The sequence below is a fragment of the Chryseobacterium sp. A321 genome, from assembly GCF_054489265.1.
Map to the genome: position 1 here is coordinate 1 of NZ_JBTMWZ010000001.1, position 57,671 is coordinate 57,671.

Consider the following 57,671-nt stretch of genomic DNA (forward strand, 5'->3'; position numbering starts at 1 on the left):
ATATTGCTTCGTCCGATTATAATTATAAGTACAACGGTAAGGAACTACAGGTAACAGGAATGTATGACTACGGCGCACGTTTTTACATGCCGGATCTAGGAAGATGGAGTGTTGTGGATCCGCTGGCGGAAACCACACCAAGCTGGAGTGCGTACGCTTACGGATTTAATAATCCAATAAGATTTACAGATCCGACAGGAATGTCGAATGAGGATTTTGTACAAAGAAAAGACGGAAGTGTTTATTGGGATAATAAAGCGAACAACCAAGCTACGACTAAAGCAGGCGAAACGTATTTAGGAAAAAATCTTTCTTTTACTTTTAATAGTTATATTGGGAATAATTATAATGGTCCACTAGGAAGTCTTCCAAAAGGAGATAAATTAACAACAACTATAAATCTTTCTGCAAGTAAAAATAGTAGTGGAGAATTAACAGGACTATCTGCTACAAAAACAACTGAAATAGGCAAAACTTTTGGATTGTTTGAAGGCAGGAATTTTTATCCAGGAGAAGGTGGAAGTAATAATAGTTTTACTAAATCTGGAATGTCTATAAATTATGAACAACACGCAAGTGTTCCTAAATTAGAAGAATCAGGGTTAAATTCTTTGGGATTTAAGATTGTAGATGTTTCCCAAAAACTAAATATTAGTTTTGATAAAGGAAGCGGAAATTTATCTGTAAATGCATATACAAACATATTTCCTTCGGCTACATTAAAACTGAATAATACAGGAACAACTTTAATGAACTATAAACAACCATCATTTGTGGGAACACATACTGCTCCAATTACAGGTTATTCTCCACCAGCAATGGGAGAAGGACGAACAGGAGGACAGCCAATACGAGATTTTTCTTATTATCCATCACGATTTTATAAAAGAAATTAATATGTTAAAGCCTACGTTCCTAAACATCTGTATCAGTATAATCTTAAAATATTTAATATTTTACGTTTTGTTAATGGTTGTAAATAATGAATTTAAATTATTACAAATTAATAATATTAAAAACGGACAAGATTTATTTTATTACCTATGGATTGTTTTGTTTTTTCCACTTGTAGATATAATTTTATTTGCTACTCCGCTGTATTTTAGTTTTAAGGCAAAGAGATCTTTAATTTTTGTAGCCAGTATTATTATAATTTTGTTGATAGAGTATATTATTTACGCATATTTTACTTCACAAAAAACGTTCAATCAAGATGCTTTATTCAAGATGTTAATAAGCCTGATGACATTACTGGTATTTTTCTATAAGACAATCCGTTCAAAATTTACAGAATCTTAATCACAAAATCGCCGTATCTGCCCTACGAACTACATATTGCAGACCTAAGAGGCATATTCCCAAGTGGAACCCATACCATGAATGGTTTCCTAGCACCCAAACCATTATATGACTAACTAAATGCTGTTTTTCGATTGGCTATAGATTATCATACAGATGTTGGCGGATTAGATGGGAAGCGGGAGAAGACCGTATGGACCGAGGGCCGAGCAACGACGAATTTCTTCAAGCATGTTCAGGATTGTGGAGCAGAAACCTTCCATGAAATTGAGAACAAGATGGTCTATACCTTTTTTTTCAATGGAGAAAGGCAAATTAGAGGCAAAATTTAAATGAAAAGCCGTCTCGATTTCAATTCGGGACGGCTATCTTATCTAAGCTATGTAAGAATTCTTACAAGGATTTAAACTGCTCAAGCATTCGCTTGTCATTCTCAAAGAACATTCGGATATCACCCATTTGATGAAGTAACATCACGATCCGTTCTATTCCCATACCGAATGCAAAACCAGAATATTGGTCTGGATCAATGTTTACGTTTGTTAAAACGGCAGGATCCACCATTCCACAGCCCATAATTTCAAGCCAACCGGTCCCTTTCGTAATCCGGTAATCGGTCTCGGAGTTAAGCCCCCAATACACATCCACTTCAGCACTTGGCTCTGTAAAGGGGAAATAAGAGGGACGCAATCTAATTTTTGACTTTCCAAAGAGCTCAGTCGTAAAATATTGCAACGTTTGCTTTAAATCTGCAAAGCTCACCTTCTTGTCTATATAAAGTCCTTCAATTTGATGGAAAATACAGTGCGAACGAGAGGAAATTGCTTCGTTTCTAAAGACTCTTCCTGGAGACAAAATGCGAATCGGCGGCTCATTTGATTCCATGTATCGAATCTGCACAGAAGAGGTATGCGTTCTTAGCAAAATATCAGGATCCTGTTCAATAAAAAAGGTATCCTGCATGTCTCTTGCTGGGTGGTATTCAGGTAAATTCAAGGCACTAAAGTTATGCCAGTCATCTTCAATCTCGGGACCGTCCGACACGGCAAATCCAATGGATTTGAAGATTTCTATGATGCGCATTTTGACTAAATTAATGGGATGTCTCGTTCCTAGCTCAAGCGGTAGACCTGGACGGGACCAGTCTTCCTTCTCAGAGATCACCTCAGTTTGAGTCTGCCCTTTAAGTTCTTCAAGCTTCTGAGCGACAGCCATTTTCAACGCATTTATTTTTTGACCAAATTCTTTCTTCTGGTCATTTGGAACTTCTTTAAACTTATCAAAAAGTGAGTTTAGTATTCCTTTTTTTCCACTATATTCTATGCGGAATTTTTCGATTTCTTCGGCTGTTGTAGCGGTAAAGCTCTGTACCTTTAAAAGCAACTCATCGATTTGTTCTAACATGCTATTCCATTCTTAAGGACGCAAAGTTACAATTTCATGGGCGAAAAAAAAAGTAAAGGCGCCACAGGGCACCTTTTCCTTTTCACTTATTAACACTTAAATTGAATTGACTTCGGTGAGAACCACCTAGGACAACATACAATTTCATTTTCCAATACACTAGGACAATTGCGATTTTTCAAACCTTATTCCTAATGGCCAAGGAAAGCATACTAAACTTTCTCCAGGGCTTTAACCAGCAACTGTACCGTTACTTCATTTTTAATTATACCGTTTTGCGCCGGTACTTGAAATTTTACACCAAAATCTTCTCTTTTAATATCGGTAGGCTCAGAGGCAATGCTTACTTCATTTCCATTCACGGTTACGTTCGCACGAAATTGTACCGGTTTTGTAATTCCTTTCATCGTCAGATTCCCGTCAAGAATCGTGTTGTAATCCCCTTCCGCTACTGCACTTACCTGGGTTATCTCATAAGAGGCCGTTGGAAATTTATCCACTTCAAAGAAATCTGCAGATTTCAAATGATTTTCGAGTTTTTGTTGTTGTTCCGGATCGTCTTTCAAATCAATATTCTCAAGAGAATTCAAATCGGCTACAAATTTACCGCTCTCTAACTTTCCTTCATGAACCGTGATTTCTCCACTTTCAAATTTTATACTCCCAAAATGGCTGGTGTTTTGCGATTTAAACACTTTGTACCCAATCCATTCCATACGACTGTTAAGCGTGTCAAGTGTGTAAACCACCCCTTCGTTACCCGTCACCACTGTGCCCGTCTCACTGGCTATAGCCTTATCTTTTGTACAAGAAACAAAAAAACCCAATACGAGACAGAGGGATAATAGAGAGAATACAAGCGATCTTTTCATGAATTATTAAATTGTTAGGAGTTATTGCTAAACTATGAAAAATTTTTTGATTACGAAAACATTATATTAACTTCGCATAATGCTATTAGAAATAAAAAATCTGGATTTCTCCTATCGTCCCGAACAAAAACTTTTTAACAACCTCCACCTTTCCGTGGATCATGGAAAAATCATCGGACTCGCTGGGGAAAGCGGTTGCGGGAAATCAACTTTACTAAGTCTCATCTATGGTCTCTTAGACTGGCAAAGCGGCAGTATTTCCTTAGATGGAAAGACACTTTTAGGACCGAAAGGGAATATTGTCCCAGGCGAGAAAGAAATGAAACTTGTTGCTCAGCATTACGATCTAATGCCCTACTCTACTGTATACGACAATGTGGGGAAATTCATCTCCAACATCAATCTGAATGAGAAAAGAGAAAAAGTAAACGAACTTCTCGATGTGGTGGGCATGCAAGAATTCGCTCAAGTAAAACCCCAGTTCTTAAGCGGTGGACAACAACAAAGAGTTGCAATCGCTAGAGCCTTGTCGGTCATGCCGAAACTTCTTTTGCTCGACGAACCTTTTAGCAACCTAGATTATTCTCGAAAAATTGAGCTTCGAGAGCGCCTTTTTCGCTACGTCGAGGACAACCATATTTCCGTTCTAATTTCCACGCACAACTTACAAGAAATCATGCCATGGCTTGACCAGGTACTTATTCTGGAGGACGGTCGACTTATTCAAAACGACAGTCCTATGGAAACCTATTCCCAGCCCTACAATAGCTATGTAGCAAAGCTTTTAGGAGAGGTCAACCTTATTCCCGATGATTTAAAGCATAAACTTTCACTTCCAAAATCCTTTTACTTTCCTGAACAAATCCAGGTTTCGCCGGAAGGCTTTAATGCAAGTGTTTTAGAAAGTCGTTTTTCAGGTAGTTTTTTCTGGAACAAAGTGAAAGTAGAAAATACGACCCTTGTCGTGTACTCAAAAACAAAACTAACAGGCGAGGTTCAAATTGAGTTTGCATAGTCACTAAATTCCTACCTTTAACCTAATGAACAAAAAAGAAGAGACCGCTAATGGTCCGTTTAGGCTACGCCAAACTAAATCTATTTAGCTTACTCTTCCTATTTGCCTTTTTTTGACCAAGATTCACTTATAATAAGTAGCCGGCACTTAAATCAATTAAGGCCGGCTATTGCATTAGTTTGAAAGAATCTTAACTTAGGCTTTCTTTACGAACTCCGATTTTAGTGCCATGGAGCCAAATCCGTCAATTTTACAATCAATGTTATGGTCGCTATCCGGACGAAGACGAATGTTCTTCACTTTTGTACCCGCTTTCACAGGCTTGGGTGCACCTTTTACAGGAAGGTCCTTGACCACCACCACTGAATCTCCATCTTTTAGCTCATTCCCGTTGCTATCTAGAATTTTATCTTCCTGATTGGCTTCATTGGGATCCCACTCTGTGAAACATTGAGAACACACCATCAAATTATCCTGTTCGTAGGTAAATTCAGACCCACATTTTGGACATTGGATTAACTCACTCATAATTTGTTATTTTAGTCAAAGATAAGAATTTCGAAAACGAAGAACAAGCCTTAGATCGCTTCTAGAATTTGGCTTTCAGTTAATATTCAAATTCTTAACCAAGACTGCTGTAAAAACCGTATTTTTGCAAAATGGAACTTATACACCGCAACTTGGCCATTGGGATACACGACGCCCTAAATGAGACCTTTTTTGAGAAAAATAAATACGCAGACAAAGTAATCGAGCGCCTTCTAAAGGCCCATAAAAAATGGGGAAGTCAAGACCGCGCGGTTGTATCTGAAATATTTTACAACATTATACGTTGGAAGAAACGTCTTGAATATTACATGGGAGAAGGGGTAAAACCTGGCAACATTTACAAACTAATGATTGCGTATCTCTTATGGAGCAAAACGAAATACAAAAAGTTTGAAGAATTTGAAGGCATTAAGATTGCAGACATTCTAAAAAAACTAGAAAAAAACACATTGCCTTCAAAAGCCATTGAACATTCTATCCCCGAATGGCTAGTTCAAACTTTGGAGTTAGAATTAGGACCGGATTGGGAAAGGGAAATGACCGCTTTAAACGAAAGGGCCCCTACAGTGCTTAGAGCAAACACCCTTAAAACGTCAGTAAAAGGACTTATTTCAGAATTGAAAGAAGAAGGTGTAGAAAGTTTTTCTATTAAAAACTACCCCTACGCTGTGCAACTTGAAGAAAAAAAGAATGTCTTCTTAACCTCCGCTTTTAAGGAAGGGCTTTTTGAAGTTCAAGATGCAAGTTCCCAACTTATAGGGGACTTCTTAGAGGTTAAAGAAGGGATGCGAGTGGTTGATGTTTGCGCAGGAGCAGGAGGAAAAACCCTTCACCTTGCTGCTTTAATGGAAAACAAAGGACAAATTATCGGACTCGATATATACGAGTGGAAACTAGCCGAACTTAAAAGACGTGCAAAACGTGCGGGTGCACATAACATTGAAACCCGCGTTATTTCTGACAACAAAGTCATTAAACGTTTGCACGAAAAAGCAGACCGACTCTTGATTGATGCTCCGTGCTCAGGATTAGGCGTTTTAAAACGAAATCCAGATAGCAAGTGGAAAATAGACCAAGCCTTTATTGACCGAATCAAAGGAGAACAGTTCCAAATCCTTTCCGACTACAGTAAAATTATTAAAAAAGGAGGCAAAATGATCTATGCCACCTGCTCTATCCTTCCGTCCGAAAATGAAAAGCAGGTAGAACGATTCTTAAAGGAGAATACCGATTACAAATTACAAAAAGAGCATAAAATCCTACCAAGCCAAGGGTATGATGGATTCTATATGGCTCTTATCGAGCGGTTATAACCCCACCACTCAAAAGCAATGAAAAGCAGTTTTCCCTCGGAGAGCTGCTTTTTTCATGGCCCTTCCAAATGAAAAAAATTCACTTTCATTCCAGCACAAAACATTCGGCTGTAATTTTTTACACCTAATTAGACAATTTTAGTAATAAAATAAACCAAAACAAGAATAAAGGTTTTGAATTTAAATACATTGTATAGATTTGTAAAATATTTTTATATATAAATTCACAAAACAAACTCTTACAATATGTGCGCAATTACAGGACTTTTTAAAGCAACACAAACAACCGAAAAGGACAAACAATCCGTTATGAAAATGTCTCAAATTCTCAGACATCGGGGTCCTGACGCAAACGGTTTCTTTCAGGATGATCACATCATCCTTGCGCATGAAAGACTGGCCATCATGGATGTAGAATCCGGAGCTCAACCTCTATACAGCAAAGACTCGCGCTACGTCCTTGCGATCAATGGAGAAATCTACAACTACAAAGAACTTAAAGCAGAATTTCCAGACTACGAGTTTCAGACGCAAAGCGACTCCGAAGTGATTCTTGCGCTTTATCAGCGCTATGCGGCTAATTTCTTAGAAAAAATCAATGGCATTTTTGCTTTGGCCCTATACGACCGTGTCACAGGTGATTTTTTAATAGCAAGAGACCCCATGGGAATCTGCCCACTCTACAGCGCAACTGATGAAAAAGGGACTCTTTACATTGCATCCGAACTCAAAGCGCTCGAGAACAAAGGCCTTGAAATTAAAAATTTTTTACCAGGACATTATCTATACAGTGCCGAAGGCATGGAGCCTAAGGAGTGGTATCGTCCTACGTGGAAAATTTTCTCCCAATTGCCACAACGAAAATCTTCTTTGCAAGACATAGCCCATGGGCTTGACAAAGCGGTTGAACGACAGCTCATGAGTGAAGTACCCTTTGGTGTGCTCCTTTCAGGAGGACTGGATTCCTCTCTAATTGCAGCACTCGCTGCAAAACACGAGCGAATTAGAACCGGCAAAAAGGAAAGCCAAATTCATAGCTTTGCAGTTGGATTAAAAGGATCTCCAGATTTAATAGCCGCGCAAAAAGTGGCCGATCACATTCACACGATTCATCATGAAATTCATTTTACTCTTGAAGAGGGATTACAGGCAATTCCGGAAGTAATCTACCACTTAGAAACGTATGACGTGACCACCATTAGAGCTTCTACTCCCATGTTCCTACTCGCCCGAGAGATCAACAAACTAGGCATCAAAATGGTTCTTTCAGGAGAAGGGTCTGACGAATTGTTTGGCGGTTACTTGTATTTTCACAAAGCTCCCAGTCCCCAGGCCTTTCATGAGGAAACGGTCTCTAAACTTGAAGGTCTTCATCAGTACGACTGCCTACGAGCAAACAAATCACTAATGGCCTTCAGCATAGAAGGTCGCACCCCCTTCCTAGACAAAGAATTTATTGACATTGCCATGGAAGTGGATCCTCAGGAAAAAATGATTTCTCTTTCCGAAGGTAAAATTGAAAAATACATCCTAAGAAAGGCGTTTGAAGGACTACTTCCTAACGAGGTTTTATGGCGACAAAAAGAACAGTTTAGTGACGGCGTGGGATACGCTTGGATCGACACTCTAAAGCAAGTGGCTCAAAATGAAATTACGGACGAAATGATGGAATTCGCAGAGGAAAGATATCCAATCCAACCCCCAAAAAGCAAAGAGGAATACCGCTATCGCGCATTTTTTGAAGCCCATTTCCCAAGTGAATCTGCGGCCAAAACAGTCCCTTCTGCAGCTTCGGTTGCTTGTTCTACGCCGGCAGCTTTAGAATGGGATGAATCTTTCAAAAACGCAAACGATCCAAGTGGTCGTAGCGTAAGTGTCCACTTGGTTAGCTATTAAAGATAGACTTTGCTATTTTTAATTTGTAGCTCCTTTTCTTTTTCTAGCTGTTTAATCGTACGAATTACAGTTTCTACACTTAGCCCCGTAAGCGAAGCCAATTGTTGCCGTGTATAATTTACTTTAAAACAGAAGGGCTCCTGCTCGTCGCTAAAACTTTTAAAATAAAACAAGAGAGCTAAGAGCTTGCTTGAAGGACTTCGAAGGGCATTGTTTTGTAGCATGACCTGCTTAAAATAAAGCCTTTCGGCCATCCGTTGACTTAATTTCATCCAGATTTCGGGTTTTTTCGCAAGAATTTCGAAAAAAGAATCTTTAGGAACTTTTAAGACCAGAGACTCTTCTAAAACTTCTGCATTCATAGGGTAAGCATGCGCAGTAAAGAGGATAGACTCCCCAAAACAATCGCCGGCATGCACAATATTTTGTAAAAACTCCGTGCCTTCCTCATTGTAATTGTTCAGTTTTACTTTACCTTCTTGAAGTTGATAGAAGAAATGCGCGTACTGCCCTTCTGAAAAGATAAGATCACCAGGATTATATCGTTTTACTTGAGCGCCGCATTGTGGAAATAAAGAATCAGGAATAATCATCTGTAGGAGCTTAATGGTAAGCCTAAATTACATATTTTATTCCTAGTTGCAATGCAGAATGAGAAGGAAAAAGTGATTTCCTTTACCTGTAAGAATAAGCAGAAAATCGAGCCCCCTTCTTTCAACCCATAAAATAAGAAATATTTCGCAATTATTTCATGATTTCAAACATATTATTTGAGTGGGCCTCATCGTAAATTTGACTTCAAATTATGATTGCATGGATCTATTCACTTCGAGTACAGGACTTCAAATCACCTTGTTTCTGATTCTACTCCCTATTCTTTTCGCCTTAATACTGATGTTAATCCGGGTTAGCGGTATGATCACAAACCTTAAAAGGCGGAATGAACTTAAAAAAATTAAATCCAAAATTAAATCCTTTGGTCCCAAAGACATTGAGCAACTTGAGCAGAGAAAAAAAGAACTCGAATTCAAATTGCAAGGAAATGAACTTTCTCCAATTAGAGAAGTGAAAGACGAACGAGGCCTGATCAATGAAAGTCAGGAAGTGGAGGACGTTCGGTTCCTACAAACCAAACGAAAAGAAAAATTAATCATTTCAATCCCGAAGGAGGAAAAAACGATGATTTTATGGTACTTAAGTTGTGCAATCACATGGCTTATCATTGGTACCACTGTAGGAATGTACCTGGGAATCAAATTTGTGGCCCCAGACGCAGACCATGTAAGTTGGTTAAGTTTTGGGCGCTTGCGACCCGTACACACGAATATGGTATTTTGGGGATGGTCATCCATTGCCATGATTGGACTTTCCTATTTCGTCGTACCTCGCGTGGGCAACACGCGAATCTATAACTTAAAGCTAGGCTACGGGACTTTAATCCTCTTGAACTCAGCGGTTTTATTTGGATCCCTTTTCCTAATGGCTGGAATAAACAATAGCGGAGGTGAATACAGAGAATACGTTTGGCCTATTATGCTTCTTTTTGCTGTTGGAGTTTTACTTTCGCTGTACAATCATTACAAAACGGTTGCAAGCCGAAAAACGGTTGAAATCTATTTGTCCAATTGGTATATAATCTCCGCCATGATGTTTGTGGTTACGATCCTGCTTGTAGCTTACTTGCCTTTCTGGCAAAACGGTCTAGGAGAAACCATTGTTCAGGGATATTATATGCATCAAGGAGTTGGAATGTGGTTCATGTTTTTCAACCTAGGTTTAATGTACTATTTCTTACCCCAGGAGCTAAACAGTCCCATCTATTCCTATAGCTTAGGTATATTGGCCTTTTGGACTCAAATTTTATTTTACACCCTAATCGGGACTCACCACTTTATCTTTAGCGCAATTCCATGGTGGCTACAAACAGTGGCCATTGTCGCAAGCGTCGGGATGGTCATACCCGTGTTGGCCGGAAGTATCAACTTCTTCTTTACTATCCGTGGATCCTGGCACCGAATTCGGTATAGTTATGTTTTACCTTTTTACCTTGTCTCGATTATCTTTTATTTCTCTGGATCCCTCCAGGGAACAGCAGAAGCATTTAGAGAAACCAATTTAATGTGGCATTTTACCGACTTTACAGTCGCTCACTCCCATTTGACCATGTATGGAATCATCACCTTTATGTTATGGTCCTTCTCTTACACGCTCGTACCTAGAATGACCACCTACGAACCTCCTAGTTTAACTGTAGGTCTGCATTTTTGGATGGCTCTAATTGGTTTACTCCTCTATACGGTATCGCTCATGATTGGATCTACAACAAGAGGACTCATGTGGATTGACAAAGCCCCATTCCTTGATTCGGTCGTTCATATGATGCCTTATTGGTTATGGCGGGCCATTGGAGGAACCATGATGTGGATTTCGCATCTCTTATTTGCATACAATTTCTACCGTATGATTAAACCTAAAAAAGAAGTGGTTCTTCCCGAATCTCCTCAAGAAGTATTAGATATTATTCAATCCAATAAAAGCGCTCTCTAATGGAATTTTACAATAATCATAAAAAACTATTTACGGCGGCCATTTTATTTTTCTTTGGACTCACACTCTTTGTCTGTTTACTTCCTGCCTTAGACAACCAAAGAACCTATAAACCGCTCACAACCTCAAAAGCAATGACGGAGGCAGAATCACGGGGAAAAGCAGTCTATATTAGCGAAGGATGTGTGGCTTGTCACACGCAGCAAGTTCGTAATGTGGATATGGATCAACCCTTTGGCTCCCGTCCAAGTATTGCGGCGGATTACGCTCGGAACAAACGACTAAATTTCTTCCAAAATACGGCAACCTTAATGGGTACGGAACGTACAGGACCGGACCTCACCAACATTGGACAAAGACAACCAAGTGAAGATTGGCAGTATGCCCACCTTTACAACCCTAGATCTGTTGTACCCCAATCCGTCATGCCTGCCTACCCCTGGTTATTTGAGTACAAGGAATATTTAGGACCCAACGACAAAGAAGTCAACATTCCAGAGGAATTTAGAAAATCAAATCACAAATTAGTAGCAAAACACGATGCCAGAGACCTCGTCGCTTATCTGCTTTATCTAAAACAATCGGATTTACCTGTTACTATTCCTGCTAAAGAATTCTTATATAAAAAAGAAGAAAAAGCACAGGCTTCCGGCGGCGGCGCAGGGGACGATCTCCCAGACGGTGATGCTCTGTACTCCACGCATTGCGCGAGTTGCCACCAAGCTAATGGAGAAGGCATCCCCGGAGCCTTCCCTCCTTTGAAGGGGGATCCCGTGGTGACTGGCGATGATTTGGAACTTTATGTGACGATCATCATGAAGGGCTACAATGGGCTTGCGCCTGCATATGCAGAGATGCCCGCTGTAGGAACTAACGCGGGGCTTAAAGCAAATGAAATTGCTGCCATTATCAACCACGAACGTGCAAGTTGGGGAAATAACAGTACCAAAGTGACCAAAGAAGAAGTTCAAACCATCTTAGACAAAATAAAGTAATATGAAACGATTAATATATAGTCTCCTATTTACCTTGCTCGCTCCTGTAATGGCGCTCGCATGTGAAGCTTGCGATTTACAACAACCTGCCATCACCAAAAACTTAACTCACGGTAGTGGACCGCAAGGTACAATGGATTGGATAATTGTGGCGGTTATTTCACTTATCACACTTGCTACTTTATTCTATTCTGCGAAATACCTGATAGTACCTGGAGAGAAAAGCTCTTCTCATATTAAAAAAAATGTCTTAAACTACTAAGATGGATACAAACAACTCCCATAACGCGAAGGTGTTCCTCTATGTGGACGACAATCCACATCCGGTGGCAGAATTGCAAACGCCTATTGTTTTCAATTTAGACACCACCAAACTTACCGATGGAGAGCACCAACTAAAAATCATCAGTCAATTTGCGACTAGCGAGGGAATCAAAACCATTCCCTTTACTGTTCGAAATGGTCCAATCATTAATATTGAGGGACTTAAGAAAAACGAAACGGTTAATGGTGTTATCCCGCTAATGATTAACGCGTACGATACAGGAAAAAAACAAAGTTTTATAATTAAAGGAAGTGAAAATCCCAGAGTGATTCCGGTTTGGCTTTGGGTAGTTATTCTGCTATTTGGTGCTTGGGCAATTTATTACCTCATTGCGAACTTCAGCATTTAGATTTCGCAATCTAAAAAGCAGATAAATATTTTATGTAGAGCAGAGTTAAATTGATGTGGTAATTTTCTCGGACGATTTGATAACTAATTGTTTTTGGATAATCTCATTCGACTGTGTTCGGCATGAACTTCTTTTTTGAATTCTTCAAGCCAATTGTATCCAAATTTCTTTTTTAGATTTTTTTCCGCTTCAAAATTATTTTTTATCAATTTCCATTGATTTTCCTTAGTAATAGAGCATCCAATACTTTCCAATTTTATATTCCACTTGCCTGCAACAATAGATAGTGCTTCCCTCTCTTGGCTTAAATCGTTAAAGTCACTGTACATACCACTCCAACCAGCACCCGTTAATGTATAATTATTAGGATTATCAACTTCGCGGATAGTCATTAAGTATGCCAGCACAACCAAGACATAAATTATTTTCATACAATCACATTTGTAATTCAAACATAACACTTTAAAATCAAATTCTGTACGTATTTGGAACACAAAAAGGTGGCAGAAATTCTAAAGGAATACTTAAGCATAGTTCTACCGTCGAAAATTAATGAGGTTATTGAATTAATAAATTGTGTTAGAATATTGAATTATAATTAAGACTTGGAATATCAAAAAATTATTTATCAATAGAAAAAAATAAAAAGGAAGATTGTATATAAATAAAAAATCAGGAACTACCGTTCCTGATTATACAAACTGTCTGATTTACAGACTTTTTCTGCAGAGAGGAAGGGATTCGAACCCTCGATACAGTCACCCGCATACCAACTTTCCAGGTTGGCCTCTTCAGCCACTCGAGCACCTCTCTATTTTCAAGATGGCAAAAATACACTATTTATTTCAAAGAAGGAAATCTATACCCTGCTTTTTGAATCCAAACTTCCCTAGGAAATTTCCCCACACATGCTCGCTTTAAATAGAGTTGCAAAATCCTGATTGAACTTTGGATTGTCCATCAAATGCATTGCCTTTGTGATGGCCGCTTCTGAAGTCATGTCTTTTCCACTAATGGCACCTACTCTCGTAAAAACTGAACTATTCTCATATTTCCCGAAGGAAATGGCGCCGGAAACACATTGGCTTATGACCACAATTTCTGTTCCTTGGTCTCTAAGCTTTTGCAACACTTTCTCTGTATGTGCTGAATTCGAGATGGTTCCAGACCCATACACTTGCAATATTAGCACTCTCACTTTGGGAAGCTCACGCAGGTGAACCATGGACATACCCGGGAAAACACGCCAAAATAAAACATGGGGAGATAGGTGATAATCTACTTCAAATGGCACCTCTGGGCTCGAACGAAAAAGTGCCTCTTTTGCGAAATGAAGGTGCACCCCGCTTTGTCCTAAAATTGGGTAATTTGGACTTAAATAAGCATCAAAATATTCTGCAGAATGCTTTAGGGTTCTAGATCCACGCAAAAGTTTGTATTCAAAATAGATCGCTACCTCTTGAATGACGGCCTCGTCGTTTTCATAAAGACTTGCATAATTTAGTCCCGTTAAAAAGTTTTCTTTTGCATCGGTCCGAAGATCCCCTATGGGCAGTTGCGAACCTGTTAAAATAACAGGTTTCCGTAGTCCTTTTAACATAAAACTAAGCGCTGAGGCGGTGTAGGCCATGGTATCTGTTCCGTGCAATACGAGAAACCCATCGTACTGATCGTAATTATCCCCAATGTACTTTGCAATTCTTTGCCATTCGTCAGGTCCCATATCAGAAGAGTCCAGCGGCTTGTCAAAGGGCTGTACGCTAACCTCGCATTCAAGAAGCTGCATCTCTGGAATTTTTGAAAAAATATTCTCAAAATTAAAGGGCTTTAAACTCCCTGTACCGTAGTCTTTTTCCATCCCTATGGTACCTCCCGTATATATTAAAAGGACTTTACGTTTCATAAGCGTAAAAATACGTTAATTTGCATCGATTTGAAAATGAAATGGAAAAACTTCAACGCAGCTTCGACTATTTAAAAGAATTTCTAACCCCGGCCCGTTTAGAAAAAATAGAACATTATTCCAAAGAAAGTTCCGACTTTATTCTTCCCGTCGTGCAGGACGTTTACCAATTCCGGAATGCGGCCGCCATTGTACGAAGCGTCGAGGCCTGTGGATTCCATAAAATCGTAGCACTTGAAGAGCGTAATGAGTTTAATCCAAACCTGACCGTGACCAAAGGCGCAGAAACATGGGTCGAGGTCGAAAAAATGAAAGCAGACCTTAGCTCTCTTCAAGAAATCAAAGATCGTGGCTATGAGCTTGTGGCGGTTTCTCTTGAAAACAATGCAGTGGAGCTTCCCGATTTTGAAATCACAGCTCCTGTTGCGCTTTTGTTTGGTACCGAACTAAAAGGGGTTTCTAAAGAAGCTCTTGCTCTGAGCGATCGGACACTCTCTATTCCCATGTTCGGGTTTACAAAAAGCTATAATGTTTCGGTTGCAGCTGGCATATGCCTTTATGAATTGAAGCAAAAATTACTTCGCTCCAACCTTCCCACCACGCTTTCACAGGAAAAACAGCTAGAGTTAAAAATCCGGTGGGCAATCAATACAATTCCCAGTGGCAAGGAAATTTACCAGCAGTATCTAAAGAAGTACTCCTAAGGTCCACTCCGATTTAGAAAAATTTACTATAGTTCCAAGCGGCAAGAAAAACACCTGCAGTCTCGGTCCTAAGACGCTGTGGCCCTAAGGAAACCGCCCTAACTCCTTTTTGAATTAAGTTCTCAATTTCATTTGGACTAAAATCTCCTTCCGGACCGATTAAAAAGGTTTGACTTTCCTCTACAGGTAGCTCCTTTAATTCCAAACGACTAAAACTAGGATCACAATGGGCAACGTAAGTTGAACTTGGATCGCACGTCGAAATGAATTCAGACAATGTTGTGAGTGGATTAAGCTTTGGGAAATGAAAACGCAGCGATTGTTTCGAGGCCGCAATTGACTGCTTTACTAACCGTTCAAAATTAAGATTCCTTCTTTCCGTTTTCTCCGTGGAAAGAAAGGTAATCTCACTTATACCAAGTTCAGTTGCCTTCTCCGTGAAAAATTCAATTCGGTCTATGTTCTTTGTAGGAGCGATTGCCAGATGAATTTTGAGCGGGAAATTCGAAAGTTCTGTTCTTATTTCTAAAACGTCAATTCTCACCTTTTTACCTTCGAATAAAACCAATCCCTTGGCTAAATTCCCGTTTCCGTCGGTGACAAATACTTCCTCACCTTGTTTGATACGAAGAACTTTCACAAGGTGTTGCTGTTCCTCAGGATAAATTTCTACTTGCGGTAGAACTTGGCCATAAAATAATCTCATAGTTGAATTCTGCGGGCTTACCTTTTGTAATTATTCAAAATCTTGTTCTATATCGTATCTCGCACTTGCACTGATATCGAGTGGCGAGAATTCACCTAAATCGTATTTAAGTTTGGCCACCATGGCAATCATTGCTGCATTGTCCGTGGTGTACTCAAATTTAGGAATGTAAACATTCCAACCTTTTTGTTCCCCAGTGGTAAGCATTGCACTTCGAAGAGCGGAATTGGCAGAAACGCCTCCCGCAATTGCAATTTCATTGATTCCAAAATCAAAAGCTGCTTTTTCAAGCTTCGTCATGAGGGTATCTACAATGGTTTTTTGAACACTAGCGCACAAATCATTTAAATGCTGCGTCGTAAAATCTGGATTTAGCTTACGCTGCTTTTGAACAAAATACAAAACAGAAGTTTTAATCCCACTAAAGGAATAATCGTAGCCAGGCACTTTGGGTTTGCTAAATTCAAAAGCATTCTCATTTCCAGACTTCGCTAACCTATCGACAATAGGCCCTGCAGGATAATCTAAATCCAACAATTTGCCAATTTTATCAAAAGCTTCTCCCGCGGCATCGTCAATGGATTTTCCTAAAATTTCCATTTTGAAATAATCTTTCACGAGGACAATCATCGTATGCCCTCCACTTACGGTAAGACATAAAAAAGGAAATTTAGGAGGCACACTATTTGCATCTTCGATAAAATGGGCAAGGATATGTGCCTGCAGGTGGTTTACCTCGATAAGTGGAACCCTCAAACTCATGGCCAAAGATTTAGCAAAAGACGTTCCTACCAGTAGAGATCCAAGTAGTCCAGGCCCTCGTGTAAATCCGATGGCTGAAATTGCATTTTGTTGTATATTTGCTTCAAGCAGTGATTTTTGAACCGTGGGGATTATATTTTGTTGATGGGCACGCGAAGCGAGCTCGGGAACCACTCCACCGTATTCGTTGTGAATTGCTTGAGTGGCCGCAATGTTAGAAAGTATTTTATTACCCTTAATCACCGCTGCAGACGTGTCGTCACAGGAGGATTCGATACCCAAAATTATAGTTGATTCGCTCATTATATGGCAAATTTAGAGAATAAAAACGAGAACGAAAATTTCGAAAACAAAAACAAATCCTTACCTGAAAAAGTAGGCGATGCGGCCAAGGATGCTGTGAAAGATGTGAGTGACCTTGCAAAAGACGTGGTGGAAAACCCCGCCGAAGTAGTCGGCGAATTTGCGGAGCAAGCTGCAAAAGACGTCACAGACTATAAATGGTGGGCTAAACTTCTATTGTACGTATTTTGGATTGGACTTGGCCTCGCAGCATTGCTGCTCATTGCCATCAATTTGAATGTGACCAAACAATGGGCGGCAAACCAGGCACTTAAAGTTCTCAATCAAGATTTCAAAGCCAAGATGACCACGCAAAGCATTGAGGTAGACTATTTTGGCGATGTCACTATACGAGGATTGCGAATCGAGGACACGAGAGGTCTCGAATTTATAAAGGTGCGCGAGTTTCGAGCCAACTCCAATTGGATTGCACTTGTTACAAACGTAGGAAAAAACAATGCCCTTAGCTTCAATTCCCTTCAACTCACCAACGCGGATATTAAAATCATAACCTACAAAGGCGATAGCATCTCTAACTTCATTAAATACGTTGGGAATTTTGACTCAGGCAAACCCTCTGACCCTCTAAAGCCACCCTTTCAATTAGACTCACGAGTAGAGCTTGTCAATTCCAAAGTATCCATTGTCAACCAAAACAAACCGGGGGAAGAAGGGACTTGGCTCCGAGCCACCCAATTAAATTTAACGGCTCCTAAAGTGAAAGTCAACGGACCGAACGTATCAGCGCAGGTTAATAACCTTAATTTCTACACGACCCGCTATGGGAAGACGCATTACATAGATACCTTTTCCACCCAAATTGCACTTACAAACGATTTTCTTTCCCTTACTGACTTGACCTTTAATACAGACCATAGTTTACTGCAAGGTGACATTAAACTCAACCTAAATCAGGGCTCCTTTCAAGACTTTAGCACCAAAGTACGATGGGATGTGAACCTCAAACGAGGAAGTCAACTAAGTGGATATGATCTAAGTTACTTTATGACCCAGTGGGATAATTATAAACCCGTGAATATTTCGGGGAAAATGACGGGTCCTCTTAACAACTTCCATTTAGAAAACTTTATCATTGGAGACCGAGACGTTAGCATCGCTACCTCTACCATGCGCCTTAAAAATTTAATGCAAGGCTCCTTTGAAATTGAATCGAATGACCTTTCGACTGATTTCACTTATGTGGGCCTAAAGCAGATGCTTCCCACTTTTATCGCGAGCAAACTCAAAAACATTGCAGATGATTTTGGTCGTTTGCGCTACAAGGGAGCGGTAAGGGTGAGACCCGAACAGATCTTCATCCCAAATGGAAATCTAATCACAGGCATTGGACAAGCCAAATTACAGAATGTCTTTCTTGAAAATTACAGCACCGAGCTTCCCCGCTATCGAGGATATGCAGAGCTCAATGATTTGAATGCCGAGGCCATCACTAAGATGCCAGAAGTGGGTTTAATATCTGGAAAAATAAACTTCGTCGGTGAAAGCTTTGATCTCAATCGAATGGTCGTCGATGCCAAAGCGAATCTTTCAAGAATTGAAATCTTAGACAAAACCATTCATAACTTAGTCCTTGATGGGCAGCTCAACCGCAAAACCTACAATGGACTCATAAGGGTGGACGACCCTAATGCGAAAGCAAGTGTCAACGGGAAAATTGATTTCAAAACGAGTCGACTCCTAGCGGATGTAATTGCGCAAATTGATCATCTAAATTTAAATTACTTCACGGGCTCCAAAGGAAACCAGGTGATCAGCGGGAAGCTCGATGCAAAATTGGCATTGTCAAACCTCAACGATCTTGATCTTGCGGCCACGGCCGAGAACCTTCGATTCACGAATGCGGGCAAATCTTATTTTGTGCCAAATGCTAATGTCAAAGCTTACTTCACAGCAGGAAATCGGGTGGTGGAAGTTACCGCTCCAGGAGCCGTCAATGGCCGAATTGCAGGAGACTATCAGCTTGCCGATTTAGCGGGCATGATTGAAAACGGCCTACAAAAAATTCTTGTAGGACCTCCTCCTGGCAAACAGTACAAAGGGCAAAGTTTCAACTTAGAATTTGACGTAAAGCAAGGTCTTGTCAATTACTTTGCACCCAATTTACAACTCCCTACCGGAGCTACGGTTTCAGGATCCTACCAAGGAAACTCAAACGATTTGGTTCTCAATATTGAAGCCTCAAGCCTTAAGTACCTTCTAACGAATAAAGAGCAAATTGCTCAACTAGACCAGGTTTTAGACACGGCCAACCCAGCCCTTGCCCAAGCCGATACAGGTGAGCCAATTAAAAAGGACAGTGCAATGGTCGAGAATCTTGTGGTTCGCATCAACACTGCAAATTTAGAAGAGCAGCTTTTTGCAAACATCGACCGAGTTCTCTACAAAAATAACGTCATACGGGATTTCACTTTTACAGGAAGAAACGAAGACCAAAAAGTCCTTCATTTGTCGACCCATTTCCTTCACGGGTCTCCCGAAATGGAATTGGAGAATGACCTTAAATCGTATGTCATTAATCTAAACCAGTCCACTACAGACCAAGGGGATTACCTATTCAAATTTGAACCCACGGAAGTAAAAGTAAATACCGTGGCTTGGTCCATTGATACAAGTCCGGAACTCGACCATTCGATTGTATATGAAAAAGCGAGTGGAAACATCGCCATTCACAACCTCCGAGTCTATTCCGAACAGAGCTCACTTCTTATTTCGCAGGCTTTAATCAAGTCCGGTAAAGACTTCCAGATTCAAGGAAAACTCGACCAGTTCCAGCTCTCTAAGCTTTTGGAAATGCAGGCAAATGGAAATGATTTAAATATCAAAGGTCTTGCGAGTGGAACCTTTGACATCGTGATGAACCAAAGTGTTCTCGAACCTCTTGTCGATCTGCAGATTGACGACATTTTTATGAACGAACAGGACATGGGAAACATTACCTTGAATGCGAAAAAAAGTACTCAAGAAAATGTTTTCGATATTGAAGCAAAAGTCGTATCCGCAGGCATCATTGGAGACAACAACCTCCACCTAATAGGAACGGTGAACAACAACACGCCAACCCCTACACTCGATGTAAAAATGGATATGAAGGATTTTGATCTTGCCTTTGCTCAGCAGTTTGTAAAAGGAGTATTTGGTAATTTACGGGGAAATGCAACTGGAGTCCTAAGCATCTCAGGACCTATCAACGATATTGATTACAGTGGGGACATTGCCCTTAGTGACTTTGGACTTAAGCTGAATTTTATTGGGGTGGACTATTCCTTTGAAGACACCGTAATCCCTCTTTCCAAAGGTCAAGCGATTTTAAACGAAATCCAATTAAGAGACGGACGAAACAATTCAAGCGGTACCATCTCAGGGGTAATTCAGTTTGAGACCCTCTCTTCCATGGCGGTCAACCTCATTATGAGGGCGGACAATCTCATGGTCCTCAACACACAACAAAAAGACTTCGATCTCTTTTGGGGACGGGTATACGGGCAAGGGAATCTCTATGTATCAGGACCGGTCTCGGGGTTGAACATTGCTACCGATTTAAACGAACCGTTCCGTGCTTTAAACAATAGTGTTTTCACTTTTAATGCAGGATCCACCTCCGGTGTGGACGAATTCAAAATGCTTCGCTTCTTAAAAGAAGATGCCTCAGGAGCCATTGTTCTAGAAGAGAAAAAAAGAAGCGGAGCCAACATGACGCTTGATTTTAACATTGCCATTGACAAAGGAACCACAGTAAATGTGGACTTACCTGAAGACGTAGGAAACATAAGCGTTAGAGGAACAGCCAACCCTCTTCGATTCCGAATGTTCCCTAACGGAGCCATTTCGATGAACGGAACTTACCTTGTAGACAGTGGAACCTTTGTTTCTCAGGCCATTCTCGAGAGGACCTTCCAAATCGTAAAAGGCAGTAGCATGCGATGGGATGGCAATGCCATGACCCCAGCCTTAGACATCCAAGCAAATTACGTACGCGCTGTCACCAATACAGGGCAATACTTAGGCGTAAGTGCCTTGCCGCCTGTAAACGTCCTTCTTTCCGTTGGACTTCGAGGCACGTTAAACGATCCTCGAGTGGAACTAGGTCTTTCCGCGCCGGATCTATCCAGTCAGCTAAAAGAAACACTTGCTGGCAAAATGGGAAATGAGGACGAAAAGGTGATCCAATTCGGGAGTGTCCTTGTAATGAATTCCTTCAATGTGCAGAATGCTGCTGGATTCAACCTCGATGTGGGTAGCACACTTGAGAATTCCGGATACAACATGCTATTTAAACAGCTGGGTTCCGTTTTCAACACGATAAGTAACGAGGTCCAAGTCGACTTAAATTATTTGAAAGGGGATACCGGGTCCAACACAGGAGACCGAGCCAATGCAAGTGTAAGCTTTGCACTTTCTCCCCGTGTGACCGTAAAAACCGGTCTTGGAGTTCCGCTTTCCAAAGGATCTGAGGGTGCCGAATACAATTATTTGTCTGGAGAAGGTATTATTGAGTACGATTGGAGCAAAAAGAATGACGGTACACGACTTTTAAGAGCCTATTCGAAACCTTCAAACATTGGTCTCGTGGCAGGAAATGCAGGCGGCACTGGGGAAAACCAAACCTATGGAGTTGGTGTGGTTTACAGCAAAAGCTTTAATACCATCTTCAAAGGAAAAAAGAATAAACAAAAAAGAGACAGTCTGAAAGCTATAATAGATTCTGCAAAAATTAAGACAGCTGACTAATTATATTATGACAATTATCAGTTTGTTTGTTAAATATTGTTAATACTAAGTTCAAATTTTTACTTTTCGTTTTTTTTCGTAAATTTGCAAATATATACAATATCCTTAACAAAACAAGCCTTACTATAATGAACTATCAATTAGACGAAGTAGACAAAAAGATTCTAGATTTCCTTGTAGAGAACACTAGAATGCCTTTTACAGAAATCGCAAAACAAATGGACGTATCCGCAGGAACGATCCACGTGCGTGTAAAGAAGATGGAAGATGCAGGAATTATATTAGGATCTTCCCTTACCATCAATTATGCGAAATTAGATTATCATTTCACTGCATTTATTGGAATCCTTCTGAACAAGTCTAACAGAACACAAGACGTTCTGAAACAACTCTCTCTTATTCCAAATGTGGTGGAAGCGAGCGTAATTTCTGGAAAATACAATATTTTCTGCAAATTGAAAGCTAGAAACACGCAAGATGCGAAGCGTATCATCTATCAAATCGACGACATCCAAGATGTAATGAGAACAGAAAGTATGATTTCAATGGAAGAGTACATGAGTGACAAAAACCGTCTTATCAAAGCGATCTCCATTTAAGATCGATAGACAGTATCAACCTAAAAACTTATGATTCTATCATAAGTTTTTTTATTTTTACCAAATGGAAAAAAACTACTTCAAAGGCGAGAGTCCCGAAAAAGGAATGGGCCTGATTCTCTCTCTACTTGCCATGCTCTTTTTTGCTGTGTTTGGAATTGGAATTGACGTAGATCAGTATGTTCAAACCCTTGAGCACCACCTCACCATTCCGATCTGGTATTTTTACTTGATTTTTGCAGTCGATCTTTTGATTGTCCTTTCGGTCGTCTTAATTTACTTTTATCGAAAGTTAGGAGTTGTGTTGTTTCCATTTGCCACCTTGATGCACTTTGTTTTCCATTTGTATTACCTTGACACGTTTTTGTATTCCGATGTAACCTCTCTCTTTTTGTTTGTGGGCATCGGACTTTTAGCCATTGTGCCTAAGTGGCAATTTTTCAAATATTAACTATGTTCTCAAAAGCCTGCGAATACGCAATTAAAGCTTCTATTTATATCGCTCAACAAAACCTTAGTGAAAGCCGAGTCAATGTGAAAGAAATCGCCCATGCGATTGATGCGCCAGAGGCTTTTACAGCTAAAATCCTTCAACAATTGTGCAAAGCGGAAGTAATGCAGTCTGTCCGAGGAAAACAAGGCGGGTTCTATCTTTCTACAGAAAAGATGCAAGAAACCAGAATCTATGATATCATTACCATCATCGATGGAGATTCAATCTTTGTAACCTGCGGACTCGGACTTAAAGAATGCTCTTCTCAAAACCCTTGCCCTGTGCACAATGAATTTAGATTGGTTCGAGAACGTCTCATTGATATGGCCTGTAAATACACTCTAGCTGATCTTGCCGTACGAACCGAAGAAGGGCTCTTCCGACTTCGAATATAAATTTTTTAAATTAATTCGGATAGTTTTGTCCTGTTTAAAAAATTTGTCTATCTTTGTACTACAAAACAAAGCAATATGACAACTTTAGACCAAACCATCGGACAAATCGTCGCCCAAGACTACAGAGCAGCGGCGGTCTTTAAAAAATACGGAATTGATTTTTGCTGTAACGGCAACAGAACCTTAGAAGAGGCTACCGAACTTAAAGGCACTGACGTGAGTCAGGTCGTTAACGAACTGGAACATTTGGGATCTTCAAGCAGCGAATCGATTGATTATAAATCTTGGCCCTTAGATCTCCTTGCAGACTATGTGGAGAAAACCCACCATCGCTACATTACGGACAAAGCCCCTATCCTACTTCAATTCCTTAATAAGATTTGCAAAGTCCACGGAGGTAGACATCCGGAACTTTTTGAAGTTTTTGAGCTGTTTGAACAGTCTGCGAATGAACTTACATCCCATATGCAAAAAGAAGAGCAAATCCTCTTCCCTTTCATTCGCACTATGATGGATTCCCAAAGAAACCATGCGTCGCTTCAGGCCCCTTCTTTTGGTACGGTAGAAAACCCAGTCGAGATGATGATGCACGAACACGACATCGAAGGCGAACGCTTTAGAAAAATTGCAGAGTTAACTAACCATTATCAATTCCCAGAAGATGCTTGCAGCACGTACCAAGTTTCTTTTAGAATGCTAGAAGAATTTGAAGACGACCTACACAAACACATCCATATTGAAAACAACATTCTATTTCCAAAAGCTTTGGAATTAGAAAAAGCCCTACGAAACTAATAACCACGATTCCTATATTTAATTTGAATGAAAGCGCCCTTATTTTATAAGGGTGCTTTTTTATGTGGTTACAGAATAAAATCTGCAGAAAAAAAACCATCCCTTGCCTTTAGCATGGGATGGCTTTTCTATCTTTTTACGACCTGGAATTACCCTCTAGCGAGTACTCGCTTAACTGCGCTTTGTACCGCAGAGGAATCAATTCCATACTTTTTCATTAGTTCGCTTGGTGTTGCAGACTCTCCAAAGGAATCGTTTACTGCAACAAACTCTTGAGGAGTGGGGCGTCTTCTTGCAAGCATGCCTGCGACAGACTCTCCAAGTCCTCCTAAATAATTATGTTCTTCTGCTGTGACGATCTTTCCTGTTTTCCCCACCGAATTTAAAATAATCTCTTCGTCAAGAGGTTTGATGGTATGGATATTAATCACTTCGCAAGAAATTCCTTCCTTCTCTAATTCTTCTGCAGCAACCAAAGATTCCCACACAAGATGTCCTGTAGCGACGATGGTTACATCTGTCCCTTCTTGAAGAAGGATACCTTTTCCTATCTCAAAAGGAGTGTCTTCTGGCAAGAACACAGGCACGGCAGGGCGGCCAAAACGAAGATACACAGGACCCTCATACTCAGCAATCGCAAGAGTGGCTGCTTTGGTTTGGTTGTAATCACATGGATTAATCACGACCATACCCGGTAGCATCTTCATCATCCCTATGTCCTCTAAAACTTGGTGTGTGGCACCGTCTTCCCCTAAGGTTAGTCCCGCATGCGAAGCACATATCTTCACATTCTTTCCCGAATACGCCACGGACTGACGGATTTGGTCGTAAACTCTTGAGGTGGAAAAATTTGCAAAAGTACCTGTAAATGGAATTTTTCCATTGATGCTAAGTCCTGCAGCAACTCCAATCATATTGGCTTCGGCAATTCCTACCTGATAGAAACGTTCTGGGGCTTTCTCAATAAATTTCTCCATTTTCAAAGAACCAATAAGGTCGGCGCATAAAGCCACGACGTTTGGATTTTCGTCCGCTAATTGTGCGAGTCCTGCACCAAAACCACTTCTTGTATCTTTTTTCTCTGTATATGTATATTTCATTACTCTTCTACTTTGCTATTAATAATCACTTGGTGCCTCTAGATACAACTGCTTAAGTCCTAAATCCAACTGCTCGTCGTTTGGAGCCTTGCCGTGCCAAGAATGTGAACCCATCATGTAGTCGATTCCTTGCCCCATTTCAGTGTGCAAGATAATAACCACAGGTTTTCCATTTCCGGTTAAGGATTTTGCCTTTACTAGTATCGCCATCACACTTTCGAGATCATTTCCATTTTTCTCTTCAAGTACTTCCCAATTAAAGGCCGTAAGTTTCGCATGAAGATCACCTAAACTCATTACATCGTCTACATCGCCGTCAATTTGACGGTTGTTATAATCAATGGTAGAAATTAAATTGTCAATTTTATGGTGAGCCGCAAACATGAGAGCTTCCCAGATTTGACCTTCTTGCAATTCTCCATCCCCATGAAGGGTATAAACCAAACTCTTATCTCCGTCCAATTTTTTAGCAAGTGCGGCACCTGCAGCCACTGAGAGACCTTGCCCTAGAGAACCTGACGCTACACGAACCCCTGGAAGTCCTTCATGCGTGGTAGGATGTCCCTGAAGTCTAGAGTTTAACTTTCTAAACGTGCGAAGTTCATCGACTGGAAAGAATCCGAATCTGGCAAGCGTCGAATAAAAGACGGGGGAAATGTGTCCATTGGACAAGAAGAATAAATCTTCGTTTTTTCCTTCCATTTGGAAAGGCAGTTCGTACTTTAATACTTTACCATAAAGGGCTGTAAAATACTCCACGCAGCCAAGGCTTCCTCCGGGGTGCCCAGAATTAACTGCATGAACCATTCTCACAATATCCCTTCTGATTTGTGTGGTTAGAGACTTTAACTCTTCAATACTTTTACTCATTACTTTAGATTTACTTGCATGCGAATTTACGTCTTTTTCATGGATTTCAAAAACGGGTTTGCACGTAGAATCTCTCTTCCATCTGGAGAGTATTATCGTAGGGGAAATTTAAAGCAAGGCGGGTCTTCTTCTATCAGAACTAAGCCAAAGGCCAATAAAGGTGAGAAGCCCGTTGATGACAATAAGTTCAACTCCAATTTGATAGGAGGAAAAATGAGTCACAAGGTAGTTAATTGCGTAGGTTAGCATGGGAGCAATTAAAGTAACCACAAGGATTCTTCCTTTTTTGTTAATCGATAATTTAGTGAAAATCCCAAAAGCAAAGAGTCCGAGTAGAGGACCGTAGGTGTAGCCTGCAACCTCCATAATTAAATAGACGATTGATTTATCGTTGATGGCTTTGAACGCCATTATGAGAAGGAAAAATACCACGGTAAAAACAAGATGAATACGAATTCTCAAATTCTTCTTCTGTTTCTCGCTCATGGCATTGTTCTCATCGAGTCGGAGTAGATCCACACAATAGGAACTGGTCACGGCCGTGAGTGCTCCATCCGCAGAGGGAAAAAGTGCAGACACCAAGCCGATGATAAACACGACCGAAATCACAAGTGGAAAGTAGCCGTTAAGGGAAAGTGCAGGAAACAAATCGTCTCCCATTATATTGGTAATCGAACCGTTTGCGTCTGGAAAACCAAATACATTCACTAGACTCTGTTTCCCTTCAATTACTTGGGTGATCTGCTGATATACGGCTCCATTTTCCATTGCGAACAAATAAAGGAGTCCCCCTAAGAAAAGAAAGGCTAGATTTACAAATAGCAGGGTTCCTGCAAAAGTGAGCATGTTCTTTTTGGAATTATGCAAATTGTCTACAGAAATGTTTTTCTGCATCATTTCCTGATCAAGCCCCGTCATCGCAATGGTAATAAACATACCCCCTACGACCGTTTTAAGAAAATATGTTTTCGAGTTCACATCCGTATTAATCAAATGTGTGAACTGTTGATCCGCTAACTGCGTGTAAGCCTGTGTGGCAGTTAAATCTAGTGAGGAAAGAATAAAGACAATGCAAGCAATTAAACTTACAATCATAAAGGTAGTCTGAAGTGTATCTGTAATCACAATGGTCTTCACTCCACCCTCAAAGGTGTACAATAAAACCATGAGTAGGATCACGGCCGAAGTCACCCAAAAAGGAACCCCTAATGGGGAGAGTAGAAAAATTTGCAGCACATTCACAACCAAATAAAGCCTTGCTGTGGCTCCAATAGATCGTGATACGATGAAAAATATTGATCCAATCTTGTGCGCTTCCACATTAAACCTTCGTCCCAAATACGTGTAAATGGAAGTTAGGTTCATCTTATAATAAAGGGGAAGCAGAATAAAAGCGACAATGAAATAGCCAATGAAAAAACCAATGACCATCATATAGTATTCAAAGCCACCGAACGCATAATCTCCAGAGGTCATCTTTCCAACCGTTCCGGGAACGGAGATAAAAGTAACGCCACTGAGCGACGTGCCTATCATTCCAAAGGCCACCAGCCACCACTTGCTTTTTCTATTTCCTATGAAAAACGATTGGTTGTCTGAATTTCTACTGGTGAAATACGCGATCACCAGAAGACCAATAAAATAGGCAAAAACAAAACTCAGTAGAACGATACTTGGATTCATGCAATTGAAATTAGAGAAGCAAATATAGTTTTTTTAGCCACTTCTAAAGCACACTCACAAAAGAATATCCCTTAAAGGTTCTATGAATTTGCACTTTTTTGAATGAATTCTCTAAGCTTTTTAATATTTCCAACCATCCATAACATGTCATTTTCTCGAATTATTTGAGACGAATCTGGATTCAATATACGTTCATCCTCCCTTTCCAATCCGACCACTTGCCCAATAAGATCTTCCCTAATTTTAGATTCTCGAATGCTCTTACCCACGTAATTACAAGATCCGGTAATTAAAATTTTCTTAAGCGCAATGTCATCTACATCAAAATCGGCAAGTTCTTCGTATTTTTCGTCAAAGACTTCTTTAAAATATTGAAACTGCTCATCCGTACCTAGAATCCCAACTTTGTCGTAAGGAAGCAAACGATTGTCTCGTCCCGGTAGGTTGATTAAAGTTTCTCCACGTCGAATGTATACTACGTTAATTCCGTATTTTTCTTTCCAGCATAACTCTTTGAGTTTAATCCCAATAAATTTGGCAAGAGGGTGCACTTCCATCACAGCAATGTGCGCATCCCAAGTTTTTAATTTCTCTTTAAACTCTAAGTTTTTCTGCTTGATATCGTAAAACGTCTTGTTCTGCAAGTAATCTTGAGTCTCACGCTCATTAAAGTTACTAATGAATTGCTTTTCGATCTTTTGATAAATGGCTTGAATTCTTTGAGAAAAGAACCAAAGCAAAAGCAGAACCAAAGGAAGTGCAACCAAAATCGCATACTTTGTCGAAGTTAACTGATCCACAAAGAGTCCAATTAAAAAGACACCCACTAGGAATCGAATCACGTTAAGAGCAACCACAATCGTAGAATTTAAATCCGTGGCAGCCGCACTCTTAGGCTGTTTGGTCAAAATCGCAGATAGGAACGGCGCCGAAACGAGAGTTGCCAGACCAATCACGATCGTATTTTGGTACAAAGGATCCGCCACATTTTGGTTTACCAGTGGGATGACTGTAAATCGGAAAACCAGGATAATACCGATTAGAATAATTGTATTCACCAAAATGATTCGCAGATATTCTTTTGTGATATTTTGCCATTTTGGATTGGCATTCATTTTTTCCGTTTCTCGAGAATAATTCTCGATTCTCTCCACCCATTTTGCAGGCAAGCTTCTCATGATCAAATCATAGAAAGGATCCGCGAGTTTCATCATGTACGGAGTGGTGAAGGTGGTAATGGCCGATACACCCACTGCGATTGGGAATAGAAACTCTGAAATCACCCCAAGAGATAGCCCTAGAGTTGCCACAATGAAGGCAAATTCACCAATCTGTGCCATACTCATCCCAATCTGAATAGACTGTTTGAGAGGCTGCCCTGAAATTAGAGCACCCAGCGCACTAAAGAAGAACTTACCAACTAACGTAAGAAGAGTAATAGCAACAATTGGAATGGCATGCTCCACAATCGCTTGCGGATCAATCATCATTCCTACGGAAACGAAAAATACGGTTCCAAACAGTTGTTTGATTGGTCTGGTCACATGCTCTACTTTCTCAGCCATGGTCGTTTCGGCAATGATCGATCCCATAACAAAAGCTCCAAGTTCTGCAGAGAACCCAACCTGAGTAGCTAAAATGACCATTCCAAAACAAAGTCCAACGGCAAAAATAATAGTCGTCTCTTCATCAAATAGTTTTTTGGCTCGTTTAAGGAAACTAGGAAGCAAATAAATACCGACCAAGAACCAAAGCACTAGGAAGAAAAGAAGTTTTAAAATCGTGAACACAATCTCCGATCCTTCAAACTGTTGCGTTACCGCCACGGTGGAGAGTAAAACCATCAATAAAATTACAATGATATCCTCCACAATCAGAACCCCAAAGACAATTTGAGCAAATTGCTTTGTCTTTAAATTCAGTTCATCAAACGCTTTTAAGATAATGGTCGTCGAAGAAGAGGCAAGCATACCACCTAAAAAGAGGCTATCCATTTGGTTCCATCCTAAGAGATAACCGGTCAAATATCCCCCAAGACCAATGAAAAGAATTTCTACAACAGCCGTGATCGAGGCCGATCCTCCCACGCTCATTAGCTTTTTAAAACTAAACTCCAGACCAAGACTAAACAAAAGCATGATCACACCGATTTCGGCAAATGTATCAATATTCGCTTCGTCTACGACCGTAGGCACTAAATTAAAGTGAGGACCTACTAGGAATCCCGCAATAATATAACCTAGTACAAGGGGCTGCTTTATTTTTCTAAACAGAAGCGTAACAAACGCACCCACCAAAAGTATTAGAGCAAGGTCGGTAATAAGTTCAGGTAAATGAGCCATGGGAGATTTTAAGTTTGAAGTTGAAAGATTGAAAAATAGGAATAGAATTCAAACGCAAGATTTCTTCCGTTTTTTCCAATTTTTACAAATTTAATGTTTTCTAGGCACTTTTCAAACTACAATTTCGCACATACTTATGACAAAACGTCTTGCAAATCAGCATTTTTTTCAATAGTCGCTTTTGCATAAGGACATAATGGAATTACTTTTACTCCTTTTTCTCTTGCGAAGTTTACACCTGCTACCACAAGTTGCTTGGCAAGACCTTTCCCGCCAAATTTGGTATCCACTTCGGTATGGTCAATAATAAATTTATCAGTACCTGCCCACGTGTAGGTCATCTCTCCTGCTCTCTCACCTTCGTAAAAGATTTTGAAAATGCCATTTTTTTCATTGTTTTGATGTTTGATTTCTACCATTGTAATAAGTTTTTGAATTTATATTTGAATTAATTTATCGGTTCTTTAAAATCGACTTGGGCAGCGGCACATGGTCCCCATCGTCTCCCACCACGGAAGGAAACGCCTCCTTGTTCTGCTCATGCCAATCCACTTTTGCCTGGTCAATGACCGCTTTGTCTGAGTTCACAAAATTCCAAAAAATGTATCTCTCTTCTGGAAAGGGTTCTCCTCCAAAAAGAAGGACGATCGTACCCGGCTCCATTTCAAATTCACAAAGGGTCGCATTTTTGGCAATGATGAGCTGCTTCGTGCCCATTTGCTGGGAATCTAGATGAACACTGCCTTCTACGACATACATCCCTACTTCCCCAAACAACTGCTCTCCGATATCAATATTGACTTTCTCTTTGGATTTGATTTCAAGAAAGTACAGTGGGCTATACACAGGAACTGGAGATTTCCGTCCAAACGCATCTCCTGCAATCAATTTAAAATCGGCACCGTCTTGTGTCCATGAAGGAATCTCACTCGCTACCGTATGGCTGAATTCGGGCTGCATTTGTTCCTTGTCTTTTGGAAGCCCAACCCAGATCTGAAACCCATGTAACTTCTTCTCGGAATGCCTTAAGTATTCCGGTGTACGCTCGGAATGAACCACACCTTTCCCTGCAGTCATCCAATTGACAGCACCCGGAGTAATTTCCATATCACTTCCCAAACTATCGCGATGCAGAATAGAGCCCTCCATTAAATACGTTAATGTGGAGAGTCCAATATGAGGATGCGGACCTACGTCAAGATTTTGGTATTCACTCAAATTAGCTGGTCCCATATGATCAATAAACACAAAGGGGCCAACGGCTCGCTTCTCCCGAAAGGGCAAAAGCCTGCCCACTAAAAAATTACCAATATCGGCTGCTTTTTCTTCTATTATAAGTCCAATGTTTGACATGATATTCAATTTTTTAAATTAAAGTTTAACGTAGAAAACCCGACACAATCTTTTTCAAATCCCATTTACCGCAACTAAGATACTAATTACCCAATGCACTAATGGGAAAAAATATTAAGCGAGGTTCACTCGACGCTTAAATTCCGGAATCACTTGTGTAGCAAAGAGTTCAATGGATTTTAGAGTGAGTTCATGCGGTACAAACCCCAAAGAAGCCTGCGCAAAGAATCTCGTAAAGCCAAACAATTGGTATTCATAGACCAATTTGTCCACTACTTTCTCTACACTTCCTACCATCAAGGATCCTTGATCACTTCGCATAAACTCAAATTGCTCTCGGCTCATGGGTTGCCAACCTCTTGATTTCCCGACACGATCCATCATCTGTGCATAATAAGGAAAAAATTCCTTAGCAATCTTTTCATCGTCCTCGCCTATAAAGACGTGGTTGTTGATACCTACTTGCAAATCCTCCGCCTTAGTTCCACTTTCCAGTGCAGATTTTTTGTAATAATCCACGAACGGAACAAAGTTTTGTGGCATTCCACCAATAATGGCTAGCATCAAAGGCAGTTTTAATTTCGCTGCTCGCAGGGCAGAACTCGGGGTACCGCCAGCCGCAATCCAAATCGGAATCTCACCTTTTAAAGCTCTAGGGTAAACGCCTAAATTCGAAAGACTGTTTCGCTGCGTTCCACTCCAAGTCACCATAGGACTTTGATTAATCTTTAGTAATAAATCTAGTTTTTCTTCAAAAAGCTCATTATAGTTTGCAAGATCATATCCAAAGAGTGGAAAACTCTCTGTGAAAGACCCTCTGCCTGCCATTATTTCAGCTCGACCTCCCGAAATTAGATCGAGCGTCGCAAATTGCTGGTACACTCGAACAGGATCCTCTGAACTGAGAACCGTCACTCCGCTTGATAGTTTAATCTTGGAGGTTAGCGCCGCACCTGCAGCCAACACTGTGGTCGGAGAAGAGACCGCATAATCCTCGCGATGATGTTCACCCAGACCAAATACATCAATGCCTAACTTATCGGCAAGGACGATTTCCTCGAGCAAGTTTTGAATTCGTTGGTGTGAATTTTCTCCGCCATTAGGACTGGATTCGGGCTTTACATCTGCAAAGGTCATTAGACCAAATTCTACTGTCTTCATAAGGATGGATTTTCTATTATTTCAAATGTTAAACTAGCGAACTGCTCTTTCCACTTTTGGACTCCCCCAGAAGGAACACTTTCGACTACTCAAAAATAGGCAATATGGAATAGAATATGCTTGATCTAAGATAAGAAGGAACTCTCCAAGAAAATACGGGGCGATACATCCTTCTGCTAGGTTATATTGAAAATCTCCACTTGCACACCTCTTCTAATACTCTGAAAACGAACACATCTATGCCCAAATAAACAAAAAACGTTCCGCTTCAAAAAGCGGAACGTGTAAAATTTAGATTAAATGAAGCTTACTTATCCGTAGGTTTTGGAGCCCACTTATCGTACGGTGTCATATCAAACGAATCCACCTCTTCCATTGTAAGACCTAAGGCATTTGCAACACCCGTACCGTATTCAGGGTCTGCTTTGTAACAGTTACGAATGTGACGTATCTGGATAAACTTCTCTGCACCACCCACTTGAGCTGCCGTGTTACTAAAGAGAACCTCGGCTTTGCCGTCTGCCTTAATAATCCGGAACAGATCTCCAGGCTGTGTATAGTAATCCTCATCGTCGTCTCTGAAGTTGTGTGCATACGCATCTCCACTTAACTCTAAAGGGGGTTCTTTTGCAGAAGGATCTTCCTGCCACTCCCCGTAACTATTCGGGTTGTAATGAAGTGCGGATCCATAATTCCCGTCTACACGCATGGCCCCATCGCGATGAAATGCATGGTATGGACATTTGGGTTTATTTACAGGAATTTGGTAATGGTTTACACCTAAACGATAGCGCTGCGCATCTCCATAGGAAAAGAGTCGACCTTGCAGCATTTTGTCTGGGGAGAATCCAATTCCAGGAACAATATTGGTTGGATTAAATGCCGCTTGTTCCACATCTTGAAAATAGTTCTCTGGGTTGCGGTTTAACTCAAATTCTCCGACCGGAATTAGAGGAAAGTCTTTTTTCGACCATACTTTGGTTAAATCGAACGGGTGAAAACGATATGTTTTCGCTTCTTCTTCGGACATGATCTGAACAAACAATTTCCATTTGGGAAAATCACCACGGTCAATCGCTTCAAGCAAATCTCTTTGAGAAGATTCACGGTCATTCCCAATTAGGTTTGCAGACTCCTGATCCGTTAGGTTTTCAATTCCCTGTTGCGTACGGAAATGGAACTTAACCCAATGTCTTACATTGTCTTTATTGATGAAGCTATAGGTATGACTACCAAATCCGTGCATGTGTCTAAATCCATTGGGAATTCCACGATCACTCATTACGATGGTTACCTGGTGAAGTGACTCTGGAAGTAAAGTCCAGAAATCCCAATTCGCATTGGCACTTCTCATGTTTGTTCTAGGGTCTCTCTTCACGGCATGATTCAAATCTGGAAATTTCATTGGATCCCGGAAAAAGAAGACAGGCGTGTTGTTTCCAACCAAATCCCAAATTCCTTCGTCTGTGTAAAATTTAAGAGCAAATCCACGAATATCACGCTCGGCATCCGCTGCGCCTCTTTCTCCTGCCACGGTGGAGAAACGAGCAAACATATCTGTTTTCTTACCTATCTCACCGAAAATACTGGCTTTTGAATACTCAGAAATATCATGGGTTACGGTAAAGGTACCAAAGGCACCCGACCCTTTTGCGTGCATCCTTCTTTCCGGAATTACTTCGCGGTCAAAGTTGGCCATCTTTTCTAAAAACCAATAATCCTGCATGAGCATCGGTCCTCTTGGTCCAGCCGTCATTACATTTTGGTTGTCGGGTACGGGTGCACCGGTCTGTCGCGTGAGTTTTTTGTTCTTGTCTTCCATAATCATTCTATTTAAATTTAAGTAAAGGTAATTAGATATATCATATCAAAGCACGACATCGCAATTGATAGAATCAATATTAGCAACATTGAATTTGCTATTAAAAGTATGGAAAATTTACCAAATGGACACGAGGTTCCTTGTTTTAACTATTCCGTTCGAAGATTATTCCCGTCGAGAATATGCAGACGCCTAAATACGCTCCCCATGATCACCGTTAATAGTCCCACAAATAAGAAGGTATAGCGAAAGGCTAGATGAATGTTTTCCCCATCTTCACTTACATTTTTCTGAAAAAAGCGAAGCACCAACAGTCCAAAGGCAATCCCAAATCCGATTGCAAGTTGTTGGTTTACGGCTAAGAGCGAATTTCCACTACTTGTATGACTTTCCCTTAAATCGGCTAAAGAAATGGTGCTCATCGAGGTGAATTGAATGGAATTAAAGAATCCTAGCAAGGCCAACAGGGGAATAAACCAGTAAATCGAATCCGTAATAGAAGGAATCGCTAGCGCCATAATTAAGACTCCGATAATGATTGTATTGATACGAAGGGTTTTACGATAGCCCAATTTATTTAAGATTCGAAGTACGGCAGATTTTCCAAACATGGCCGTTAGAGCCATCGGTGCAATAATCCACCCCGAAACCACTGCGCTCTCCCCGTAGGCAATCTGCACGAGCAAGGGAACCAACAAGGGAATCGCACTAATTCCCAATCGAGTAGCAAGATTTCCTACCACGCCAACGCGAAATGTCCGTATTTGAAAAAGATCCATAGGAAAGATAGGATCAGGCGTCTTTATTGCATGCTTATAGTAAAAATAAAACATCAAAAACCCGAGAATGACAATCAGTAACACGGGCGTAATGTTTTGAAGGGTTCCAAACAGTTCTAGGGAAATGGACAAAAGCAGGGAGGCTGCACCAAAGATCAAAAAGCCTTTAAGATCAAAATGACCTCCCACGCTTTTAAAATCAGGCATGTATTTAAGCCCAAGTATCACCCCTAGCACTCCGATAGGAATGTTAATTAGAAAGATCCAATGCCAGGACAAATAATCCACGAAATACCCACCCACGAGTGGACCTAGAATTGGACCAATTAAGGCTGGAATAACGGCATAGTTTAAAGCCTTGAGTAACTCATTCTTTTCAAAGGTTTTAATTAGAGCAAGGCGTCCCACAGGCGTCATTAACGAACCCCCTAATCCTTGTACAATTCTTGAGATGACCAATTGGTTCAACGATTGGGAAACAGCACAAAACACCGACCCCAATGCAAACAGAACAATGGCAAATACAAAAACCTTTCGGGTTCCAAAACGATCCGCCAAATACCCACTCACAGGCATGAAGATCGCTAAGGTTAAGACATAACTAATAATCGCATTTTGCATATGCAAAGGCGATTCATTTAGATCTATCGCAATTGAGTTTAGCGATGTATTTAGAATGGTAGAATCCAGCATCTGCATAAAAATCGCAGTGGCAAGTATAAAAGGAAGTACCTTCTTCGTGGTCGGTGTGACCCTATCCAATGTGGGCATACTCGTTAGATATCAAAAATCGAACCTTTTCAAATCCACTTCAAATGAGAGTGCGCTTTCTTTGTCTATATGGTCAAATAACTGCTTTGCATAGAAATTTCCATTTAAAACTCCTCGGGCTCCCAGTCCATTGAGTACAAACAAAGCCGCATGTTCTTTGTGTCCTCCAAGAATTGGTCTACGGTCCTTTACGGTGGGACGAAATCCGAAATGAGGATCTACAGATAGAATGGAACCTTCATAGAATTCAGATAGCCCATTGGTGAGCTGCTCAATTGCGGTTGGTTCAACTTCTAAACTCTCAGAATGCCGATCGTAGGTTCCACCATAATAAAAGCGGTTCTTCTCCGATAAAAATAAAAAATGCTTCTTTTTGACCACCACAGATAGAGATTCCAAGTCTTTCAGCTCAACATTGATCTGGTGACCTTTGTTGGGATTCACAGGAATCTGCTTAAAATAAGGGTTTTCTTTCACTCCCATCCCTTCCGCAAAGACGACATATTTGTACGGTATATCCCGATAAGTCCTCTTTTCTGGATTTAGCCTCTCATAGTCAAACCGCTCTTCAAGCAGTGCATTCTTATCTTGTAAAACCTTTCTTAAATCTGAGAAAAAGGCCTCCACCCTAATGCGACCAGAATGGTTTACCTTTCCCACTCCGAAAGGATTTAAAAGCCCATCGAGTGTACTGAAATCAAGGCTTAGAAAGGGAGCAAGAAGCGGATCAAGCGCCTTACGCTCCCATAGCTCTCTCTCTTTCTGGTCGTGAAAGATTCGAGAAATGGGCTCGTCGACAAAGTAATTAACCCCAGTGTAGGTTTCCATCTCCTCAAGGGTTTGATGAAGCGCCTCAATTTGCTCCATCGCCCGATCAAAGGTGGTAAACTTTTTCAATACGACTGGATTCACAATTCCAGCTGAAATATGCGAGGCACTTTTTTTACCTTCTGAAAAAAGCAAAAAAGATTTTTCATGTTTCAAAAGTTGATGTGCAAAAAAGAGGGCTCCGTACCCATCTCCAACAATCAAATACTCAATTTCTTTCATAAGGATACTTTAATTTAGAAACAGCGACCTATAGGAGTTGCCTACGCTTGTTCTATAAATACAGAAAGCCACTCAAAACGGAGTGGCTTTTATTCTAGTTTAGTTTGCTTTTGAAAAGCAAACTAAAAAAAAACAGTCTTTATTCTACCGTTACAGATTTGGCTAAGTTTCGGGGTTGATCCACATTCGCCCCACGATAAACAGCTACATAATACGATAAAAGTTGAAGCGGTACCGCCGCTACAATTGGAGAGAAGCATTCCGAGGTTTCCGGAATTTCAATCACGTGGTCTGCTACGCTCGCTACTTGGACATCTCCTTTGTTAACCACTGCGATTACTTGTCCTTTTCTCGCTTTAATCTCTTGTACGTTGCTCACAATCTTGTCATAATGCCCTTTCTTAGGAGCAATTATTACAATCGGCATATTTTCGTCAATTAAGGCAATCGGACCGTGCTTCATCTCTGCAGCCGGATATCCTTCTGCATGGATATAGGATATTTCTTTCAGTTTAAGAGCTCCTTCCAAAGCGGAAGGGTAATTGTATCCACGACCTAAATAAAGGAAGTTAGTCGCATCGACATAACTCTTAGAAATTTCTTTCACATGGTCATGGGTAAGCTCAAGTACTTCTTCAATCTTCTTAGGAATTTGTTCCAATTCCGTAATAAGTCTCATGAATTCTTGGTTGCTTAAATTCCCATTATGTTTACCTAATTTAAGTGCAATTAGGGAAAGAACTGTAAGTTGAGCTGTAAAGGCTTTGGTTGATGCGACTCCAATCTCTGGACCTGCGTGGGTATAAGAACCAGCGTCCGTAATTCTTGCAATTGAAGAATCCACGACATTACAAATTCCATAGATGAAAGCACCTTTTTCTTTTGCAAGTTTTAAAGCCGCCATCGTATCGGCGGTTTCACCCGATTGTGAAATCGCGATCACCACGTCTTTTTCTGTAAGGATTGGATTTCGGTAACGGAATTCAGAGGCGTATTCTACTTCTACAGGAACGCGTGCAAACTCTTCGATCAAATACTCTCCTACCAGTCCGGCATGCCAGGAAGTTCCACAGGCAATAATTATAATTCGGTTGGCGTTGTTAAAACGCTCCACATGATCCCAAATTCCTGCCATTTTAATGATTCCTTCGTCTACAAGAAGACGTCCTCTCATGGTATCTTGAATCGATTTAGGCTGTTCAAAAATTTCTTTTAGCATGAAATGCTCATAACCTCCTTTCTCGATTTGCTCTAAGCTTAATTTAAGCTCTTGTACTGCAGGGTCGATAATAGAATTGTCTGCAATGCTTCTAATTTCTACTCCTTTCTCTAACGAAATGGTAGCCATATGGCCTTCTTCCAAATAAATGGCTTCTTTCGTAAACTCAATGAATGGAGAGGCGTCGGAAGCAATAAAAAATTCTTTTTCCCCTAGTCCGATCGCAAGAGGAGATCCTAGTCTCGCTACCACAAGTAATCCTGGATAATCGTCATGCATGACCGTAATTGCGTACGCTCCATACACTTCGTTTAATGCAAAACGAATCGAAGTCGCCAAATCGTACTCCTTGTTAATATCCATGAAGTATTGGATCAGGTTTACAAGCACTTCGGTATCGGTTTCGGAATGGAAAACAAATCCTTTTTCCGTTAGCATGGTACGCAGCGTATCGTAGTTTTCGATAATTCCGTTGTGAACCAGCGCTATTTTCCCATTGTTGGAAATATGCGGATGCGAATTCCGATCGCTCGGTACTCCATGGGTAGCCCAACGCGTATGTCCCATCCCTACATGAGCCTTTCCTTGCAATTCCGAAGAAATCGCAACCAGGTCATCTACTTTACCTTTGGTTTTGGCAATGTTAAAATCAGTTCCTATTCCGTCCAGTACAATTCCGGCACTGTCGTATCCTCTGTACTCTAATCGACGTAGACCGTTAATCACTACATCATAAGCATCTTGAAAGCCTGTATATCCTACAATTCCACACATAATAGATTCGGGTTATTTAGTTGAGTAAATAATATTTAATTGAGCACGCTTAGCACTAGAAGGATTGCTACCCACAAGGACCACACGGTAAGGGGTATACGCTCTTGAAGTGAAGGAGGGTCCTAAAAGACTCCCATTTGAATTGTTAATTTCATAATCACCAACCGCTAAGGAAATGTCCTGGACCTCGTCTGATTTTTCAATGATATCTTTCAAGGTTTGGGTAATGGTTAAGTCATAGTAAGCTGGATTTTTATCTAAATCCGTTGCTTTTACTAAATTAAACAAAGCTCCAAGTCCTGAAAATGCACTCACCTCCTTTAGAAAAGTGGAGAGATCGGCCTTCCCCGTACTAGGATTGTAATAACTAGCCGTAAACATATTGGGCTTCGTTAAGTCGTTATTCCAACTTGATACGTCCGTATAGAGTCTCACTTTAGCCGAGAGAATATTAATCTTGTTTTCTTTGTAAAGCTCGCGAATCTGAGAAAGACTTTCATTGCTTAATCTAATTCCTACATTGGCGCCTCCCATACCTTGAGGGTATAGCAGAGGATCTCCAGTTTGGATATTAGGAGAAGAAGTCCCATTGTATGCTAGTGAGGGAGTTCCCGCGCGGTCCGCTTCAATTAGGTTAAACCTTGCGTTCTCTGTACCCAAAGCGAGAGGGAAAGTCGTTTTGCGACGCTCTGTCTTCCCATCAGTCGTGAGTTCGTTACTGTAATAGATAATGATCTGCGTTTCGGCAGGTGTAATGTTCATGATAAATCCAGTAGACTCCGCTACGGATAACTTAACCCCTTTAAAATAACGAATAAAGTTAGATGCATCGGAAAGTTCCGCTTGTCCTTCCTTCGCGAAAATTTTATTTGCAAAATACGTTTTATCCAAAGGCACTCGAATTCTTGCTTCTCTTTTGTATAGAGCCGAACCGTCCTCGTCTTTGGTTACATCAATTGCACTGACTGTACCTTTGATGGTCTTGGACCCAAGCAATGCTCCAGTTCCCACCGCTTTCCGAGAAGAAACTTTGTCACTACTAGCGCCTAAAAAGTCAGTGACCTCATGTACATTTAACGTCATCGTCGCACTTTCATCTCCATAAAGTCGGATAGGATAGGTGGAGACGACCCTTTTGGCCTTTACATTCCCTTCTGGGAAAATGTATTCTTCGTCTGTGGTGGTTTTTACCGAATCCACTGGAAATACGGGTCTAACCTCTAGCACAACCGAATCAATGACCGCATTCGTACCAAAACTTGGGTTGTAATTCGAAAGTCTTGCTTGCGTTACATAACTGGAACGCTGCATCCCGAATTGTCCTTCCTTAAATGCCCCAAGCGTCGCGCTTGTGATACGGGTGGCATCGGTTCTGATGGAATCTTGGTTGCTAATATTGTATGCGATTACGTCAAAAGACTTTGTAATTCCTTTGGCGGCTGTATCGTCAAAAAATTGCGAGCCTAAATCGTCGGCTTCGGCTTCACAGCTAAACAGTAAAAAACTTCCGGATAAAAATAATACAGAAGTTTTTAAGATACTCTTAATAGTTTCAGTCATTTATTAAGTTCAAATATTTTTAATATACTTTTTCAATGGATTCAGCCTCTACAAAATCAGCCTTGCTCGATTCTGAGGCTTGGTAAGCTTTGTCAAGGTCTCCTTCTAAAAATTCATCCCCTTTCACCACGACATCTGCAAAATCCATGCTATCTAATACAAATTTCTGACTCGTCGGTTCACTCACGACTGACAAATCCGGAATTTTATCGAATTCCAATACTTCTTTTATGGAAGAATTTAATTCTAATACTTCTTCATTATAGACTGAAATTACAATTTTAGTGTCTTTAAAATAATAATCGTCTTTGTAGAAATTTTTTAAATAGATGGGAATTAAAGAAGACATCCAACCGTTGATGTGGATCACATCGGGAACCCAGTTGAGTTTCTTGATCGTCTCAATGACTCCTCTTGCGAAAAACACAGCGCGTTCTCCATTGTCATCAAAGGGTACCCCTTCGTCGGTGCTGTAAAGCTGCTTTCTTTTGAAGTACTCTTCGTTGTCAATAAAATAAACTTGAAGTCTTTCCCCTGGCAAAGAAGCCACCTTGATAATGAGGGGCTGGTCAAGGTCGTTAATGATTACATTCATTCCTGACAAGCGAATGACTTCATGCAGTTGGAATTTCCTCTCACTGATTTGTCCAAAGCGTGGCATGAATACTCGCACATCATGTCCCTCTTGGTGCATTTTCAGCGCCATTTTGCTTACCGTGGCCGCCATGTTGCTATCCTCTTGATAAGGAAACATCTCGGTGGTCACGTATAAAATTTTCTGATTCGGCATAATTTCTTTCTCTTCTCTTTATGAGCTATAGTGTAGTGCAAAATTACAAAAATTTAAACGAAGTCTTAGATATTAACATTATTTATGATACTCCCATGGATAAATGTAATAATAGAGATTTTGGCGCTCCCTTTTTTTTTCTATTTTTGCCTTGAAACAATACGAAATTCTAATGGAAATACTTCGCAGTAAATCCGCTCTTCGAGCGTACATCGAACGGAATAAAGAAATGGGGAAACACATTGGGTTCGCCCCAACCATGGGAGCGCTTCACGAGGGACATTTGTCCTTATACAAAGCGGCGAGAGAAGAAAATGATTTGGTCGTAAGTTCCATTTTTGTAAACCCAACACAGTTTAACAACCCCAAAGATCTAGAAACCTACCCAAGAACCCTAGAGGCGGATCTAGCCCTCCTAGAGCAAAGCGGAAACGTAGATGCCGTATACCTACCGAAGGTGACGGACCTCTATCCGGACGGCCCAAAGAGCAAATCATATGATTTCGAAGGGCTCGAAAACAAAATGGAAGGAGAATTTAGACCGGGTCACTTCAATGGAGTGGGCACTGTAGTTGAAACTCTTTTCTCTCAAGTAAAACCCAACCGCGCTTATTTTGGAGAAAAAGATTACCAACAATTATCCATTATTCGAAGACTAGTCGAAACGAAAAATATACCTATCCAAATCATGGCGGTTCCAATTTTGCGTGAAAAAAGTGGACTCGCGATGAGCTCTCGCAATGAGCGTCTTTCTAAGGAAGATCGCATTGCGGCACAACTAATTCATGAAACCCTAGTGAAAGTGGACCAATGGTTTCGAGTGGTTTCCATCGAGGAAATCAATCAAAGAGTGGAAGAAATCTTCAAGAAAGCAAAGGGCTTTGATTTGGAATACTTTCGAATTGCGGACGAAGAAACATTAGAACCGACCGACTTTTTCTACAAAGATCGATCCTATCGCGCCTTTGTTGCCGTGAATCTTGGAGGTGTGCGCCTTATTGACAACATGCACCTCGCGTAAGAGACCATTCCTTTAAAAATATCAAAAGCCTTCCGTTAGGAAGGCTTTTGAACACCAAATCACAAAATATTAATATGAAAAAAATTCACTTTACCAGTAAATTTCGTGACCTGGCTGGGATTCGAACCCAGGACCCATACATTAAAAGTGTATTGCTCTACCAGCTGAGCTACCAGGTCTTAAGAAAACGACTTTAAACAAGTCTGAATTCAAAAGTGATTAGTCTGTGTGCCTGCGACTGGACTCGAACCAGCACATCCATAGGAAACCACCCCCTCAAGATGGCGTGTCTACCAATTTCACCACACAGGCAAAAAAAAACCCGTTAATACTACGGTTTTTTTTTGAAGTGACCTGGCTGGGATTCGAACCCAGGACCCATACATTAAAAGTGTATTGCTCTACCAGCTGAGCTACCAGGTCGGCCACTTGTACAAACAGATATGTGTCTGTTAAAAAGTGGTGCAAAGATAGAACTTTTTTTAAAAACTCAAAATTTTTTAAGACATTTGTATAAAATAAAAACATGATCATTTCACTAGCCGGATACATGGGAAGCGGCAAATCACACATTTCCAAATTATTGAGTGATAAAACCGGTTTTGAACGGGTCGATCTTGACAAAGAGATTGCTTCAGCGCAGGGCATGAGTGTGTCAGATATTTTTGAAAAAAAAGGCGAAATCTACTTCCGTAAACAAGAAAGACTCGTTTTAGAATCTCTTTTGAACGAGAAGCAAACCCCTTTCGTTTTAAGTTTGGGCGGAGGAACTCCTGCGTATTATGACAATATGAAACTCATTCGTGAGAAAACGAGAAGTTTTTTTCTGCAAGCCAGTATTACCACATTGTGCGAAAGGCTTCTTCGGGGACAAGATAAACGACCTCTCGTCGCTCGAATACCCAAGGAAGAACTTCCTGAATTCATCGCGAAGCATCTTTTCGAACGAAATGCCTTTTACTCACAATGTGAATTTACACTGAACACCAACGCAAAAGATCCCGAAGAAATCATAACGGAAATCCTTATTCGTCTAGATCTTCTTTAAAAAAATCTTGCCAATAGTCCTGCTCGCTCATATCATAGGATTTGTCTATCTCGTTTTCTGAGTCCAAGGAAGTGTAATCTTCAATCTCACGTCGGTCCTTCTTGGTAGGGCGGCCTTCGCCACGGGATCTGTAATAACTTTGCTCCATTTTTCGCAGTTGCAATTGGTCGTATTGCTTTTGCTCGGTCCTATCTTGCACATAAGAAGCCACTAATTTTGCCCCTACTCGACTTTTAGGCAGGTCAATTACCTTAATCTGATACTCAATTTGATTCTTTCTGACTTTAATTAGATCTCCAATTCTCACCTCTCTTGAGGCCTTAACCACATGATCTACAATCGATACCCTGTTTTTTTTGATTTCATCTGCGGCAATGGATCTCGTTTTATAGAATCTCACACTCCAAAGGAATTTATCTATTCGCATATTTTTTATACTTTTGCGTATCAAAATTAAGAAATTAAATGAGAAAGATTTTTATCTATATAGGCATTGTGGCAACGGCACTTGTTTCGTGCGACGACAATTACCAAGACCCCTACAAAATCAAAGAGGTAAAGAATTTGAGTACTCAAAATTCGAATGACGACAAGGCGATTGCGGAGTATATGGACACCCATTATTTGGATGGGCAAGGTAAGATCCAAGCTTTCGTAGCGACCACTCCAGACGACGATGGCAATAAAAAGCTATCAGAATTGCAACCCAAAACGCTTCCATCAGGAGTGATTGTGATCGTAAGAGAAGGAGCTCAACCTGTAACTGGAAAAGAAATCGGTACCACAGACGTGATAAGCATCATGCAAAGAACTTATGCTTTCCTCTCTGATGGAGAAGATGGCGCTGAATTCCATACGCCTTATCCTTTCGCCAACACAGTCGATGGTTCAGGGATTCCGGACAAAGACCCGGCATACTACTATGCGAAGCCTTCTGTACTTGAAGCCTCTGACAAAACAAAAGACTACTATGAAATCGAAGGATTCCAAGAAGGCCTAAAAGCTTTTAAAAGCTTTGCAAAGGAGGATTCTGAACTTTACAACCTACAAGGGGTAATTATCGTTCCTTCAAGAGCAGCCTTCGCAAGAGATAGCCATTTTCCTTACCTAGGACTTAACTGGAGAAACCGAAACTTCGTGTTCAATTTCCAGATCTACAATACAAGAGAAAGAGCCGCCAACGAAAAATAAGGGCCTCCATCTCACGCAGTAACAAGAGCAGTATTTTTAGGAAATACTGCTCTTGTTTTTTGCCCTCGGCTCTATTGCGATTAGCAAAACTAAAATAAAAACTCAGGAACCAACGAATAGAGCTCTAAATTGCCTTTGCAAAGTACTTTGTATCCAAACCTAAGCTCACCTTGAAAAAGCGCAAAAATGGTCATTTTAAACCCCTCTAGTCCGCTACTCACCTTTGAACTTTAGCCCTACCTATTCTAGTCGCCTTCCGAATCGCTTATTAGTTCCTACATTTATTCTTATCAACTATTTAGAAAAGGATAATTAAGGAAAGCTCTCTACGAACAACTGCCCTGGCTAGCAAAAAAAATGGGAACCGAAGTTCCCATTGAATTAATATTTTGAAGTTTCCTCTTTCACATTACTTAGAATGTCAGGGAAATAATGATCCGCTATATGCTCGAATTCATCGCCTCGCATAAACATGGTGGCATCCACATCGCTATACGATTTACGTCCTGCTGCTGCAATTAGTTCGTTGCAAGTACGAAGGGTGTTCTTATGGAAATGGTAAACACGCTCTGCCTTGTCCGTTACATCAAGTCCTTTAATTAGCATCTTGTCCTGCGTTGCAATCCCGGTTGGACAATTGTTTGTATTGCATCGTAAGGCTTGAATGCACCCCAAGGCAAACATAAATCCTCTCGCATTGTTACAAAGGTCTGCTCCTAGTGCTACAGCACGTAAAATATCTAAGGAAGTAAGAACTTTTCCACTCGCGATTACTTTCATCTTATCACGCACATTGAAATTTCTTAGGGTCTTATTGACAAAGATTAAGGAAGGCTCAAGAGGCATCCCTACTCCATCGGAGAATTCGGGAGGTGCGGCTCCGGTTCCACCTTCAGCTCCATCGACTGTAATAAAGTCAGGATAAATTTTAAGCACATTCATTTGCGCACAAATTTCTTCAAATTCTCTTGTGTCTCCGACGCAGAGTTTAAACCCAATCGGTTTTCCACCAGAAAGTTCGCGTAGCTGCTGCACAAATTTTAAAAGACCCGCAGCATCAGAAAAAGCAGAATGTGAGGGTGGAGAAATAATCGTTAACCCTGGGGTTACGTGTCTAATGCTTGCAATCTCCGGTGTATTTTTTACTCCGGGAAGAACTCCTCCGTGACCAGGTTTAGCCCCTTGAGACAATTTGATTTCAATCATCTTCACATTCTCCATCGCGGAGTAGTTTTTAAAAAGCTCAGGATTAAAGTTCCCCTCATCGTCACGGCATCCGAAGTATCCCGTTCCAATTTGCCAACAGAGGTCCCCACCTTCACGGTGATAAGGAGAGATTCCTCCTTCACCCGTATTGTGGTAAAACTGACCTTTTCTTGCTCCACGATTTAATGCTTTTTGAGCTCTGTCACTTAAAGATCCAAAACTCATGGCTGAAATATTAAACAAAGAAGCGGAATAAGGCTTCGCGCATTGATGGTTCCCAATTAAAGTTCTGGGCAAATCTTCCATCGGATGCTGTGCATAAATCGAATGTTTAATCCCTTCGTATTTTCTATGGTTAATCTCCAACTGAGTTCCAAAAGGTACGGTGTCACTAATGTTTTTAGCTCTTCTGTACGCAGAAGATCTTTGGTGTCTTGGAAAAGGCTTGCCATCGGTTTCACGTTCGATAAAATACTGTTGCATTTCGGGAGAAATGGACTCAAAAATATACCTAAAATAGCCTAAAACAGGGAAATTCCTTAAAATTGCATGTTTGGTCTGCATGGCATTGTAAATACCGAGGATATACAGCACACTTAGCAATATAGGAATCCATAAATAGGCACCAAGGGTAATTGAAATAATCCATGTGGCAACTACTACGACCGCTCCCCACCTCAAAAACTGATCTCTCATGTTGTGAAATTTTTGTCAAAATTAAGCATTAATTACGTCTGCTAAATTTAATAAAAATTTAACAATCCGTTCAATCCATTAGTGAAATCCCGAAATTCACAGAATCTAAATAGTCGAAACACAGTGAATATCTGCTTTTACCTTGTTTCTCTGAAGAAAAACAAGGTAATTGAAAAAATCTATTAAACACGATCTGTTTTATGAAAAAACCATAAACGGCGAAAACACCCCTAATAAGGCACTCTGCAGAAGTTTAAACTTGGGCTAAAAACGTTTCAAACAAAGCACTCGCATCCATTGTTCCGTTGGACTTTAATTCGCCCAAAGTCACATACTCGATTTCATTCACCTTTTTCGCATCGTACGGCTTAGATACACGTACATAATTTTCAGTGAATCCAAACATGAATCCCTCTTTGTTCTCATGTTCCCATAAAACTGGAAGAGTTTTGCCTTTCTGCGATTGGTAAAAGGCCATTTTCTTTTTTTCCGAAAGAATGCGAAGCATCTTGTTCCTTTTCTTCCTCTCCGCCACAGGCACAGCTCCCTGCATTCCTGCCGCTTCCGTATTTTCTCTCTCTGAGTACGTAAAGACATGAAGGTAGGAAATCGGAAGTGAATTTAAATATTCGTAGGTTTCCAAAAAATGTTCATGGGTTTCCCCTGGAAACCCGACAATGACATCGACCCCAATGGCAGCATCAGGTAAAACTTCTCTGATTTTTTCTATTCTCTCGCTATATAATTTTGTTAAATAGCGTCTTTTCATTTTCTTAAGAAGATCATCGCTCCCACTTTGAAGCGGAATGTGGAAATGTGGAACAAAACGAGCACTGTGTGCGACAAGCTCAATGCTTTGATCTTTTAACAGATTAGGCTCAATGGAGGAGATTCGAATTCTCTCAATTCCCTCGACCTCATTTAACCTTGTGATTAAATCCAAAAAGGTGTGCTCATGGGTTTTGTTTCCAAATTCACCTTTCCCATAATCTCCGATATTCACCCCTGTCAAAACGATTTCTTTAATACCCCTGGAGGCAATTTCTTTTGCGTTTAACACGATATTCTCGATAGTATCCGATCTAGAAATACCACGAGCTAGGGGGATGGTACAGTAAGTACATTTGTAATCACATCCGTCTTGCACTTTCAAAAAGGCCCGGGTACGGTCGCCGATCGAATAGCTACCAATAAAGAAATCAGCATCGCTAATCTCGCAAGAATGCACAATGCCTGCCTCTGAGGATTTCTGCAAATCTTCAATATAACTAGGAATGTTGAACTTTTCACTTGCACCTAGTACAAGATCCACTCCTTCTATATTCGAAATTTCTCCAGGTTTTAATTGCGCATAGCAGCCCACCACTACAACCAATCCCTCGGGGTTTGATTTAAGGGCTCGTTTCACATGAAATTTGCATTCTTTGTCTGCTGTCTCCGTGACGGAACAGGTATTAATGACATAAACATCCGCACTTTGATCAAAGCTCACTTTTTCATATCCCGCCTCAGAGAGTCCACGGGCAATAGTAGAGGTTTCTGCAAAATTTAATTTACAGCCAAGTGTATGATATGCAGCGGTTTTAAAGGTATTGTTGCTCATAATTACAGAATGCAAATTTACATAAATTATTTTACGACTCCCTCAACCTGATTTTTATCCTGTTTCATAGCTGCATCAAAAGTAGATGTGGACTAATATTTTTTTCTGATTTCACTACTTCCCAGGTAGCAAACCGGTGACGAATTTGATTGAGGGGCTCCTTGCGGGCTGTTGAGGTTACTAAAAAGCAGCTTAATGTGGGATTCTAAACGGGTGAATTCCTTTTGTGCATGAACAGAAAGAATAGAATTCGCATCGCAAAATGACAATTCATCCCATGCACATTGAAGTTCCCTAACCTTTTGCGCCTGGCGACTCAAATCCCATTTTTCCACTTCGGATTGAATTTTTTCTAGAGCCGCTACCCTCCCTTGATCAGGTGCGAATTGCTTATGAAGTTGTATCCCTTTCGAAAGGAGGGCAAGAAATTCCATTTTGAAGTGAAGGATAGGGTTCATTCTGCATTTTCCTACAAAGTTATCAATTCCTACATCATCCTCAAAAAACACAAGAAGAGTATTTCGCACCTACTCATAGTCCATCTTGTGCGACCCAATTCTTCTCATCTATTGCTAAATTAGACGAAGACTTTCTTTTCTACGCACGTAAAAAAGGTATCTTTGCCCGTCAAATAGTAAAGAAAGAGAGAAATGGATTTTAAAAATTTTCAGATGCCTTACAGCATCAACCCTAAGTATTCGAAAAAAGTCGCTTACTTTTCCATGGAATTTGCCATCGATCAGTCACTGAAAATATATTCGGGTGGACTTGGATTTTTAGCCGGTTCCCACATGCGAAGCGTATACAACCTTAAACAAGATGTGGTTGGAATTGGAATTCTGTGGAAGTTCGGGTACTATGACCAAGCTCGTAACCACGACCAAACCCTTCAGCCGACCTGGACAAGGAAAATGTATAGTTATTTAAAAGACACCGGAATTCAATTTCAGATTGATATTCACAGTGCCCCAGTTTGGGTAAAAGTATGGTACTTAGATCCTGAAATCTTCCATACAGCTCCCATGTTTTTGCTTTCCACGGACGTTCCTGAAAACGACCATTTGTCCAAAACCATTTGCCATAAACTTTACGATGCAAATGAGGCCACAAAACTAGCCCAATACATTTTACTTGGAAAAGGCGGTGCCAAGATGCTAGATATGATGAATCTCGAAAGAGAAGTCTATCATTTGAACGAGGCGCATGGATTACCTGCTGCGTTTTACTTGTTACGCAAGTACGGAGGAAATAGGGAAGCCGTCAAAGAAAAGTTAGTATTCACCACCCATACCCCAGAAGAAGCGGGCAATGAAAAGCACAGCTTAGAGATGTGCCATACAATGTCTTATTTCTCTGGATTTTCCAAAGAAGAAGTGAAAGCCATTGAAGGCTACGGGGACGAATCAATGTTCAACCACTCTCTATGCGCACTTAAAATGGCAAGAATGGCGAACGGAGTTTCGCAATTGCATGGACACGTTTCACGCGAAATGTGGGGTAAATACCCTGGAATATGTGAAATCAAATCCATCACGAATGCGCAAGAGTATACCTATTGGGCCGACAAACCACTTTATGCGGCAAAAGACCAGAACGACTCGCTGGCCTTTGATGAACGAAAATCTTACCTTAAATCGAGACTCTTCGATACAGTCGCAGACCAGTGCGGAAAACTTTTCGACCCGAAAGTCTTTACCATTGTATGGGCAAGACGATTTGCAGGGTACAAAAGACCTGATTTGTTACTTCATGACAAGGCTAGATTTGAAAAATTATTAAACCATCCTGAGTTTCCCGTTCAAATCATCTGGGCAGGTAAACCATATCCTATGGATTACTCAGCAATTTCCACATTCAATCACTTAGTGGAACAGAGCACTCACCATAAAAACATGGCCGTATTAACGGGCTATGAACTTTCACTTAGCCGACTTTTAAAGCAAGGATCAGATCTTTGGTTAAACAACCCAAGGGTCCCTCGCGAAGCGAGTGGAACCTCAGGAATGACTGCCTCTATGAATGGATCTGTGAATTTATCCACGGACGACGGTTGGATTCCTGAATTTGCAATCTCAGGAGAAAATGCTTTTGTAGCTCCCCAAGCGAACTACGAAACTATGAGTGTTTATGACCAGGATCAATACGACCTCAATTCCCTTTACGATTTATTGGAAAATGAAATTCTTCCTGCTTATTACACGCAAAAAGAAAATTGGAGAGCCCTAACTTACACAGCAATGGATCAGGTGAAAACCAAATTTGGAAGCGACCGTATGGCAGACGAATACTATTCAATGCTTTACAAAAACTCTTAACATAAAGGATATCAAAAGTAAAGATCGACAGGCTAGTGCTTGTCGATCTTTTTTATAGTTTTCTTTTTTAATTTCCTAATTATCCGAGAGGTTTTTGCACTCCTATTTCGTATACGTTCGCCTGTTTTAAATACTTAGAACGTTCGCGAGAAGTTACGGATTCGAATTCACCCCGGTAAAGAACTATAATAGGATCCTCAGCTATTTCCACCTCTCCATTGGACATATACTTCTCCTCGGGACTGTTGTGGTCCATTTGATTCGACTTGAATTTCTGCAATTCATCTGCGTACTCTCTAAATCCAGGATTGGCAGAATGAATAAATTGATAGTCAGGTCCTGCATCCACTTTAAAATGAGATTTATCTCGCATTAAACCCGCTTCATCTGTAATCTCTGGATTGTCATTTCCATCTCTAAAACCAACTTCTACGACTTCTCCTCCTTTTTCCTGTGCAAAAACCTTTGCATCCTCAAACGAAGCAAAACCAGTGAAAATAGTTTTATTCTCTAGGGTATATTCTCTTAATTTTTGACTTTCTGAACTTAACTTTTTCATAACAACGATTTTGCAATTATATACTCAGAATAGCACCAATTCCTTTGCCAAGCGACACAAATCTTAAAATCTTAAAATCTTTCTAGGAAATTTTAATATATTTGATGCTTATCAAAAAATCATATGAAAAAGATAGTATCGATTCTAACTGTACTTGTTATTTCTGGGCTCACCTATCTAGGTGCGCAGCAGATTACACTAGACAAAATTTACTCCGGAGAATACCGGGGGAAAGGAATCGCAGGCGTTGCCTCTTTAAAAAGCGGGGAACAATATGCGGTCATTGAAGCGGGGGGGATATCCAAATACGGATACAAATCCGCTAAAAAAGAGGGGCAAATAGCCCAGGGGCGATTCCAAAGCTACAGTTTTTCTAAAGACGAAAGCAAAATTCTTTTGCTCACCCAAAGCCAAAGCGTTTACCGTCATTCTTATCTTGGTAAATTTGAAATTAAGGACATGGCATCCGGTAAGACATTCCCTTTAAACAAGGGGAACTTTGTACAAGAGCCTACTTTTTCTCCTGACGCAAGCAAAGTGGCTTTTATCGCGGACAACAACCTTTATTACCAAGATCTTAAATCCATGGAAATCGTACAAATTACGACCGATGGAAAGAAAAACAGCATCCTTAACGGTCTTGCGGATTGGGTGTACGAAGAAGAATTTGGCCATGCACGACAATACGAATGGACCCAGAACTCTTCCGCCCTTGTTTTCGTAAAATCGGACGAAACGGAGGTTCCAGAAATGAACATGCAAATTTACGGTAAGAGTCTATACCCTACCGATTTTCGCTTCAAATACCCGAAAGCAGGGGAAAACAACTCAGTGGTTTCTGCCCATGTCTACAATTTAAAATCGAAAACATTAGCTCCCATTGATCTATCTTCTTTTAAGAACTATTATATTTCTAATGTAATTCAAACGGCGGGAAATGACCAAGTCATTTTAATCACCTCGCAAAGAACCCAAAATTCAGCAGACGTAATTTCCGTCGATACCAAAACTGCCAAGGCGAAAAAGCTTTTTACAGAATCCGACGAGAAGTGGATTGAAATGGACAACATCACTCTCGAATTTTTAGATGATAACTCCTTTATATGGGGTAGCGAGCGCGATGGCAATCAACACTTGTATTGGTACAATGCGGACGGAAGTTTAAAAAAACAAATTACAAAAGGAGATTGGCAAGTAAAAAACTACTATGGGTTCAATCCAAAGTCACGCGAGGTTTATATTCAAACAAACGAGACAGGAAGTATTTACAGCGTAATTTCAAAAGTGAATATTGATTCTGGGAAAAGCAAACTCCTTTCTGCGAAGACAGGTTCAAACAGTGCAAAATTCAGTAAGAATTTCAATTATTTCATCGAAACTTCTTCAAGTGCGACGACGCCTCACACCTTCACCTTAAAAAACAGTGAAGGGAAAACCGTTCGTGAACTTGAAAACAATTCTGAGATGCTTGCCAAATTAAAAGCGGACAATTGGGTGGCAAAAGAATACTTCACCATCCCGAATGAAGTGGGAGATCAGATGAATGCATGGATCATCAAACCAAAAGATTTCGATCCTCAAAAAAAGTATCCTTTGTTCATGTTCCAATATTCAGGTCCAGGTTCTCAACAAGTAACCGATTCTTGGGATGGAGGAAATGGAATCTGGTTCAACCATTTAGCGCAGCAAGGCTACATCGTAGCTTGCGTGGACGGTAGAGGAACGGGAGGAAAAGGAACAGACTTCAAAAAAGTAACCTACATGGAGCTTGGTAAGTACGAAATCGAAGATCAGATTGCCGCGGCAAAATGGCTTGGAAATCAGTCTTACATTGACAAAGATCGCATCGGAATCTTTGGATGGAGCTTTGGAGGCTACATGGCTAGCCTTGCGCTAACCAAAGGGGCGGATACCTTTAAATTAGGAATCGCTGTGGCTCCGGTGACCAACTGGCGTTATTACGACACGGTGTATACGGAGAGATTCATGAGAACCCCTCAGGAAAACCCTTCCGGATACGACCAAAACTCTCCTATTAATTTCGCGAAACTTATGAAAGGTAAATTCCTTTTGGTCCACGGTACGGCAGACGACAATGTACATTACCAAAACTCAATCGAGTTTGCCGAAGCTTTAATTCAAGAGAAAAAGAAATTTCAATTCATGACTTACCCGGATAAAAACCATGGCATTTCAGGAGGCAACACTCGTCCTCAACTTTATCAAATGATGACTGATTTCATTACCGAAAACCTATAGTTGCATAAATACATTTAGACTTTAATAGAAACCTTACATGGAAACAAAAAAAAATAAACACCCCAAGGGCCTACCCTACTTATTTCTCACGGAAATGTGGGAGCGATTTGGATACTACTTGATTTTAGGGATATTTGTCCTCTACATGATCGACCCTAAAGATACCGGAGGACTTGCTTTTCTTGACAAAACTGCCGACGATATCTTTGGAACTTTTATTGCCCTAACCTATTTAACCCCTTTCCTGGGTGGATTTTTAGCGGACCGGGTGCTCGGATATGTAAAAGCTATTTACATTGGAGGAATTCTAATGGCAGCCGGATATATTGGCGTGGGCCTTTTCCAGGGTCTTCCCCTATTTTACGCGTCTTTAGGACTTGTTATTCTTGGAAATGGATTCTTTAAGCCTTCCATCTCTACGCTTTTAGGAAATCTCTATTCCGATGAGCCCTACAAAGAGAACAAAGACGCTGGATACAATATTTTTTATATGGGAATTAACATAGGAGCTTTAATTTGCAACTTTGTGGCCGCATATATGAGAAATAAATACGGATGGGGACCTGCGTTTATTACGGCAGGGGTCGGAATGCTCGTGGGACTTACCGTCTTCACGATCGGAATGAAGCACATTCGAGAAGCAAATATTTTAAAACCTGCCCAAGAAGGAGACACCAAACTTTCTACCGTTTTACTTAAAGTCTTCGTACCGGCAATTTTAGCAGGACTTGTGGGCTGGATTATTCCAGGCAATATCTTCGGAAGCGATAGTACAGATGCCTTCATTTTCGCCTGTATTCCTGTGGTCATCTTCTACATCAGTTTGTATGTAAAAGCCAATGCAGAAGACAAAAGACCCATCGGAGCTTTGCTTGCAATCTTTGCCGTCAGTCTCATGTTCTGGGCGGTATTCAAACAGAACGGTACAGCCTTGACACGATGGGCAAATTATTACACTGAGCGTGCGGCACCAGAAACGGTGGAAAAACCTTTGGAAGCGCTATATTTGGTGGAAACCAAAACCTTTGCCACGCAAGAGTCCACGGTCTACGACGATCAGTATCGTGCGCAATTGGATGAGAATGGCAACGCCATTAAAGAACCCGGAAAAGACATCTATTTCCGCAACATATCACCTGAATTTAAATCTGAACTCGAACAGAATCAAGATCAGAACGTCTATCTACTCAATACAGAACTTTTCCAATCGGTCAATCCATTTTGGGTCATCATTCTTACACCTCTGGTGGTTGGTTTCTTTATGTTCCTTCGACGAAGGGGGAAAGAGCCTTCAACTCCATCCAAGATTGTTCTAGGTCTCTTTATCTCCGCTCTATCCTGCCTAGTCATGGTGGGTGCCGTATATGTCGGAGGGAATGGACTGGAGAAGGTCTCTGCTTGGTGGCTTATAGCCGCCTATGGTGTGATCACGGTGGGAGAACTCTGTCTCTCGCCCATGGGACTCTCCCTTGTCTCCAAGCTCTCGCCTCCTCGAATCACGGCCCTTATGATGGGAGGGTTTTTCCTCTCCACTTCGATCGGGAACAAACTCTCTGGAGTACTCGCTAGTTTGTGGTACAATTACGAGGACAAAGCAAATTTCTTTTGGGTGAATTTCGGCCTTCTTCTTTTGGCCACACTCCTAGGACTATCGATCCTCAAAGGATTAAACAAAGTCATGAAGGAACGAGGTGTGAACTAAGTTCACATTAAACATACATGTTGAAAATCGCAGCTTTTGGCTGCGATTTTCTGTTTTTAATGTTGCTGGGTTTCTAAAAAAAAGTATATTTGCTAAGCTTAACATAAATTAACAATTAACTACATGGATACAGTACAGGCCAAAAAAGGTCACCCCAAGGGGCTCTATACCTTATTTTTCACAGAAATGTGGGAACGCTTCTCTTACTATGGAATGAGAGCGTTATTAACGATCTTCTTAACTGCTGAATTAGCCACTGGTGGATTTGGACTAGACCGAGCAGAATCACTTAAAATTTACGGTATATTCACCGCCTTGGTTTACCTTACTCCGATTCTCGGAGGTTGGTTCGCTGATAAAATTTTAGGACAAAGAAAGTCCATTGTAATTGGTGGGCTGGTGATGGCCATCGGGCAATTTTTACTTGCCGCAGGTGCCGCCTCTGGCTTTGTAAGCGATTTAGAATCCCGTCAACATTTATTTTATTTGGGTCTTGGTGTTCTCATTTTAGGGAACGGATTCTTCAAACCCAACATTTCCACTGTGGTAGGAGATCTATATGATAACTCTGATCCAAGAAAAGACGGTGCTTTCACCATATTCTATATGGGTATTAACATTGGAGCTTTCCTTTCTCCTTTCGTGGCAGGGACCCTGGGCGAAAAAGTAGGCTGGCCTTATGGATATTTAGCGGCTGGTTTAGGAATGCTAGTGGGTGTTCTTTGGTTTTACGCAAGAAGAAACACGCTTGGAGACAAAGGGCTTCCTCCTGGATACAAAGAAAAAGGACTTGTCAATTTAGTACCTAAGGACTGGAGAGACATTGTCATCTACACGATCGCAAATGTTGCGTTTGTCTTCCTTGTGATGTTCATTTGGAACCAAACGAACGACCTAATGCACACGATTATCATTTGGGTATTTGGAATTCTTGGTGCCGGATTCATTGGGCTCTCTATCTTCAAGGGAACCAGCGGAACTACCGAATGGACAAGAGTATTTGTTATTTTAATTCTTGCCTTCTTTAACATTGTTTTCTGGGCTGGTTTCGAACAGGCCGGAGGTACTTTCAACCTATTTGCACAAGACAACACGAACCGTGTGGTGGGTGGATTTGAGATTCCAACCACTTGGTTTCAAAATATTAATCCAATTGTAATTGTGGCGTTTGCACCTCTTTTCTCCCTGCTATGGGTGAAACTAGACAAGTTTAAACTAAACCCAAGAACTCCTGTTAAATTTGCAATTGCTATGTTTATTGGTGCGATTGCGTTTTTCATCATGACCCAAGCGAGCAACCAAGCAGAAAACGGAAACCTTGTAAGCCCAATGTGGCTTGTGGTGGTCTACGCTCTGCTTACCTTAGGAGAACTTTGCCTCTCTCCTATTGGACTATCCATGGTCACAAAACTTTCCCCGGGAAAAATCGTTTCCATTATGATGGGAGTATGGATGGCGAGTTTTGCATTAGGTAACTATTTTGCAGCAACACTAGAGCAAATTCTGGTTCAGTACCAATTTGATCTATATCCGTTTATCACCTACCTAATGATTGCTTCGGGAGTTTTACTTCTACTGCTTTCTCCTATTTTGAATAAATTCATGAAAGGAATTCACTAAAAATAAATAGAAAATAAATAACTTAAAACCACTGAACATTCAGTGGTTTTTTCTAATTTCGCCTTCTTATTCTTTAAAATGGTACAATCAATAGAGCAAATACAAGATTTCAAAGGCAAATATCCAAAACAAATTTGGGGACTCTTCTTTTCCGAAATGTGGGAGAGGTTTTGTTTTTACGGCATGCGAGGCATGCTTACTTACTTCATGATTACGGAACTTCTCATGAAAGAAGACATTGCTCAACTGCAGTATGGAGCTACGCAGGCCTTTGTTTATGCCTTTACCTTTGTGGGAGGTCTCTTTGCAGACAAAATCCTAGGCTTTCGTAAATCCCTCTTCTGGGGAGGTCTTATGATGATCGCCGGAAGTGCCATCTTAGCGAGCAATCCACACGATAATTTCTTTCTAGGTATTGCCTTTACCATTATCGGTACGGGGTTTTTCAAGCCGAATATCTCCACGATGGTAGGTAAACTTTACCGTCCAAATGACTCTCGAACCGATGCAGGTTTTTCACTCTTTTATGCGGGAATCAACCTCGGGGCCTTACTAGGAGGTTATTTATGCATTGCGATTGGAAAAGGAGAACTCTTTAGTCAATGGATCCCCGAGGCTCTACGTTGGAACGTCGCATTTGGGCTGGCCGCCATTGTGATGGTCATCAGTCTTGTGAATTTTCATTTTGTTCAGCGTAATCTTGGAACCATTGGTCTTCAACCCGGTCATCCGGATTCAGAACTAAAGGAACGTAAGATTAAAAAATGGCATGAGTACGCAGTGTACTTCGGTACCCTTGTGTTAATACCTATAATTATGACCATGGTGTCCAAAACGCAGTACACGGATCTATTCATGTATATCATTGGTCCTGTTACACTGCTTTATTTATTTTACGAAATGAGCAAAGTAACGCCAGCCGAACGTAAAAAACTTTGGGCGGCCCTTATCTTTATTGTATTCTCCATTATCTTCTGGGGAATCTACGAACAAAGTGGAGGCTCGCTGAGTATTTTTGCGGCAAAAAACCTTAACAACGATTTATTAGGACTTGATCCCAACGGCGTCAACAACTCGGGAGGAGCCTTCTACATCATTCTGCTTGCACCGCTGGCTGGTCTTCTTTGGATTTGGCTCAGCAAACGAAAACTCGAACCCAATACGA

49 protein-coding genes and 4 tRNA genes (1 of these 53 running past the window's edge) are annotated in these 57,671 nt (G+C 40.8%); 23 read left to right on the top strand and 30 right to left on the bottom strand.

Features of this window, described 5'->3' with window-relative positions; translation table 11 throughout:
• Together ACX3PZ_RS00005 and ACX3PZ_RS00010 are read left to right on the top strand one after the other, a co-directional pair.
• Positions 1-896: RHS repeat-associated core domain-containing protein (locus tag ACX3PZ_RS00005; protein ID WP_459111738.1), on the top strand; the 896-nt coding region annotated here is incomplete at its 5' end.
• A 537-nt stretch (positions 897-1,433) separates the two neighbouring features.
• Positions 1,434-1,631, top strand: coding sequence for a hypothetical protein (locus ACX3PZ_RS00010; RefSeq protein WP_459084609.1), 198 nt, complete (start codon positions 1,434-1,436; stop codon positions 1,629-1,631).
• A 61-nt stretch (positions 1,632-1,692) separates the two neighbouring features.
• Here ACX3PZ_RS00010 and pheS read toward each other — a convergent pair whose 3' ends face one another.
• On the bottom strand, positions 1,693-2,703 hold the full coding sequence (gene pheS / locus ACX3PZ_RS00015; RefSeq protein WP_459084608.1) for a phenylalanine--tRNA ligase subunit alpha: 1,011 nt from the start codon (positions 2,701-2,703) through the stop codon (positions 1,693-1,695).
• 212 nt (positions 2,704-2,915) lie between these two features.
• Positions 2,916-3,575, bottom strand: coding sequence for a YceI family protein (locus tag ACX3PZ_RS00020; protein ID WP_459084607.1), 660 nt, complete (start codon positions 3,573-3,575; stop codon positions 2,916-2,918).
• Between the two features lie 79 nt (positions 3,576-3,654).
• On the opposite strand from ACX3PZ_RS00020, the gene ACX3PZ_RS00025 reads away from it, so the two are divergent.
• Complete coding sequence (locus ACX3PZ_RS00025; protein WP_459084606.1) at positions 3,655-4,590, top strand: sulfate/molybdate ABC transporter ATP-binding protein; 936 nt, start codon at positions 3,655-3,657, stop codon at positions 4,588-4,590.
• Between the two features lie 195 nt (positions 4,591-4,785).
• On the opposite strand, the gene ACX3PZ_RS00030 is transcribed toward ACX3PZ_RS00025, so the two are convergent.
• The gene (locus ACX3PZ_RS00030) at positions 4,786-5,118 is read right to left on the bottom strand and encodes a zinc ribbon domain-containing protein YjdM (protein ID WP_459084605.1); all 333 of its coding nucleotides are present in this window, start codon (positions 5,116-5,118) and stop codon (positions 4,786-4,788) included.
• 131 nt (positions 5,119-5,249) lie between these two features.
• Between ACX3PZ_RS00030 and ACX3PZ_RS00035 the strand changes: the two genes are divergently transcribed.
• Positions 5,250-6,452: an RsmB/NOP family class I SAM-dependent RNA methyltransferase gene (locus tag ACX3PZ_RS00035; protein WP_459084603.1), complete on the top strand. Its 1,203-nt coding sequence runs from the start codon at positions 5,250-5,252 to the stop codon at positions 6,450-6,452.
• Positions 6,453-6,698: 246 nt separating this feature from the next.
• Positions 6,699-8,348, top strand: a complete 1,650-nt coding sequence (gene asnB / locus ACX3PZ_RS00040) for an asparagine synthase B (protein WP_459084602.1) — start codon at positions 6,699-6,701, stop codon at positions 8,346-8,348.
• On the opposite strand, the gene ACX3PZ_RS00045 is transcribed toward asnB, so the two are convergent.
• Positions 8,345-8,941 (bottom strand): Crp/Fnr family transcriptional regulator, encoded by a 597-nt coding sequence (locus tag ACX3PZ_RS00045; protein ID WP_459084601.1) that lies wholly within the window; start codon positions 8,939-8,941, stop codon positions 8,345-8,347. The genes asnB and ACX3PZ_RS00045 overlap by 4 nt on opposite strands.
• 220 nt (positions 8,942-9,161) lie before the next feature.
• Between ACX3PZ_RS00045 and ACX3PZ_RS00050 the strand changes: the two genes are divergently transcribed.
• From ACX3PZ_RS00050 to ACX3PZ_RS00065, 4 genes are read left to right on the top strand one after another with little or no spacing between them, the layout of a single operon-like run.
• Positions 9,162-10,895, top strand: a complete 1,734-nt coding sequence (locus ACX3PZ_RS00050) for a cbb3-type cytochrome c oxidase subunit I (protein WP_459084600.1) — start codon at positions 9,162-9,164, stop codon at positions 10,893-10,895.
• Positions 10,895-11,890 (top strand): cbb3-type cytochrome c oxidase subunit II, encoded by a 996-nt coding sequence (locus ACX3PZ_RS00055; RefSeq protein ID WP_459084599.1) that lies wholly within the window; start codon positions 10,895-10,897, stop codon positions 11,888-11,890. Before ACX3PZ_RS00050 ends, ACX3PZ_RS00055 begins: the two co-directional genes overlap by 1 nt.
• Before the next feature lies 1 nt (position 11,891).
• Positions 11,892-12,152, top strand: coding sequence for a hypothetical protein (locus ACX3PZ_RS00060; RefSeq protein ID WP_459084598.1), 261 nt, complete (start codon positions 11,892-11,894; stop codon positions 12,150-12,152).
• Position 12,153: 1 nt separating this feature from the next.
• Complete coding sequence (locus ACX3PZ_RS00065; RefSeq protein WP_459084597.1) at positions 12,154-12,564, top strand: cytochrome C; 411 nt, start codon at positions 12,154-12,156, stop codon at positions 12,562-12,564.
• 83 nt (positions 12,565-12,647) lie between these two features.
• Here ACX3PZ_RS00065 and ACX3PZ_RS00070 read toward each other — a convergent pair whose 3' ends face one another.
• The 3 genes from ACX3PZ_RS00070 to ACX3PZ_RS00080 all read right to left on the bottom strand — a co-directional run bounded on the left by ACX3PZ_RS00070 (position 12,648) and on the right by ACX3PZ_RS00080 (position 14,467).
• Positions 12,648-12,995, bottom strand: coding sequence for an FEKKY domain-containing protein (locus ACX3PZ_RS00070; protein WP_459084596.1), 348 nt, complete (start codon positions 12,993-12,995; stop codon positions 12,648-12,650).
• Between the two features lie 295 nt (positions 12,996-13,290).
• Positions 13,291-13,377 (bottom strand) — tRNA-Ser (locus ACX3PZ_RS00075).
• A 76-nt stretch (positions 13,378-13,453) separates the two neighbouring features.
• Positions 13,454-14,467, bottom strand: coding sequence for an asparaginase (locus tag ACX3PZ_RS00080; RefSeq protein ID WP_459111739.1), 1,014 nt, complete (start codon positions 14,465-14,467; stop codon positions 13,454-13,456).
• A gap of 41 nt (positions 14,468-14,508) precedes the next feature.
• On the opposite strand from ACX3PZ_RS00080, the gene ACX3PZ_RS00085 reads away from it, so the two are divergent.
• The gene (locus tag ACX3PZ_RS00085) at positions 14,509-15,171 is read left to right on the top strand and encodes a TrmH family RNA methyltransferase (RefSeq protein ID WP_459084594.1); all 663 of its coding nucleotides are present in this window, start codon (positions 14,509-14,511) and stop codon (positions 15,169-15,171) included.
• 13 nt (positions 15,172-15,184) lie between these two features.
• Here the strand turns inward: ACX3PZ_RS00085 and ACX3PZ_RS00090 are convergent, their stop codons facing one another.
• Entirely contained in the window at positions 15,185-15,877 is a 693-nt protein-coding gene (locus tag ACX3PZ_RS00090) for an RsmE family RNA methyltransferase (RefSeq protein ID WP_459084593.1), read from the bottom strand.
• A gap of 30 nt (positions 15,878-15,907) precedes the next feature.
• A complete protein-coding gene (gene tsaD / locus ACX3PZ_RS00095; protein ID WP_459084592.1) occupies positions 15,908-16,942 on the bottom strand; it encodes a tRNA (adenosine(37)-N6)-threonylcarbamoyltransferase complex transferase subunit TsaD in 1,035 nt (344 codons plus the stop codon).
• Positions 16,943-16,945: 3 nt separating this feature from the next.
• On the opposite strand from tsaD, the gene ACX3PZ_RS00100 reads away from it, so the two are divergent.
• From ACX3PZ_RS00100 to ric, 5 genes are all read left to right on the top strand, one after another.
• Complete coding sequence (locus ACX3PZ_RS00100) at positions 16,946-21,730, top strand: translocation/assembly module TamB domain-containing protein (protein WP_459084591.1); 4,785 nt, start codon at positions 16,946-16,948, stop codon at positions 21,728-21,730.
• A 128-nt stretch (positions 21,731-21,858) separates the two neighbouring features.
• Entirely contained in the window at positions 21,859-22,329 is a 471-nt protein-coding gene (locus tag ACX3PZ_RS00105; RefSeq protein WP_459084590.1) for an AsnC family transcriptional regulator, read from the top strand.
• A 64-nt stretch (positions 22,330-22,393) separates the two neighbouring features.
• Positions 22,394-22,780: a hypothetical protein gene (locus ACX3PZ_RS00110; protein WP_459084589.1), complete on the top strand. Its 387-nt coding sequence runs from the start codon at positions 22,394-22,396 to the stop codon at positions 22,778-22,780.
• 2 nt (positions 22,781-22,782) lie between these two features.
• Entirely contained in the window at positions 22,783-23,217 is a 435-nt protein-coding gene (locus ACX3PZ_RS00115) for an RrF2 family transcriptional regulator (protein ID WP_459084588.1), read from the top strand.
• 75 nt (positions 23,218-23,292) lie between these two features.
• The gene (gene ric / locus ACX3PZ_RS00120) at positions 23,293-24,012 is read left to right on the top strand and encodes an iron-sulfur cluster repair di-iron protein (RefSeq protein WP_459084587.1); all 720 of its coding nucleotides are present in this window, start codon (positions 23,293-23,295) and stop codon (positions 24,010-24,012) included.
• A 149-nt stretch (positions 24,013-24,161) separates the two neighbouring features.
• On the opposite strand, the gene ACX3PZ_RS00125 is transcribed toward ric, so the two are convergent.
• From ACX3PZ_RS00125 to ACX3PZ_RS00185, 13 genes are all read right to left on the bottom strand, one after another.
• Entirely contained in the window at positions 24,162-25,112 is a 951-nt protein-coding gene (locus ACX3PZ_RS00125) for a transketolase family protein (RefSeq protein WP_459084586.1), read from the bottom strand.
• Between the two features lie 18 nt (positions 25,113-25,130).
• Positions 25,131-25,982, bottom strand: a complete 852-nt coding sequence (locus ACX3PZ_RS00130) for a transketolase (protein ID WP_459111740.1) — start codon at positions 25,980-25,982, stop codon at positions 25,131-25,133.
• A gap of 108 nt (positions 25,983-26,090) precedes the next feature.
• On the bottom strand, positions 26,091-27,665 hold the full coding sequence (locus ACX3PZ_RS00135; protein ID WP_459084584.1) for a sodium:solute symporter: 1,575 nt from the start codon (positions 27,663-27,665) through the stop codon (positions 26,091-26,093).
• Between the two features lie 80 nt (positions 27,666-27,745).
• Positions 27,746-30,007 (bottom strand): cation:proton antiporter domain-containing protein, encoded by a 2,262-nt coding sequence (locus tag ACX3PZ_RS00140; RefSeq protein ID WP_459084582.1) that lies wholly within the window; start codon positions 30,005-30,007, stop codon positions 27,746-27,748.
• A 134-nt stretch (positions 30,008-30,141) separates the two neighbouring features.
• Complete coding sequence (locus ACX3PZ_RS00145; RefSeq protein ID WP_459084581.1) at positions 30,142-30,426, bottom strand: GNAT family N-acetyltransferase; 285 nt, start codon at positions 30,424-30,426, stop codon at positions 30,142-30,144.
• A gap of 34 nt (positions 30,427-30,460) precedes the next feature.
• Entirely contained in the window at positions 30,461-31,360 is a 900-nt protein-coding gene (locus ACX3PZ_RS00150; protein WP_459084580.1) for a pirin family protein, read from the bottom strand.
• Positions 31,361-31,474: 114 nt separating this feature from the next.
• Entirely contained in the window at positions 31,475-32,521 is a 1,047-nt protein-coding gene (locus ACX3PZ_RS00155; RefSeq protein ID WP_459111741.1) for an LLM class flavin-dependent oxidoreductase, read from the bottom strand.
• 307 nt (positions 32,522-32,828) lie between these two features.
• Positions 32,829-34,343 (bottom strand): catalase, encoded by a 1,515-nt coding sequence (locus ACX3PZ_RS00160; RefSeq protein WP_459084577.1) that lies wholly within the window; start codon positions 34,341-34,343, stop codon positions 32,829-32,831.
• 149 nt (positions 34,344-34,492) lie between these two features.
• Positions 34,493-35,893 (bottom strand): MFS transporter, encoded by a 1,401-nt coding sequence (locus ACX3PZ_RS00165; protein ID WP_459084575.1) that lies wholly within the window; start codon positions 35,891-35,893, stop codon positions 34,493-34,495.
• Positions 35,894-35,905: 12 nt separating this feature from the next.
• The gene (locus tag ACX3PZ_RS00170; RefSeq protein ID WP_459084574.1) at positions 35,906-36,943 is read right to left on the bottom strand and encodes an NAD(P)/FAD-dependent oxidoreductase; all 1,038 of its coding nucleotides are present in this window, start codon (positions 36,941-36,943) and stop codon (positions 35,906-35,908) included.
• A gap of 139 nt (positions 36,944-37,082) precedes the next feature.
• Positions 37,083-38,936, bottom strand: a complete 1,854-nt coding sequence (gene glmS, locus ACX3PZ_RS00175; protein WP_459084573.1) for a glutamine--fructose-6-phosphate transaminase (isomerizing) — start codon at positions 38,934-38,936, stop codon at positions 37,083-37,085.
• A 12-nt stretch (positions 38,937-38,948) separates the two neighbouring features.
• Positions 38,949-40,496 (bottom strand): DUF4270 domain-containing protein, encoded by a 1,548-nt coding sequence (locus tag ACX3PZ_RS00180; protein ID WP_459084572.1) that lies wholly within the window; start codon positions 40,494-40,496, stop codon positions 38,949-38,951.
• A 19-nt stretch (positions 40,497-40,515) separates the two neighbouring features.
• A complete protein-coding gene (locus tag ACX3PZ_RS00185) occupies positions 40,516-41,286 on the bottom strand; it encodes a glycogen/starch synthase (protein ID WP_459084571.1) in 771 nt (256 codons plus the stop codon).
• A 172-nt stretch (positions 41,287-41,458) separates the two neighbouring features.
• Here ACX3PZ_RS00185 and panC point away from each other — a divergent pair, with 172 nt between their 5' ends.
• A complete protein-coding gene (gene panC, locus ACX3PZ_RS00190) occupies positions 41,459-42,307 on the top strand; it encodes a pantoate--beta-alanine ligase (RefSeq protein ID WP_459084569.1) in 849 nt (282 codons plus the stop codon).
• A 106-nt stretch (positions 42,308-42,413) separates the two neighbouring features.
• Here panC and ACX3PZ_RS00195 read toward each other — a convergent pair.
• From ACX3PZ_RS00195 to ACX3PZ_RS00205, 3 genes are all read right to left on the bottom strand, one after another.
• Positions 42,414-42,486, bottom strand: a tRNA-Lys gene (locus ACX3PZ_RS00195).
• 50 nt (positions 42,487-42,536) lie between these two features.
• A tRNA-Leu gene (locus tag ACX3PZ_RS00200) sits at positions 42,537-42,619 on the bottom strand.
• A 38-nt stretch (positions 42,620-42,657) separates the two neighbouring features.
• Positions 42,658-42,730, bottom strand: a tRNA-Lys gene (locus tag ACX3PZ_RS00205).
• Positions 42,731-42,833: 103 nt separating this feature from the next.
• On the opposite strand from ACX3PZ_RS00205, the gene ACX3PZ_RS00210 reads away from it, so the two are divergent.
• Positions 42,834-43,355, top strand: a complete 522-nt coding sequence (locus ACX3PZ_RS00210; protein WP_459084568.1) for a shikimate kinase — start codon at positions 42,834-42,836, stop codon at positions 43,353-43,355.
• Here ACX3PZ_RS00210 and ACX3PZ_RS00215 read toward each other — a convergent pair.
• On the bottom strand, positions 43,333-43,782 hold the full coding sequence (locus ACX3PZ_RS00215) for an RNA-binding S4 domain-containing protein (RefSeq protein WP_459084566.1): 450 nt from the start codon (positions 43,780-43,782) through the stop codon (positions 43,333-43,335). The two genes, ACX3PZ_RS00210 and ACX3PZ_RS00215, sit on opposite strands and share 23 nt — an antisense overlap.
• Before the next feature lie 38 nt (positions 43,783-43,820).
• Between ACX3PZ_RS00215 and ACX3PZ_RS00220 the strand changes: the two genes are divergently transcribed.
• On the top strand, positions 43,821-44,546 hold the full coding sequence (locus tag ACX3PZ_RS00220) for a hypothetical protein (RefSeq protein ID WP_459084564.1): 726 nt from the start codon (positions 43,821-43,823) through the stop codon (positions 44,544-44,546).
• Between the two features lie 381 nt (positions 44,547-44,927).
• Here ACX3PZ_RS00220 and ACX3PZ_RS00225 read toward each other — a convergent pair whose 3' ends face one another.
• The 3 genes from ACX3PZ_RS00225 to ACX3PZ_RS00235 all read right to left on the bottom strand — a co-directional run bounded on the left by ACX3PZ_RS00225 (position 44,928) and on the right by ACX3PZ_RS00235 (position 48,578).
• Positions 44,928-46,448 (bottom strand): FMN-binding glutamate synthase family protein, encoded by a 1,521-nt coding sequence (locus tag ACX3PZ_RS00225; protein WP_459084563.1) that lies wholly within the window; start codon positions 46,446-46,448, stop codon positions 44,928-44,930.
• Between the two features lie 253 nt (positions 46,449-46,701).
• Positions 46,702-48,051, bottom strand: coding sequence for a tRNA (N(6)-L-threonylcarbamoyladenosine(37)-C(2))-methylthiotransferase MtaB (mtaB, locus tag ACX3PZ_RS00230; RefSeq protein WP_459084562.1), 1,350 nt, complete (start codon positions 48,049-48,051; stop codon positions 46,702-46,704).
• Between the two features lie 92 nt (positions 48,052-48,143).
• Complete coding sequence (locus tag ACX3PZ_RS00235; protein WP_459084561.1) at positions 48,144-48,578, bottom strand: hypothetical protein; 435 nt, start codon at positions 48,576-48,578, stop codon at positions 48,144-48,146.
• A 123-nt stretch (positions 48,579-48,701) separates the two neighbouring features.
• On the opposite strand from ACX3PZ_RS00235, the gene glgP reads away from it, so the two are divergent.
• Positions 48,702-50,366 carry an alpha-glucan family phosphorylase gene (glgP, locus tag ACX3PZ_RS00240; RefSeq protein WP_459084560.1) on the top strand — a complete coding sequence of 555 codons (1,665 nt, stop codon included), beginning with the start codon at positions 48,702-48,704 and terminating at the stop codon, positions 50,364-50,366.
• A gap of 79 nt (positions 50,367-50,445) precedes the next feature.
• On the opposite strand, the gene ACX3PZ_RS00245 is transcribed toward glgP, so the two are convergent.
• Positions 50,446-50,925, bottom strand: coding sequence for a hypothetical protein (locus ACX3PZ_RS00245; protein WP_459084559.1), 480 nt, complete (start codon positions 50,923-50,925; stop codon positions 50,446-50,448).
• A gap of 123 nt (positions 50,926-51,048) precedes the next feature.
• Here ACX3PZ_RS00245 and ACX3PZ_RS00250 point away from each other — a divergent pair, with 123 nt between their 5' ends.
• The 4 genes from ACX3PZ_RS00250 to ACX3PZ_RS00265 all read left to right on the top strand — a co-directional run.
• Positions 51,049-53,184 (top strand): S9 family peptidase, encoded by a 2,136-nt coding sequence (locus ACX3PZ_RS00250; RefSeq protein WP_459084558.1) that lies wholly within the window; start codon positions 51,049-51,051, stop codon positions 53,182-53,184.
• Between the two features lie 37 nt (positions 53,185-53,221).
• Positions 53,222-54,886 carry a peptide MFS transporter gene (locus ACX3PZ_RS00255; protein WP_459084557.1) on the top strand — a complete coding sequence of 555 codons (1,665 nt, stop codon included), beginning with the start codon at positions 53,222-53,224 and terminating at the stop codon, positions 54,884-54,886.
• Between the two features lie 123 nt (positions 54,887-55,009).
• Positions 55,010-56,506, top strand: coding sequence for a peptide MFS transporter (locus tag ACX3PZ_RS00260; RefSeq protein WP_459084556.1), 1,497 nt, complete (start codon positions 55,010-55,012; stop codon positions 56,504-56,506).
• Between the two features lie 78 nt (positions 56,507-56,584).
• Positions 56,585-57,671: the 5' portion of a peptide MFS transporter gene (locus ACX3PZ_RS00265; protein ID WP_459084555.1), read on the top strand. The gene runs 425 nt beyond the window's last position; 1,087 of the gene's 1,512 nt are visible here — the first part of the coding sequence; it begins with the start codon at positions 56,585-56,587; its stop codon lies beyond the right edge, outside the window.

What these genes read in the sequence shown, in the direction of transcription:
- pheS (WP_459084608.1), bottom strand. Translation starts at nt 2,703, where the DNA reads ATGTTAGAACAAATCGATGAGTTGCTTTTAAAGGTACAGAGCTTTACC.
- ACX3PZ_RS00020 (WP_459084607.1), bottom strand. Translation starts at nt 3,575, where the DNA reads ATGAAAAGATCGCTTGTATTCTCTCTATTATCCCTCTGTCTCGTATTG.
- ACX3PZ_RS00025 (WP_459084606.1), top strand. Translation starts at nt 3,655, where the DNA reads ATGCTATTAGAAATAAAAAATCTGGATTTCTCCTATCGTCCCGAACAA.
- ACX3PZ_RS00030 (WP_459084605.1), bottom strand. Translation starts at nt 5,118, where the DNA reads ATGAGTGAGTTAATCCAATGTCCAAAATGTGGGTCTGAATTTACCTAC.
- ACX3PZ_RS00035 (WP_459084603.1), top strand. Translation starts at nt 5,250, where the DNA reads ATGGAACTTATACACCGCAACTTGGCCATTGGGATACACGACGCCCTA.
- asnB (WP_459084602.1), top strand. Translation starts at nt 6,699, where the DNA reads ATGTGCGCAATTACAGGACTTTTTAAAGCAACACAAACAACCGAAAAG.
- ACX3PZ_RS00045 (WP_459084601.1), bottom strand. Translation starts at nt 8,941, where the DNA reads ATGATTATTCCTGATTCTTTATTTCCACAATGCGGCGCTCAAGTAAAA.
- ACX3PZ_RS00050 (WP_459084600.1), top strand. Translation starts at nt 9,162, where the DNA reads ATGGATCTATTCACTTCGAGTACAGGACTTCAAATCACCTTGTTTCTG.
- ACX3PZ_RS00055 (WP_459084599.1), top strand. Translation starts at nt 10,895, where the DNA reads ATGGAATTTTACAATAATCATAAAAAACTATTTACGGCGGCCATTTTA.
- ACX3PZ_RS00060 (WP_459084598.1), top strand. Translation starts at nt 11,892, where the DNA reads ATGAAACGATTAATATATAGTCTCCTATTTACCTTGCTCGCTCCTGTA.
- ACX3PZ_RS00065 (WP_459084597.1), top strand. Translation starts at nt 12,154, where the DNA reads ATGGATACAAACAACTCCCATAACGCGAAGGTGTTCCTCTATGTGGAC.
- ACX3PZ_RS00070 (WP_459084596.1), bottom strand. Translation starts at nt 12,995, where the DNA reads ATGAAAATAATTTATGTCTTGGTTGTGCTGGCATACTTAATGACTATC.
- ACX3PZ_RS00080 (WP_459111739.1), bottom strand. Translation starts at nt 14,467, where the DNA reads ATGAAACGTAAAGTCCTTTTAATATATACGGGAGGTACCATAGGGATG.
- ACX3PZ_RS00085 (WP_459084594.1), top strand. Translation starts at nt 14,509, where the DNA reads ATGGAAAAACTTCAACGCAGCTTCGACTATTTAAAAGAATTTCTAACC.
- ACX3PZ_RS00090 (WP_459084593.1), bottom strand. Translation starts at nt 15,877, where the DNA reads ATGAGATTATTTTATGGCCAAGTTCTACCGCAAGTAGAAATTTATCCT.
- tsaD (WP_459084592.1), bottom strand. Translation starts at nt 16,942, where the DNA reads ATGAGCGAATCAACTATAATTTTGGGTATCGAATCCTCCTGTGACGAC.
- ACX3PZ_RS00100 (WP_459084591.1), top strand. Translation starts at nt 16,946, where the DNA reads ATGGCAAATTTAGAGAATAAAAACGAGAACGAAAATTTCGAAAACAAA.
- ACX3PZ_RS00105 (WP_459084590.1), top strand. Translation starts at nt 21,859, where the DNA reads ATGAACTATCAATTAGACGAAGTAGACAAAAAGATTCTAGATTTCCTT.
- ACX3PZ_RS00110 (WP_459084589.1), top strand. Translation starts at nt 22,394, where the DNA reads ATGGAAAAAAACTACTTCAAAGGCGAGAGTCCCGAAAAAGGAATGGGC.
- ACX3PZ_RS00115 (WP_459084588.1), top strand. Translation starts at nt 22,783, where the DNA reads ATGTTCTCAAAAGCCTGCGAATACGCAATTAAAGCTTCTATTTATATC.
- ric (WP_459084587.1), top strand. Translation starts at nt 23,293, where the DNA reads ATGACAACTTTAGACCAAACCATCGGACAAATCGTCGCCCAAGACTAC.
- ACX3PZ_RS00125 (WP_459084586.1), bottom strand. Translation starts at nt 25,112, where the DNA reads ATGAAATATACATATACAGAGAAAAAAGATACAAGAAGTGGTTTTGGT.
- ACX3PZ_RS00130 (WP_459111740.1), bottom strand. Translation starts at nt 25,982, where the DNA reads ATGAGTAAAAGTATTGAAGAGTTAAAGTCTCTAACCACACAAATCAGA.
- ACX3PZ_RS00135 (WP_459084584.1), bottom strand. Translation starts at nt 27,665, where the DNA reads ATGAATCCAAGTATCGTTCTACTGAGTTTTGTTTTTGCCTATTTTATT.
- ACX3PZ_RS00140 (WP_459084582.1), bottom strand. Translation starts at nt 30,007, where the DNA reads ATGGCTCATTTACCTGAACTTATTACCGACCTTGCTCTAATACTTTTG.
- ACX3PZ_RS00145 (WP_459084581.1), bottom strand. Translation starts at nt 30,426, where the DNA reads ATGGTAGAAATCAAACATCAAAACAATGAAAAAAATGGCATTTTCAAA.
- ACX3PZ_RS00150 (WP_459084580.1), bottom strand. Translation starts at nt 31,360, where the DNA reads ATGTCAAACATTGGACTTATAATAGAAGAAAAAGCAGCCGATATTGGT.
- ACX3PZ_RS00155 (WP_459111741.1), bottom strand. Translation starts at nt 32,521, where the DNA reads ATGAAGACAGTAGAATTTGGTCTAATGACCTTTGCAGATGTAAAGCCC.
- ACX3PZ_RS00160 (WP_459084577.1), bottom strand. Translation starts at nt 34,343, where the DNA reads ATGGAAGACAAGAACAAAAAACTCACGCGACAGACCGGTGCACCCGTA.
- ACX3PZ_RS00165 (WP_459084575.1), bottom strand. Translation starts at nt 35,893, where the DNA reads ATGCCCACATTGGATAGGGTCACACCGACCACGAAGAAGGTACTTCCT.
- ACX3PZ_RS00170 (WP_459084574.1), bottom strand. Translation starts at nt 36,943, where the DNA reads ATGAAAGAAATTGAGTATTTGATTGTTGGAGATGGGTACGGAGCCCTC.
- glmS (WP_459084573.1), bottom strand. Translation starts at nt 38,936, where the DNA reads ATGTGTGGAATTGTAGGATATACAGGCTTTCAAGATGCTTATGATGTA.
- ACX3PZ_RS00180 (WP_459084572.1), bottom strand. Translation starts at nt 40,496, where the DNA reads ATGACTGAAACTATTAAGAGTATCTTAAAAACTTCTGTATTATTTTTA.
- ACX3PZ_RS00185 (WP_459084571.1), bottom strand. Translation starts at nt 41,286, where the DNA reads ATGCCGAATCAGAAAATTTTATACGTGACCACCGAGATGTTTCCTTAT.
- panC (WP_459084569.1), top strand. Translation starts at nt 41,459, where the DNA reads ATGGAAATACTTCGCAGTAAATCCGCTCTTCGAGCGTACATCGAACGG.
- ACX3PZ_RS00210 (WP_459084568.1), top strand. Translation starts at nt 42,834, where the DNA reads ATGATCATTTCACTAGCCGGATACATGGGAAGCGGCAAATCACACATT.
- ACX3PZ_RS00215 (WP_459084566.1), bottom strand. Translation starts at nt 43,782, where the DNA reads ATGCGAATAGATAAATTCCTTTGGAGTGTGAGATTCTATAAAACGAGA.
- ACX3PZ_RS00220 (WP_459084564.1), top strand. Translation starts at nt 43,821, where the DNA reads ATGAGAAAGATTTTTATCTATATAGGCATTGTGGCAACGGCACTTGTT.
- ACX3PZ_RS00225 (WP_459084563.1), bottom strand. Translation starts at nt 46,448, where the DNA reads ATGAGAGATCAGTTTTTGAGGTGGGGAGCGGTCGTAGTAGTTGCCACA.
- mtaB (WP_459084562.1), bottom strand. Translation starts at nt 48,051, where the DNA reads ATGAGCAACAATACCTTTAAAACCGCTGCATATCATACACTTGGCTGT.
- glgP (WP_459084560.1), top strand. Translation starts at nt 48,702, where the DNA reads ATGGATTTTAAAAATTTTCAGATGCCTTACAGCATCAACCCTAAGTAT.
- ACX3PZ_RS00245 (WP_459084559.1), bottom strand. Translation starts at nt 50,925, where the DNA reads ATGAAAAAGTTAAGTTCAGAAAGTCAAAAATTAAGAGAATATACCCTA.
- ACX3PZ_RS00250 (WP_459084558.1), top strand. Translation starts at nt 51,049, where the DNA reads ATGAAAAAGATAGTATCGATTCTAACTGTACTTGTTATTTCTGGGCTC.
- ACX3PZ_RS00255 (WP_459084557.1), top strand. Translation starts at nt 53,222, where the DNA reads ATGGAAACAAAAAAAAATAAACACCCCAAGGGCCTACCCTACTTATTT.
- ACX3PZ_RS00260 (WP_459084556.1), top strand. Translation starts at nt 55,010, where the DNA reads ATGGATACAGTACAGGCCAAAAAAGGTCACCCCAAGGGGCTCTATACC.